Genomic DNA, 54,441 nt, shown 5'->3' with positions numbered 1-54,441 from the left:
CCGGCCGACCGGCTCGTCGACGCCCCGCCGCCGACCGCGGACCGCTCGCCGCTCATCGCGCCCCCTGGTCGGCCGCCGCTCCGTCTCCCCTCGCTCCGTCGGCCGCCTCCCGCCCGCCGTTCAATTCGGTCGCGTGCGCCGCGATCGCCTCGTCGTCCATCGCGTCGAGCAGGGCGTCGGCGCCGTGGGCGTCGACGACCGCGGCCGGGTCGAGGTGTGCCGCGAGCGCGCGCCGCCCGGCGGCCGCCAGCGATTCGGCCTCGTCCGCGTCGACGTACGACGACAGCGAGGCGTCGATCGCGGCCTCGCGGACGCGGGCGAACCGGTCCGAGTCCGGGTCGACGGGGGCGTCGGCGTGCTCCGCGTCGAACCACTCGACCCACCGCTCGCGGTCGGTCCACTCGTCGTCGACCGCGGCCTCGCGACGCAGCCAGTCGACGCCCTCGGCCGCCGCGGGCCACCAGCCGTCGTCGATCCGCGCGTCGGCGACGACCCGCTTCCCGACGCGGGCGCCCCGGCCGGCCGCCGTGACGACCTGGCGGTCGGCCGCCGACGGCGACGCGACGTAGAGCCCGTCGACCGGCGTCGTCCCGTCGCGGTCGGCGTACTCGCGGTCGAAGCCCTCGTGGGTCTCGTCGCCGTGCTCGTGGACCGCGAACATCGCCTCGTCGTCGTCGAGCCCGCGGAGGTACTCGCCGCCGTACCGCGTCGCCGCGACCACGCGGCGGGCGGTGACCGGCTCGCCCTCCTGCGGCGTGACGCGGAGGCCGGCGGCGTCATCCCCGTCTCCGGCTCGGCGTTCGACGTCTTCGACGAGGTCCGAGACGACCGAACACCCCGCCCGCTCCGCGTGCGAGCGGAGCAGCTCCGCGAAGGTCTCGACGTCGACGCCGGCGGGGAATCCGGGGTAGTTCTCCAGGTGCGCACAGCGCGCGAGGGAGGACCGACCGCGGTCGAAGACCGCGACGTCGAGCCCCTCCCGCGCCGCGAACACCGCCGCCGAGCAGCCCGCCGGACCGCCGCCGACCACGACGACGTCGCGATCGACGGCGGCGCTCATTCCGCGCCTCCGGAGACGATCGCGGCGACCTCCTCGCGGTCGAACAGCCGTTCGGCCGGCGGAATCGCCGGGTAGTCGTCGCCGTGCTCGTAGCCGGGCCACTCGCCGAACCGACCCGGGAACAGCTGTTTCGCCGTCATCTCCAGCTGGAACAGGTTCATGATCGGCCCCTGCACCGGGGTTCCGGAGGGGTAGAAGCGGTCGTTCTCGATCGCGGAGAGCCGGCCGGCGACCGAGTGGTCGGCCAGCTCCTCGCGGACCGCGCCGACGTCGTAGTAGGAGGCGATCCCGTACTGGTGGAGAATGACGTCGGGGTCGACCTCCAGCAGCCGCTCGTGGTCGTAGGCCGTCTCGTAGGTGACCTCGTCCGCGGCGAAGGCGTCGGGGACGTCGAACGGACGGACGTGCGCGTTCGCGAAGCCCGACCCGTCGGTCCGGGAGGGGTAGTAGGTCCCGTCCATGTAGATGAGGGCGGCGACCGTCGGGCGCTCCTCGGCCGGCGGGAGGTCGCTCCGGATCGTCTCGATCAGGTCCTCGCGGACCGCGTCGAGCGCGGCGAAGCGCTCCGTCTCGCGGAAGGCGGCGGCGACGCGCTCGCCGATCTCGGGGAGCGCGTAGTACTCGTAGTCGTCGCGACACGGCTCCGGGGGGTCCGAGTGCCGGCGGCTGTAGACGTTCCCGAACCACGGCGCGACGTTGTCGCGGACCTCGGCCACGTCGGCCGCGCTCCAGCCGTCGAAGGACGCGAACAGGCACGGGTCCGCGAGGTGGAGGTCGCTGTCGAGCTCGTAGAGGAGCTCGCGGTCGACGGAGATGCCGCCGCCCGAGCCGGAGTTGAGCTGCGTGAGCCCCTCGGCGTCGAAGGAGACGCCGTCGAGGCGCGCGTAGTAGGCGTCCAACGTGTTCCCGCCCGCGTTCGCGTCGAAGCCGAGCGAGTTCACCGCGCCGCCGTGACCGAGCGCGACCGCGAGGTCGGCGTACAGCAGGCTGTACACCATGACGTCCTCCGGAACCGCGGCGAACGCGACCTCGCCGGCCGGCGCCATCTCGGCCGTGTACGAGCCGTCCTCGCCGCCGGCACCGTCGCCGTCGGCCGAACCGCTCCCGTTCGAACCGCCGCTCGCCGAGCCGTCGTCTCCCTCGGCACCGTCCGGCGCCGGATCGGTCCCGGCGCACCCGGCGAGCAGTCCCGCGCCGGCGACGCCGCCGCAGTACCTGATCGCGTCGCGTCGCGTCGCGGGGGATCGGTCCGCGTCTGGTTCCATACGATTTAGGCCACCCTAAAGGATTAAATCGGTTTCGGATCTTAGGCTCGCCTAACACTTCGCCGAAACGGGAAGCCGGCGGCCGGAACCGGTCGGAACGGCCGGTCGAGCGCGCTTTGTCGGCGAGACGCTCGGCGGCCGGTCCGGCGCCTCGTCCACAGCGCTCGTCTGGATCGGCGCCTCGTCCCGGTGTCCGCGGATGTACACGGTCGACAGGTACCGCGGGGCGCCGGTCATCGTTCGCCCCCTCGGATCTCGCCGCCGACCTCGTTCGACGGGCGTTTGTCGGGTCCGTCGGCGCCACGATCGTCCTCCGGGGCGAAGAGCGCGGCGTACATCCACGCCCGAGCGCGTCGAAACCGAGCGCCGTCAGCGGCGTCTCGTCGAGGGCGACGACGCGCCCGGTGACCTCGTCGACGACGTCGGCGGCCTCGGACAGGTGCTCCGCCTCGCGGGCGAGCGCCTCCGCGACCGCGATGACTTCGTTCCGACGCGCGGTCGTCTCGCCGACGATCGTCCGCTTCAGCTAGGGGGTGGAGGAGGCGTCGGTCGTCGGCGCGAGCGCCACCGCGACCGACTCGGTGAACTCCGAGCGGACCGTCTCCAGCAGCGACTCGGCGTCGGCGTCGTCGACGTCGGCGAGGCTGTGGGGCCGAGCCGTCTCGTGGAACGCACGTCGAACCTCCCGACAGCGAGCGTCGCCCGCGTATCGCCCCTCGCGAACGACCCAGTCGACGTAGTGGTCGGCGACGGCGGGCCAATAACGCGCGGCGACGCCGTCCCGGATCAGCGAGACGGCGGCGCGCGCGCGTCGTGGCCCGCGCTCACGACCGCCTGGTGGACCGTCTCGTTCGTCATCCATCCGGCCGCGTAGAGGCCGTCCACCGTGGCCCGTCCGGCCTCGCGGTCTACCGTTCCGGACTCGGCGCCGGCGATGTTATACTCGCCGCGTTCGAGTTCCATATCGGCACGTGCTATCCGTGTTCGGTTCCGATCCGAGATGACAAGGCTCCCTCTCGGGAGGCTGATCTCCGCGAGCGTATGTCCGGCTACCGGGGCGTCCTCGGCGACTTTGATCTGCTCGATACCGGATTGCTCAGACCAACAGTGTACAGCATTGCGCGCGATGATCGTGACTACTGTTGACGTGGGACGGCGCTCGACCGAGGTCAGCCGGTGATAGTGACCGGCCGCTCGGTCGAGAGCATGACGTCCTGCGTGATGCTCCCAATGAGTACCTCTTGGAGCCCCGACCGCTTACGCCCGCCCATGACGATGCTGTCGGCATCGCGTTCCGCCGCCACGTCGAGAATCTTCCGGGCCACCTCGCCCCCGATGGCGACACGCTCGACGGGGATCCCCTCGTTCTCGAGGGCATCGGCCGCCTCGACTGCCGCGTTGATCTCCTCGAACGTGTGGGGAGGGGCCCCCTTGTAGTCCTGGTGACGGAACACGACGAGAACCGTCGCTTCAACGGTCTCCGCCGCCTCGGGCAGCCCCGCAACGTACGCCGCCTGATGATGGGCGCGATCCACGTCGGCGTCGACCGGTACCAGAACCTGTCGGATCCCCTCGCCGGGCACGGCCGTCTCGCTCGTGATGGTAACCGGCCGCTCGGCCGAGAGCATAACGTCCTGAACCGTGCTACCGAGCAGCACACGGGAGACGCCCGACCGCTTGCGCCCGCCCATAACGATCTCGTCGGCTTCGAGCCCCTCAGCGGAACGGACGATCTGGTCCGAGATACCGCCGTCGTCCACGGTTCGGGTCACGGAAACGCCCTCGCCCTCGAGAAGGTTGGCCGCCCCGACGGCCGCGTCGATGTCCGAGAACTCCATCGTGTCGGCGTCGTTGAACTCATCGGGAGGCACCACGAACGACACCGTCGCCTCGACATCGTCGGGGGCGTTCGGAAGCCGTGACACGTACTGTGCCTGGTGGAACGCGCGTTTCTCACTTCTGTCGACCGGAACGAGCACCTTGTACATCACATTTAATCATAGTGTTTATTAGACTATAGTATCCACCAGTAGTTCCCACAAGACGATAACTCCAGAATTCGGAAACAGTGGACTGGACGGGGCGAACGATTTCGTATCGCGCTATGCGATTTACTCTTCCGCGAACGCGCGGACCGATTCGAACGAGCCGTCGGCGATAGCGCCGGCGATCCCCTCGATATCGGCGTCTCGAGGGACTTCGTGGGGGTACTTCCGGCTGAAGTACCGCAGGAGGTTCGCGACGTCGCGTTCGAGGAACTCGCCGGCGTTCTCGTGGTCGACGGGGACCGCCTGCGGCCAGTCGAAGATCGTGACGCCGCTCTCCGCGACCGCGACGTTGTGTTCGGACATGTCGGCGTGGACCCAGCCGAGGTCGTAGGCGGTGACCAGCTCGCGGAGGACTAAATCGAGGACCGCGGAGGCCTGTTCGGGTTCGAGTCTCGCGCGCGAGAGTTCCGCGCCGTCGAACTTGTCCATCACGATGGCGTGGCGGTTGTGGTCGACGGGGCGGGGGACGCTCACGTCGGGGTACATCGCTTCCATCGCCTCGTACTCGCGCTCGGCCGCCTTGCGCGCGGTGTACATCCAAGAGACGTGGTCGCGGTCGGCGGTGTACTCGCGCTCGCGGTTCACCTCGCGGAAGTTGGTGTATCCCTCGCGGTGGTATTTCAGGGCGAGCGGCTTGAACGACTGGGCCTCGTACACGTCTCCTTCCTTGCCGAACCCCAGGGGCGAGCCCACGCCGTCGATGGTCTCGCGTTCGGAGAACGTGCGGAGCGCCAGGGCGTCGTACCCCTCGAACGTGAGTTGGTACCCCTCGTACTGGATCGTCTTCCGCTGGATCAGTTCGCGGTCGAGACACCGGTCGATCCGGTAGTCCACCTCCTCGCGCGTCAGGTCGGCGTAGTCGGGGATCTTGTCCCGGCGGACCCACTCCGAGAATCGCATCCCCTGCTCGACGCCCGAGAGGAGATAGAAGTCCTCGGGTTCGAGCTCCGCCATGTCGCCGGCGACGTTTCGGACCATACGCCCCCTACTCCGGGGATTCCTAAAAGGGACGCGCGTTCCGCGAGGCGGTGCGATAAATCTCATTCCGCGATAGCAAATCCCGTTTCGACCGGGTCGTCGTCCGAACGCAACCGCTTTCGGGACGGCGGGCGGAGAGGCGCGCATGACCGCGCCGACGGGCGACTGGCGGCTGATCCGGGAGGAGGCCCGTCCGGGGCCGATGCAGATGGCGCTCGACGAGGTGGCGGCGGAGACGGCGGCGGCGGGCGGCCCCGCGACGGTCCGCACGTACCGATGGGAGCCGAGCTGTCTCACGCTCGGCTACCGGCAGGACCCGGAGACGGTCGACTGGGCGTTCTGCGAGCGCGAGGGGATCGACGTGACCCGCCGACAGACCGGCGGCGGCGGGATCTACCACGACGGGCGCGGGGACGTCGCGTACTCGATCGCGGTGCCGGCCGCGGACGTACCGGGCGAGCTGCTCGACTGTTACCACCTCCTCTGCGAGCCGATCCTCGACGCGTTCGACCGACTCGGGATCGACGCGGACTACGTCGAGGAGTCGGTGCCGGAGCTGTACCGCCCCGCCTGCTATCTCCGGGAGCTGCATCCGGCTCACGACGTGGTGGCGGGCGGTTCGGCGGAGGCGGAAGGCGACGGCGCGACGGAGGCTGGCGGCGCGGCCGGCGACGGCGACGAGGGCGCGACGGACCGCCGGAAGATAGCCGGCAACGCCCAGTACCGCAAGCGCGACGCCGTGATCCAGCACGGCTCGCTGACGTTCGCCGTCGACGCGGAGCGTCACCTCGGGGTCTTCTCCGATCCGCCGGTCACGCCCGAGGAGTTCCGCGAGCGCGTCGTCGGCATGGACGAGTTGGCCGACGCCGACCGGGCGGACGCCGCGGCGGCCGTCGAAGACGCGCTCGTCGCGTGGGTGACGGGCGGAGACGGCGACGAGGGCGGTGGCGACGAGGCGGACGGCGAGAACGGCCGGGCCGACGCGGTCGCGCTCGACCGCGACGGCTCGTGGTCGAGCGCGGAGCTCGCGCGGGCGGAGGAGCTCGTCGAGGAGAAGTACCGCGACGACGGCTGGGTCCGGACCCGACCGGGAAACGACGGCGCGTAGTCGCCGGAACGGGAGGGGAACCGGACCAACCGGTTCCGAAGGGGCTTTTTCAATCGCCCCCGTTGTAGCGGTATGAGTCTCAAGGTCGGCGCGCACGTCTCGATCTCCGGTTCGCGGGCGTCGAACGATCCCGAAACGCCGCCGTACGGGAACATCGCCAACGCGGTGTTCAGACAGAAGCAGTTCGGCGGCAACTGCGGACAGATATTCACGCACTCCCCGCAGGTGTGGCAGGACCCGGACATCAGCGACGAGGAGGCCGCGCAGTTCCGCGAGGGGACCGAACGCGACCTGGTCGGGCCGTGGGTGATCCACACCTCCTACCTCGTCAACCTCTGTACGCCGAAGGAGGGGCTCCGCGAGAAGTCGCTCGACTCCATGCAGAAGGAGGTCGACGCGGCCGCGAAGCTGAACATTCCGTACGTCAACGTTCACCTCGGCGCGCACACGGGGGCCGGCGTGGAGGGCGGCCTCGACAACGCCGCGAGCGTCATCGACGACGTCGACGTCCCCGACGGCGTCACGATCCTCATCGAGAGCGACGCGGGCGCCGGGACGAAGCTCGGCGACGAGTTCGAACACCTCGCGGGGATCATCGACCGCACCGAGACGGACATCGACGTCTGCGTCGACACGGCCCACGCGTTCGCGGCGGGCTACGACCTCTCGACGCCCGAGGCGGTCGACGAGACCGTCGCCGAGTTCGACGACGCCGTCGGGTTGGAACACCTGGAGTACATCCACCTCAACGACTCGAAGCACGCCTGCGGCACCAACAAGGACGAGCACGCCCACATCGGCGAGGGCCACATCGGCGAGGCCGGGATGGAGCGGATCGTCAACCACCCGGACCTGACGGACGTGCCGCTGGCGCTGGAGACGCCGACCGAGAACGGGAAGAGCTTCGCGTGGAACATCGAGCGCGTCCGCGAACTGCGCGCGGAGTGAGCCCGGGGCGGCCGGGCCGTCGCGGGAGCGAAGGGGAGGAAACCCCCGAATTTAGTTACAATTGTCCGACGCGGCTTTATGTGGTCGGAGCCGAGATCCACGGATATGACCACCACTGAGGCGCTCCTCATCGGTCGCCGGCGCCGCTTGGCCCTCACGATGGTCGGCGGATTCGCCGGTCTGGTGGCGCTCTCGCTGGCGGTCGCGGTCGTCGCCGAGCGTGCGGGTCTCCCGACCGCGGCGGCGCTGACCGACCGGCTCGTCCCGCTGTTGGCGTTCTACGCGCCGGCGCCGATCGCGGCCGTCGGCGGGTACGCGCGCTGCGGCGGCCCGGCGTGTCTCGCGGTGGGCGCGGTGCCCGCGGTCGTCTTCGCCGCGCTCGTGGTCGTCGGGACCGTCTTCGGCGTCCCGGGCGTGGGCCCCGGCGACTCCCCGATCGGCGGGGTGACGATGGCCTTCGCCGCGGTCGGGCTGACCGGCGCGTTCGTCGGCTACTGCGCCGGCGTCACCGCCGCGCTGCTCTCGGACCTCGTCGGGTTCGGGAGCGGCGGCGACAGCGAGGGCGACGAAGACTGAGAGTCGGAGCGCGCCCGGGCGCTCGGCTTCCCCACGTTTAATTCGTCCCGCGTCGAACGCGGTGCCGTGCGACGCTTCTCCGCGGAGTACCTCGAACACACCCGGCAGGGGATGTGGGCCGACGACCGGGCGGCCCTCGCGGACCTCGAGCTGGCGAGCCGCCGCCGCGTCGTCGACGTCGGCTGCGGCACGGGCGAACTCACCCGCGTCCTCGCCGCGGAGGCGAGGCCGGACGCGACCGTGATCGGCGTCGACGCCGACACGGACCTCCTCGCGGTCGCCCGCGAGGAGACGGGACTCCCGTACGTCGCCGGCGACGCGACCCGGCTCCCGCTCCCGGACGGCGCCGTCGACCTCGCCGTCTGTCAGGCCCTCCTCATCAACCTCCCCGAGCCGGTCGCCGCGGTCCGGGAGCTCGCGCGCGTCTCCGCCGACCTCGTCGCCGCGATCGAACCGGACAACGGCGACGTGACGGTGACGTCCACCGTCGACGCCGAGGAGCGGTTGGAGCGGGAGGCGCGCGAGGCGTACCTCGAGGGCGTCGGCACCGACGTCGCCCTCGGCGACCGCGTCCGGGAGGCGTTCGCGGCGGCGGGCGTCGAGGACCTCCGCACCCGCCGGTACGTCCACGAGAAGCGGACGGCGGCCCCGTACGCGGAGCCCGCGCTGGCGTCGGCGGCGCGGAAGGCGTCCGGCGCCGGCCTCGCCGACCACCGCGAGGAGCTGGTGGCCGCGACCTCCGTGGACGCGTACGACGACCTCCGGCGGCGCTGGCGCGAGATGGGCCGCGAGGTGGTCGAGGCGATCGGCGCCGGCGAGTACGAGCGCGTCGAGCGCGTCCCCTTCGACGTGACCGTGGGACGGGTCGAGACCGGGGACTGACGGACGCGGCGTTCCGCCGCCGCGTCCGGAAGGTCGAAGTCGGACCGGGTCGACTCGAGACACATGCCGGCCGCACTCGTGACGGGGTCCTCCAGGGGTATCGGGCGAGCGATCGCGCTTCGGTTCGCGGACGACGGCTACGACGTCGCGGTCAACTACCGCACCAGCGACGAGGCCGCCGCGGCCGTCGCCGACGCGGTCCGCGACCGGGGGCAAGCGGCGGTCGCCGTAGGCGCCGACGTCTCGGACCCCGACGCGGCGGCCCACCTCGTGGAGACCGCCGCCGACGCCCTCGGCGGGGTCGACCACGTCGTCAACAACGCCGGGATCGACCAGCACGTGTACACCGCGGACCTCGGTCCCGACGACTTCGACCGGGTCATGGACGTCAACGTCAACTCCGCGTTCAACGTCACGAAGGCGGCGCTCCCGCACCTCCGGGAGTCGGAGGACGGCCCGTCGGTGACGAACGTCTCCTCCATCCTCGCGCACACCGGCGCGCCGGTCGAGTGCCACTACGCCGCCTCGAAGGGGGCACTCCTCTCGCTCACCCGGAGCCACGCCGGCGACTTCGCGCCCGAGATACGGGTGAACGCGATCGCCCCCGGCCACGTGGAGACGGACATGACGGGCGACCGGACGCCCGAGGAGAAGCGCGAGGAGTTGGCCGCGATCCCCGTCGACCGGTACGGCCAGCCCGAGGACATCGCCGACGCGGCCGCCTACTTCCGGGACGCGGGATTCGTCACGGGCGAGACGCTGAACGTGAACGGCGGGGAGCTGATGCGCTGATTAGAGAAGTAATGTGATTTTGAGATCAATAAACACCGAAAGGTAATCCGGTCTAGTTGATCTAGGAGATTTGTATCTCGGTCTACTGAGTTGCTTACTATCCAGGGGCAATGTGCAAAATATGGATAGAGTATAAACCAAGCGAGTCAGCAACGACTTACGCAAAATATTGTTCCAGAGGGTAGAGTAGATATTGTTGCTCTGTGTTGTTATTTACAGACAGAAAAGTAATCCATTCCAAGGATATCGCAAAACGCGAACGGTACGGCACCTAACGGTTGCCCGTAGATTGCCCAACCGGCAATCCAGAAGGCTAGTAGTCCGATCAGTACGACAGTCGCAATAATTTGATTAATTACGTTTGTCATGCGTAGGTTGTCGTTTGATTGGTGGAGTCAAGCAGAGGTTGGCTAGTAGCTACTCTTTCCGTGGTTTGGTGGCGGTCTGGGCCACACCCAAATTCTTGTAATCCTGCGTGCTGAAATTCTGGTTGATACACCTCCATATGATAATTCAACAATGGTCATCAGAGATGATATATGTATGAGACAATTAATAAATGAAACCGATTGTATGTACTCAAACTGCCGTTTCATCTATGTAAAAACGGTTCACATAGGGTGTTTTTGAAATGCGCGGTGCAGATGAGGTTCTACAAGAGTATAGTGTAAAAGAAAGAACAGGTAGAAAGAAGAAGGTTATAATCAAATGGTTCTTGACAAAACCTGATAGGAGATTTGACACTTCAGAAGTCAACGCGGCCCTCGGAGATAAATTAAATATTGGAGAAGGTCAGATCCGGAATTATCTTGAAGATTTGACCGAAGAAAACGTACTCCAGTCATACGGGGGGCAGCGGAAAGCATATCAACTGAATGGGGATATCTTAATTCCTACTAAATATCGTCTCCAGGCAGTATTGAAACATCTCTCTGCTACTTTTGACCCTGACAGGTGGGGCTATTCAACTGTAATAATCCTAAGCACAATTATTTGGGGACTTCTCACTTTGCCATTTTGGTTGCTCTGGGCTACTCTACTTGTTTTTCCGGCTAGTACCTACGGTTCAATCAATCAAGCAGAGTTCTTTACACTTGCTACTGCGATGACATTTTGGTTTGTTGTCCTTGGGTTGGCTAGCTACGTCCTGTATAGCGTTGACAAGTGGGGAAGTTCGTGATTTTGTTTAGCGACTTGGTTCAGGTTCAAAATAGGGTACAAAAGTGTATGCCAATGATATTTAGTCAGTACTCCGCCAGTCCCGCCTCGATCCGGTCGAACCCCTCCTCCAGCCGGTCGACGGAGTTCGCGAACGAGAGGCGGAGCCGCCCGGGGGCCGTGTCGCCGAAGCCGTCGCCCGGCGCGAGCACGACGCCGTGCTCCCGCAGGAGGTACTTCGCGACTTCGATCGCGGGCGCGTCGATGCCGGGGTCGAGGAAGGCGTAGAACGCGCCCTCGGGGCGGGGAGCCGAGAGCCCGTCGATGGCGTCGACGCGGTCGACGACGAGGTCGCGACGCTCCTCGAACGCCCGGTACATCTCCTCGAACGGCTCCTGCGGGCCGGTCAAGGCGGCGATCGCGGCGTGTTGCGCGACGCTCGACGCGCAGGCCGTGGTCGACTCGCGGACCGTCGCGACCGCGTCTATCATCTCCCGGTCGCCCGCGAGCCAGCCGAGCCGCCACCCGGTCATCGCGTACCGCTTCGAGCAGGAGCCGACCGTCAGCACGTGGTCCGGGCGGCCGGTGTACGCGGCGATCCCCTGGGCGGGCCCGTCGTAGGTGAGCCCGAGGTACACCTCGTCGGCGATCACGTACGCGTCGTGGTCGGCCGCCGCCTCGACGACCGCACGGCACTCGTCGCGGTCGAAGACGCGGCCGGTCGGGTTCGAGGGCGTCGTGAGCACGACCGCCGCGGTGTCGTCGCTCATCGCGTCGATCACGCGGTCCGCGTCGAGGGCGAACCCCGTCTCCGCGGGCATGGGGACCTCGCGGAAGCGCCCGTCCGCGAGCGTCGCCTGCGTCTTGTAATTAGGCCACGTCGGGCCCGGGACGAGCAGCTCCTCGCCGGGCGAGACCGCCGCGAGGACCGCCAGGTGGAGCGCCTCCATCCCGCCGACGGTGACGACGACCTCGTCCGGGTCGTGCTCGACGCCGTACTCGGCGGCGAGCGTGTCGCTGATGGCCCGCCGACACGCGGGGAGCCCCGCGTTTGAGGTGTAGTGGGTCGCGCCGTCGCGGGCGGCGCTCGCGGCGGCGTCGATCACGTGCGCTGGCGTGTCGAAGTCGGGTTCGCCGACCTCCAACCGGACGAGGTCGCCGCCGTGACGCTGTGCGAGGTCGAACATCACCCGGATCCGCGAGCGTTCCGCGCGCCGGACGCGGTCGGTGGGCGTTGGCATACCGTCCACACGGCGAACCGAGCAAAAAACCGTCGGGTGGCGGCCAAACGCGGCCCGAGCGGAGGCGGAGCGGCGCCGTCGGCGTCCGCCGCCTACACCATGTCGCCGCGCACCGACGACCCCTCCTGCTCGGCCCGGCGCCGCTTGAGCACGTCCGCCGCCTCGCGGGCCACGTCCTCGTCGGCGCCGAGCATCCCGAGCGCGGCCGGGAGCGTCGGCATCGCGAGCGAGCCCGCCCGCAGGCGGTCGAAGGCCTCCTCGTCGCGGGTGCCGTCGACCCACAGGCAGACCCCGCGCGGGTCGAGCACCTCCTCGTACGCGTCGCGGGCCAGCGCCCCCTTCAGGCGCTGGCGCACGTTGTCCTCGAAGCTCGCGTTACACACCTCCAAGTGGATCGGCTCGTCGTCGCCGGACTGCGTCCGGCTGCCAGAGGGACTACGTCCCTCGCTGTCGCCGACGAGCTCGGCGGCGAGGCACTTCTCGGGGGCGGCGTACCCGTTGTCGCTCGCGCGCACGCGATCCGGGTGCGCCTCGGCCCACTCGGCCCGCACGGAGGTGCCGACCCCCTTCACGCCGTACTCGGCCTCGAACGCCGCCGCCGCGTCGGCGTCGCCGCCCATGATCACGTCCTTGGTGAGGTAGACGTCGAGGCGCTCGACGGGGTCGAGGCCGAGCGCGACGTCGCCGAACGCCCACACCTCGCGGACGGGGACCGGCATCGTCTCGTTCTCGACCCGGTCGACGAGGGTCGCCAGCCGGTCGACCGCCTGTTCGCGGTTCATTGGCGGACCGTTGGCGGCACGCGGGCAAACCGGTTACGCTCGGGGGCGCCGGGCGTCCCGCGGGTCGCGGTTCAGAGGTCGTCGAGCCGCGCCGCGACCGACTCCCAGTGGCCGCCCTTCCAGAACCAGCGCCCGCAGTCGCGACAGCGCCACGCGGGGCGGGGGTCGGTGTCGGTGGCTGAATCGGAGTCGGCCGCGGGCGACGCGCCCACGTCGTCGGGGACGTACTCGGGCCGGTCGTCGGGGTCGACATCGGTGCCCTCCGGGCCGACCCGCTNNAGCGGGTCGGCTCCGCGGCGAGTGCCACCGGAAGCCCGGCCGCCGCGACCTCGCGGAGCTGGTCGAGCACGTCGCGCTCGGTCAGGAGGACCGCCCCGTGGTCGCGGTCGGCGGCGCGCGCCGCGAGTTCCCGATCGCGGGTGACGAGGAGTCGGTCCTCGTCGGCCGCGAGCGACAGGAGCCGGTCGTCGGCCTCGACCCCGCGGTCGAGCGCGTACGCCGCGTCGTACCCGCACATCCGGAGGTAGGTCGCGAGCTTGCCGCACATCGTGTCGACGAGGACGCGGGGCGCCATCAGCCGTCGAGGAACTCCCAAAGGCCGTCGACCGGGCGCGCGTTGATCACGTCGGCGGTCTCGGCCCAGCCGCGCCGGGCGGTGTGCACGCCGTACCGGGCGTTGTCCAGCTCGCGGGGCGAGTGGGCGTCGGTGTTCACGGCGATCGCGGCGCCCGCGTCGACCGCGGCGCGCACGGCGTCGCCGTCTGCGTCGAGGCGGGCGGGGTTCGCGTTCACCTCGATCGCGGTGCCGGCGTCGGCGGCGGCCGAGACGACGGCCGCCAGGTCGGGCGAGATCCCCGGGCGGCTGTTGATGATGCGGCCGGTCGGGTGGCCGAGGACGTCGACGTGGGGGTGTTCGACCGCGCGGACCAGTCGCTCCGTGGCGGCGTCGCCGTCCTGCCCGAGCGCGGAGTGCGGCGAGGCGACGACCAGGTCGAGGTCGGCGAGCGTCGCGTCGTCGGTGGTGATCGCCCCCTCCGCGTCGATGTTCGCCTCGATGCCGTGGAACACCGCGATCCGGGCGTCGTCGCCGGCGCCCGCTCCGTCGTCGGCGCTCGCGTCGTCGACCTCGCGGCCCATCACGGCGCCGTCGACCTCGCTCACCGCGTCTTCGACCGCCGCGGCCTGCTCCGCGATGTCGGCCTCGTCGAGGCCGGTGTTCCCGAAGATCCCCGGTCCGGCGGCGTGGTCGGAGACGACGTGGTAGCCGTAGCCGCGCTCCGATGCCGCTTCGATCATCTCCGCGATCGAGAAGCCGCCGTCCGACCAGTCGGTGTGGGTGTGGAGGTCGCCGCGCAGTTCAACCGTCTCGACGAGGTCCGGGAGCTCGCCCGCCGCGGCCGCCGCGACCTCGCCGTTGTCCTCTCGGAGCTCCGGCGGGACGAACGCCATGTCGAGCGCCTCGTACACCCCCGCCTCGCTCTCGCCGGCGACGCGCTCGCCGACGCGCCGGGAATCGGACTCGGCCCCGTCGTCGCTCGCGTCGTCTGCGTCGGCCCCGTCGTCGACGTCGCTCACGTCGAACAGCCCGTACTCGTTGAGCTTCAGGTCGCGGTCGATGGCGCGGTTGCGCACCGCGACGTTGTGGGCCCGAGACCCCGTGAAGTACTGGAGCGCGGCGCCGAACTCGTCCGGGTCGACGATCCGGAGGTCGACTCGGGTCCCGCTCGCGCGGACGCTCGCCTTCCCGGAGCCCGCCTCGATCGTCGCGTCCGCCTCCGACCAGCCGGTGAGCGCCTCGACGATCGGCTCGCGCGCGTCGCTGGCGACGAGGAGGTCGATGTCGCCGATGGTGTCCTTCCAGCGCCGGATCGAGCCGCACACCTCGGCGGACTCGACGGCGTCGACGTCGGTCAGGTACGAGAGCGCCGCGTCGGCGACGGGCCGGGCGTCGCCGAGCCGGGTCCGTTTCCGCGCCTCGCGGGCGAACGGGATGTTCGCTAAGATGTTCTCCTCGGTCTTCGCGCCGAAGCCGGAGACCTCCCGGATCTCGCCCGCCTCCGCGGCCGCCTCCAGCTCGTCGAGGGTGGTCACCTCGAGCGCCTCGTAGAGGCTTCCGACCGTCTTCGGGCCGACTCCCTCCACGGCGGTGAGCCCCGCCATGTCGGCCGGGAGCTCCTCGCGCAGGGCCTCCAGCTCCTCGATCTCGCCGGTCTCGAAGTACTCGACGATCTTCGACGCGATCGCGTCGCCGACGCGGTCGATCTCGGCGACCGCCTGTTCCCCCTCCCCCGCGAGGTTCTCGATCGGGGCGGTGTGCTCGCGGACGTTCTCGGCGGCGCGGCGGTACGCGGTCGGCTTGTACTCGACGCCGGTCGCCTCGAGCAGGTCGGCGAACTCCTCCAAGAGGGCGGCGACCTCGTCGTTCCGGCTCATTGAGTCGGGGTTCGGCCGGGCGCTCCTTATACTGACCGGCGAGGCGGACCCCCCGATCCGGTCAGCCCGCGGTGCGGTCGACCGGCGGCGCGGCCGTGTACCGTCGGACGAGGGCCACCAGCGCCGCGCCGAGGAGGACCAGTCCGCCGGCGACGCCGAAGGCGACGGCGTAGCTCAGGGCGGCGAGCCACCCGCCGGCGACGCTCCCGACCCCGCCGGCGAGGGCGCCGAGCGCGGCGTAGGTGCCGAGCGCCTCCCCGCGGATCGACAGCGGGGACAGCCGGGCGACGAGCGTCCCCGCGGTCACCGCGATCACCGCCCACGTCACCCCGATCACTGCGAAGACGGCCGCGGCGACGCCGAACCCGAGCGCGGCCGCGCCCCACGCCGCGCCGACGAGCGCGACCGCGGGGAGGGCGACCGCGCGCGTCGAGAGCGACGCGAGCTGGAGGAGCGCGGCGTCGCGGTCGGCGGTCAGCTCTCCCGCGGCGCCGAAGAAGGCCGCGGCGGCGAGGCCGTTTATCAGGTACAGCGCGAACACGCCGTCGGAGCCGAAGCCGACCGCGGTGAGGAACGCCGGCAGCGGCGCGAAGAACACCGCGAACCCCGCGAACGCGAAGAAGACGGCGAGGAAGTACAGCGCGAGCGCCGGGGTGAACCGCTCGACGAACCGGCGCGGGTGGAGCCCGCGGAAGTCGGCCCGACCGACGGTGACGGGGAACGCGGCGGTCCGGACGCTGAAGCGGTCGGCCGCGCGGATGGCGCGCCTGAGGCGCGTCCCCGACGCCCGTCGGTCGCCGCCGGGGCCCGGGTCCGCGGGCAGCGTGCGGACGCCGAGGGCGAGCCCGAGCACCGCGAAGGCCGCGAACGGGACGAACAGCCACCGGATCACGGTCTCGGCGGGGAGGAGTCGCCCGCCGACGCCCGTCCAGACCGCCCCGAGCAGCAGCCCGAGCGCCCAGCCGACGCCCTGGTACTGGTTCAACAGGGCGATCCGCTCGCTCCAGGCGCTCTCCGGGACGTCGGCGACCGCGAGCAGCGTCAGGACGGGCGTCGCCGCCGCGAACGCGAACCAGATCGCGCCGTTCGCGACGATCACCGGCGTCACCCGGTCCGTGAGCGGGATGACCCCGATTCCGACCGCGACGAGCGCCAGCATCGCGAGCACGATCGGGCGGCGTTTGCCGGTCCGATCGGCGATCCGACCGGCGCCGAGCGCGGCCGGGACCCCGACGACGGCGGCGACCGCGGCGAGCACGCCGAGCACGAACGGTCCCCCGCCGAGCTCGACGACGTACAGCGGGACGACGAGCGAGGCGCCCCCGAACGCGACCGACCCGAGCCCCCAGCCGTACAGCCAGCGTTCGGCCATGCTACCGGATGAGGCGGAAGTCGCATAGTCGCACCGATCCGAGGGGGCGCTCGACGGCGCGCTCGACGCTGCGGTGTCCGGAGAGCGGCGGTCGCCCGGCGCCACCGATAAGTCGCGCGGGCACCGAACGACACGCGTGTCCACCGACGAGACCGACGGGAGCGAGGGCGACCGCAACGTGTTCGGCGGCGAGCTGGCGCCCTGCGGCCGCGAGCCGACGACGGGGTACCTCCGCGACGGCTACTGCCGCGACGTCGACGGCGATGTCGGCGAGCACACCCTCTGTGCGGTCGTGACGGCGGAGTTCCTGACGTACAGCCGGGAGCGGGGCAACGACCTGATCACGCCGCGGCCGGAGTTCGACTTCCCCGGGCTGGAGCCGGGCGACCGCTGGTGCCTCTGCGTCGGCCGGTGGGTCGAGGCGGCCGACGCGGGGGTCGCGCCCCCGGTCGTGTTGGAGGCGACCGACGAGTCCGTGCTCCGGGCCGTCGACCCCGACCGGCTCCGGGAGCACGAGTTCGACCCGGAGGCGTTCGATCCCGATGAATTCGATCCGGAATCGCCCGGCGCGGACGAGTAACGCCGAAGCGGCGGCTACTCGTCGGCGCTCTCGGCGGCCGCGTCGAGGAGCATCACCGCGCCGCCGAGGAGCGCGACGTTCTTCAGGAAGTTGATCTTGTTGCCGTGCCGCTCCTTCCCCTCCATCGTCCAGAAGTCGTGGATCGAGGGGGTGGTGCCGAGGAAGAAGACGATCAGCGCGCCGGCGGACGCGCGCGGGAACTTCCAGAAGACGACGCCGAGGTTGGCGACGAACAGCATCCCGGTGACGAACGGGACGAGCACGTCGGACATCGGGACGCCCTTCTCCTCGGCGACCGAGACCCGCTTCTCGTTGTTCTTGAACCCGTCGACGGCCATGTACGCGAGGATGCCGCCGTAGAGGGCGCGGCCGATCGCCGACGGGGGATCGGAGGCGGACCCCACCGTCGGCGCCGCGTCGTCGGCCGAGGCCGCGTCGTCGTCGCTCACGCCGACACCACCTCGATGCGGCTGACGTTCGCGTCGACGCGCCCGACCGTCTCGTAGGCGCCGTCGTCGCCGCGACGCATGATCCGGCCCTCGACGTCGTCGCGCTGATCGGGCACGTCGAACAGCCCGGAGCCGCAGATCACGTCACCGTCGTGCACGGCCCACGTCTCGACGATCTCGTGGGGCTCGCCCGGGAACGGGACGCGCTCGAAGTCGCGGCCGAAGTTCGTCGACTCGAACAGCGCGACCTCGTGGTCGTCGTTCACCCACGCCGGCGGCGCCTCCTCGCCGCCGCAGAAGAAGACGGTGCCGTCGTGGACGAACACCCGCCGGATGTACGAGAAGTCGTTCCCGGCGTCGATCCGGCTCCACGACTCGCCCGCGTCGGTCGTTCGCCAGAGCCCGCCCTCGCCGACCGCGTGGCCGAGCCCGAGGTTCTCCAGGTCGTGGTCGAGGTAGCCGGTCGTCGCGAGCCACACGTCCTCCGAGATCGGGAGGATCTGGTGGACGTCGTCGACGATCGTGTCGCGCCGGTCCGTCCACGTCTGCCCGGCGTCGTCGCTGAGGTGGATCCCGCCGGCCTCGACGCCCGCGATCAGCCGCTCCGGTCGCCCCGGGACGGCCTCCAGCGCCCGGAGCCTGGCGTAGTGGGGGTCGATCGGCGACTCCCAGTGGCCGCGCGAGGGCAGGTCGCGGAACCCCTTCAGCTCCGTCCACGTCTCCCCGTCGTCGACCGAGCGGAAGATGTACGGGTCGTTCGTCCCGGCGTACAGCGCCCCGTCGGCGGTCGCGAGGATCGACCACACCTCGCTCTGGCCAGCGTGCCAGAAGCGGTCGCCGAGGGGAACCTCGAGGTCCTCCCACGTCCGTCCCCCGTCGCGGGAGCGGTACGCCCCCGTCGAGGACGCGACGAAGACGCCCGCCGCGTGGTCCCACGACTTCACCGCGGTGACGACCTCGCAGTCGAGGACCCGCTCGGCCTCGTCGCGCTCGAAGGGCACGTCGTCGACTCGATAGAGCCCGTCGTCCGTCCCGATCAACAGTGTCATACACGGCTACGTGCGTCGGACGCGTACTAAAGTTTTTACCAAGCTGTAAAACGCTAAGTGGCCGGGGGTGAAAGTGGAGAGCAGCGGGCATCCCGATTCCACACGCCATGACCACACCCCACCCGACCAAGCGACCGACGGACGCGGCGCACCTCGACGACGACATCGACCCCCCGCGGGAGCTGCTCACCCTCCCGTGGATCGACGTCCACAACCACGCCCACACGCTCTCGTGGGACGACCGCGAGCGCTACGCGCTCTCCGGGTGTCGGTCCATGCTCATGGTCGCGTCCGGCTACCACTGGACCCCATACAAGCCGGTCGCGGCCGACGACATCCGCTTCCTCTGGGACGACGCGATCAATCGCCGCGCGGCCATCGAGCGGAACCACTTCTTCGAGGCGAAGCTGGGGCTCGGCGTCCACACCGGCGTCCGCATCGAGGACCCCGACGAGCTGTTGGCGGCGATGGACGACTACTGCGCGCTCGACGAGGTCGTCGCGGTCGGCGAGACCGGCGTCGTCCCCGCCGGCCACGTCGAGGGGTGGGCGCTCGACGAGCAGCAGGCGGTCGTCGGGGCGCAGATGGAGCTCGCGCGCGACCACGGCCTCCCCGTGATCCTCCACACGCCGAACACGTCGACGGACGCGAAGCGGCCCTACCGCGACGGGCTGGGCGTGACGCCCGGCTACGAGAAGAACGCGGGGCTCGGTACCGACCCCGTCCTCGACGGAGAGAACCCCGCGCTCGACGCGGTCCGGCTCGACGTGGAGGCGATGCGCGACGCCGGCCTCGACGACGAGCGCGTCGTCGCCTCGCACGCCGACCGAAACAACACCGCGTACCTGATGGAACAGACCGACTGCTACCTGAGCTACACCATCGGTCACTCGTGGCTGGTCGGCGTCGACGCCGCCGACGTCGCCGACGCCATCGACGAGTACGGCCCCGACCGGATCATGGTCGACACCGACTGCGCGAACGTCCTCCGGACCGACCCGTACGCCCTCAAGCGCGCGATATTCGAGCTGTACCGGTACGGGATCGACGTCGACGACATCCGGAAAGTCGTGCTGGAGAATCCCCGGGAGGTCTTCGGATTCGAGCAGGAGTAGACACCGATATATGATATTTAAATAACGGAACGCGACCGCGACGATTATTTAAGATACGATGCGGTGGCGCGCGCCTGCGAGCGGCCGCCCTCGGCGGCCGCCCTCGGCGGCCGCGAGTCAGCGCGTGCGAGGGACGCGGTGAGCGCTCGGAGAGCGCGAACCGCGAGGTTGGGGAGGCGTGAGGATGCGGTGCAGGCGGGCGGGACTCAAAGGGGCAGCCGCGAGGCGGGCGCAGGCGATGCAAGCACCGCAACGAGGGAGCGTCAGCGACCGAGTGAGGCGCACAGCGAGCGTGCGCCCGCCTCGCGGCTGGGGCTTTGGAGATGTTCCCCGCCGGTCTGATATCGACCGTCTATAGCCGAGCGGCTGGGGCTTTGGAGATGTTCCCCGCCGGTCTGATATCGACCGTCTATAACCGAGCGGCTGGGGCTTTGGGAGCGTTCGCCGTCGCTCCGCTGTCTGCTATTTATACCTGAGCGGCTCCGCGCTTGTGAGTTCTCGCCGCCCGAGCAACGACGTATAAACAGCTGCCGACGACACGCTCTGTCAGTTATAAATATCGCCGATGTTGTTATGCCCCGTCGTACGCGAACTCGCTCGTCAGTTCGCCGACGCCCTCCACGCCGACCGTGACGCTGTCGCCGTCCCCCAGCAGCACCGGCGGCTCGCGGTAGACGCCGACGCCCGGCGGCGTGCCGGTGAACAGCAGGTCGCCCGGCTTCAGCGTGAACGCCCGGCTACAGAAGGAGACGAGCTCGTCGACCCCGAAGATCAGGTTCGCCGTCGTCGACTCCTGGAGCCGCTCGCCGTTCACGTCCGCCCAGATCGCGAGGTCGTGCGGGTCGCCGACCTCGTCGGTCGTCACGAGCTCCGGGCCGACGGGGGCGAACGAGTCGAGGCTCTTGCCGCGGACCCACTGGCCGTCGCCGTGCTGGAGGTCGCGCGCCGACACGTCGTTGCCGACGGTGAAGCCGGCGACGTGATCCATCGCTTCCTCCGGGTCGACGCGGCGGGCCTCCTCGCCGATGACGGCGACGAGTTCAGCCTCGTAGTCGACCTTCTGGGTGAGGTCCGGGTCCCACGTGACGGCGTCCTCGGGCCCCGCCACCGAGGTGGGGAACTTCGAGAAGAGGACCGGCTCGTCCGGGATCGGGTTGTCGCCCTCCTCGGCGTGGTCGCGGTAGTTGAGGCCGACGCAGACGACCTTCTGCGGGTCGGAGACGGGCGCCGCCCGCGAGAGGTCGGCGGCGTCGTAGCGCCCGACGCCGGTCTCCGTCGCGTACTCGACCGCCAGTTCGGCCTTCCGGCGCCACTCCCAGTCGGCGAGCAGGCCGGTCGTTCCGCCGTCGATGTGGACCCCGGTGGCCGCGCCCGCCTCGGCGAGGTCGATCACGTCGCCGTCGTCGGTCGGTACGCCGCACCAAGGGGATTCTGCGTCCGTCGTTCGGTATTGTCCGAGTCGCATTGAGATGTGGTGAGTGATGACGTCGAATCGCGCTGTCTACAGGTCGATGCCGGCCTCGTCGAGCAGGCGCTCGCCGGAGGCGACGAACCGGTCGAACTCCTCGTGAACCTTCGGGTTCGTCAGCTCGCCGTCGCGCTTGACGACCTCGCCGTCGACGAGCACCGTGTCGATGTGCGAGGGGTCGGCCTGGAAGACGACGGTCTGGACCGGGGAGTGCGAGGGCGCCGTCATGAAGTCGGAGGCGTCGAAGAGGACGAGGTCGGCGCGCTTGCCGGGCGTGATCGTCCCGATCTCGTCGTCGAGGCCGAGCGCCTTCGCGCCCTCGATCGTCGCCATCTCCAGCGTGTCGCGCGCGGAGAGGCTCACCTCGGTGACCTCCTCGTCGCCCTCGAGGACCGCCTGGTTGTCGAACATCCGCTGGAGCTGCATCCCGATCCGCATCTGGCTGCCCATGTCGCCGCTGACGTTCGAGCAGACGTCGACGCCCCACGCCGGGCGCCCGCCCGCCTCGAGCACCTTCTCGGTGACGGGGATGCCGTGGCCCATCTGCATCTCGACCTCGGGTGTCGACGAGAAGGAGACGCCCTGCTCGACGGCGTGGTCGACGTCCTCCTGCGCGAAGTGGTTCCCGTGGGCGACGTTGACGTCGGGGCCGAGCATGTCCTCGATGGCGCCGAACCCCTGGTACTCCTCGCCGTACACCGACGACGGCCACAGGGCGGCGCCCATGTGGATCGTCGAGAGCGCCCCCAAGTCGCGGGCCAGTTCGAGGTCGGCCCGGGCGGTCTCATCGGTACAGAAGTCCGGGCCGCGGAGCCCGAGCGCCAGGCTGAGCAGGTCGTCGTCGCGGATCGCGCCCTCGTAGAGCTCGCGGATGTTCTCCTCGGGGAGGCCGACGTCGCTCTCGTACCACCACTTCGCCGCGTCGTCGCCCGGCGGACCGTAGGTGTACACCGCCCGCAACCCGGCGTCTCGCAGCGCGTCGACGGCGCGTTCGCCGTGTTCGAGCGTGTTGGGGTACGACCAGTCCAAGGCCGTCGTCGTCCCCGTGTGGAGCTTCTCGAACGCGCCGAAGAGGCCGCCGAGATACATGTCCTCGGGCCGATACAGCCCGGTGATGTTGCCGAGCATGTGGTCGAAGTACTCGCCCATCAGCGACCAGTCCCCGGCGATGCCGCGGACCTGCGTCTGCGCGAGGTGAATGTGCGAGTCGACGAATCCGGGAACGACGATCTGGCCGGCGGCGTCGATGACCTCGGCGTTCTCGGCCGAGAGTCCGCGGCCGACGTCGACGATCTCGCCGTCCTCGATCAGCACGTCCGCCTCCGCCAGCTCGCCGACGTCGGGATCGAGAGAGACGACGGTCCCGTTTCGGATGATCTTTCGTGTCATGTCCGACTGTACCGTTTGACCATGAGGTTAAAAATTTACTGTATGGTAAACCGAATCGGACGGTGGGATCGCTTATGTGTCTCACCGTCGGAGAGGGCCGTATGAGCGACTCCCGCGAGACCGTCTCCTCCAAGGACACCGAGGAGGTGATCATGGAGGCCACGTTCCGTGCGCTGAGCAAGCACGGGTACACGGACCTCCGGATGCGCGACATCGGCGAGGAGATGGACCTCACCCGGCAGGTGATCCACTACCACTTCGACGGCAAGTACGACCTGCTGTCGTCGTTCCTCGAGTACGTCATCGACCAGTACGAGGGGAGCGTCGAGGTGGACGCGGACGACGACCCCCGCTCGGAGCTCGACGCGCGGATCGACCAGTGCCTGTTCGGGCCCGAGTTCGAGGAGTTCTCCCACTGGGAGCGCATGAAGGTGTACCACGAGCTGTACACCCACGCGCAGAACGACGGTGACCACCGCGAGATCTTCAACGAGCACTACGACCGCGTCCGCGGGAGCATCATCGAGGTCGTCGAAGACGGGATCGAGACCGGGGAGTTCGAGCCCGTCGACGCCGAACGAATGGGCCAGCTCATCACCGACGTCATCCACGCCGCGCGCGGCCGTCGCATGGCGCTCGGCCACGAGGACGCGCCGGCGGAGGCGCGGAAGGCGATCGACCAGTTCGTCCTCGACTCGCTGTACGCCGACGACTGACGGACGCGACGCCGAGGGCCGGCGACCGGGATGTCGATCGAACCGTCGCCGGACCGCGCCCCGCCGGTGCCGAACCGGCAGCCGTTCGCCGGGTCACCCGGTGACCCACAGCGCGACGGTACCGGCCGCGGACACCGCGAGGACCGCCGCGAGCAGGCCGAACGCGGGCCGAAACCCGGCCGTATCAGCGACGACGCCGACGATCCCCGGCGCGAGCGCGCCGGCCCCCATCAGCAGCGTCCGGACGACGCCGAGCCCGCCGCCGGCGAGCCGCTCCGGAAGCAGCTCCATCAGGTACGCGCTTCGGACCGGCTGAAACCCGTGTGATCCGACGCCGAAACCGGCGACGGCGACGGCGGCCGCGACGACGCCGACGTCGAGGGGAGGGAGCGCCACGAGCGCCGCCAGCCCGGCCGCCGCCAGCCCGCTCGTCGCGACCATCACCGGGAACCGGCCCACCCGATCGGAGAGGTCGCCGCTGAGGAGCTGGACGAGCGCGACCGCGAAGAGGACCGAATACAGCAGGCCCGCGGTCGAGGTCGCGAGCCCGACCTCCTCGGCGAGGTACAGCGGGAGGAACGCGACGAGGCCGTTGTGAGCGAACGAGACTCCGACGGTCACCGAGACGAACGCCGAGAAGCGTCGATCGCCGAACTGACGCAGGTATTCGCGCGCACCCACCGACTCGGTGTCTCCCGAGTCGGTCGCGGGGCGCTCCCTCGCGAAGCGCCCGCCGAGTCGCAGGGCGGAGACGAGCGCGAGCGCGAGGAAGGCGATCCCGGTCAGGAGGAAGAGCGCGCGCCAGTCGGCGCCGGGCAACCGGTCGAGCGCGAGCGCGAGCGCCGCCGGCGGCGAGAGGAACGCCACGACGACCGCGGGCGCGACGACCCCGCTCAGCGCGCCGAGCGTGTCGTGGATGCCGAGCATCCGCCCCATTCGAGCCGGGTAGACGCGGGCGAGCAGGCGCACGGCGACCGTCTTGTGGACGCCCGTCCCGACTCCGATGACGGCCATCGCCGCGACCAGCGCCGCGAACGGCGAGTCGACGACGAGCGCTAGGGCGCCGACCCCCGCGACCGACGCGCCGCCGACGACCACGGGGACCGGACCGATCCGGTCGGCGACCGCGCCGCTGGGGAACTGCATCAGCGCGTACGCGATCATGAACCCCGAGAAGGCGGCACCGATCGTGGCGTTGCTGAGGCCGTACGTCGACTGGAGGGGACCGAAGAGCGGCGGGAAGAGGTAGCGAGCGAACTTCCCGAGGAACCAGATGACCGAGACGAGGATCAGTGCGTCGTAGCCGCCGATCCGCCTGAGTTCCATCTATCGATCGTAGCCGAGCGGGACGTATAAGGGTCGTGAAGACGCCCATCGAGTCAGCGGACCGCGTCGACGTCCGCCATCGCGGCGACCTTCAGGGCCGCCGCGACGTTGAACGCGAGGGCGATCGGCGCCGCGACCACCGCCGCGACGACCGCGGGTACCGGACCGGAATAAGCGAGGGCGCTCAGCGGGACCGAACAGAGCGCCGTCGCTGCCGCGAGCGCGAGGAAGAACCACAGCGGCCGGTGTCGCGTGACGAGCCCGTACGCCCGCCGAATCGCGGACTCGATCCCGCGGTCCTCCAGCACGAGGACGTACACCGTCGGGAAGAACAGGTACGAGAGGACGAGGAGGGCGACCACGGCAAACACGAGCAGCGGCGGGAACGCGGCCAACGGCACGACGGCGAGGAGGATCGCGGCGACGACGAGCGCCTCCAGCGCGATCAGCCGGACGGCGAACCGTCGGACGTTGGCGACGAAGTCGAATCGACCGGTCGTGATCCCCTCGGCGATGCTCCCGAAGTACCCTGCGCTCAGCGCCCCCGAAACGACGACGTACGCGCCGAGGAGCGGGACGGCGAGCGCGAGTGGCCCGACCGAGTCGAAGGGAACCGACGTCGACGCGCCGCCGTCGCCGGGCGGGTCGATGATGCTCCAGAGGTCGTATCGATAGACGGGGAACGACGCGCTGACGGAGACCACCGTGTCGGTCTCCGCCGTGGCGGCCAGGTCCTCGACGTTGAGGAGCGCTGTGAGAAGCGGAACGAGCGCGAGGGGGAGGAGCCGCTCGACGTGCGCGAGCGTCCGGTCGAGGAGCGGGCCGGGACGGGGCGAGCGGTCGGTGACGGGGCCGGCGGCCGACGGCCCGTCGTCCGGCGAGGCGCCGGCCGGACCGTCGGTCGGCGGTTCGTCGGAGGCCGGGACCATACGGGGAGTTCGAGAGCGGCTCTCAAAAGTGTCAGTGGCGCGACGGCGTCGGCCGTCAAGCCACTCGAGGGTCGAAGCGGGCGTCCGGTCGCCGCGAGACGCCGATCAGAACGGGCCCTTGCCGCCGCCCATCATGTCGCCGAGGCCGCCGCCGTCGCCGCCGCCCATCTTCTTCATCATGCGCTGCATGTCGCCCTCGCCCATCCCCTGGAACTGGCTGATCGTCTGTTCCATCATGGAGTGCTGTTCCAGAAGCTGCCGGACCGTCTCCTCGTCGGTGCCGGAGCCGCGGGCGATCCGCTCCGTGCGCGACTGACCGACGACGCGGGGGTTCGTCAGCTCCTCCTCGGTCATCGAGTCCATGATCCGCTCGAACTTGCGCATCCGGTCTTGGGTGACGTCCATCGCGTCGTCCGGGAGCTGGTCCATCATCCCGCCGCCCATGCCGGGGATCATGTCCATCACCTGGTCGAGCGGCCCCATCCGGTTCATCGCGTCCATCTGCTTTTTCATGTCTTTCAGGGTGAACTCCCCCTGCAGCATGTCCTCGGGGTCCCAGTCCTCGTCGTCCTCCTGGGCCTCCTGCATGGCGCGCTCGACGCGCTCGGAGAGCTGTTTGAGGTCGCCCATCCCGAGCAGCCGGGAGATGAACCCGGAGGGCTCGAACCGCTCGATGTCCTGGACCGTCTCGCCGGTCCCGAGGAAGGCGATGGAGGAGTCGGTCTCGTTGACCGCCGTGAGCGCCCCCCCGCCTTTCGCGGTCCCGTCGAGCTTGGTGATCATCACGCCCTCGATCCCGATCGACTCCTCGAACTGGCGGGCCTGCTCCTTGGCGCCCTGCCCGATCGCGGCGTCGAGGACGAGGAGGGAGCGGTCGGGGTCGACCGCGCGCTCGATCTCCTCGATCTCCGCGATGAGGTCGTCCTCGAGCGCGTGTCGGCCCGCGGTGTCGACGATGTGCACGTCGGCGTCTTCCGTCTCTTCGAGGCCCGTCCGCGCGATGTCGACGGGGTCGTCGTTGTCGGGGTTCCCGTAGAAGTCGACCTCCGCACGCTCGCACATCTGTTTGGCCTGGTCGTACGCGCCCGGCCGGAAGGTGTCCGTCTGGATGACGGCGGGGCGGAGGCCCTTCTTCGAGAACCACCACGCCATCTTCGCGGCGGAGGTGGTCTTCCCCGACCCCTGGAGGCCGGCGAGGAGGATCGTCTGGTTCTCCAAGGGGAGCTCCGTGGAGTCCCCGACGAGGTCGACCATCTCCTCGTAGACGATCTTGAGGACGTGGTCCTTCGCCGTGGTGCCGCCCGGCGGCTCCTCTTCGAGCGCGCGGGTCTTGATCGAGTCCGACAGCTCCATGACGAGGGAGACGTCGACGTCGGCCGAGAGGAGCGAGCGCTGGATCTCCTTGACGATCTCCTCGACGTCGCTCTCGGAGAGGCGGGTCTTCCCCTGGAGCTTGTCGAGGCTGCCCCGCAGGGACGAACCGAGGTCGTCGAGTACCATTTGCCGGAGATAGGCGGTCGACGCGGTAAAGCTTTGTTCGTCGGCGTCGCCCGAGGCGGCCGCGGGATCGGGCGGCCCGCCCGCCTCAGAGCTCCTCGGCGATGTACCGCTCCAGTCGGGTCACGAGCTCCGGGCGAAACGTCCAGAAGCCGTCCCAGACGTTGGTTCGTCCTCGAGCGCGAGCAGTGCGACGTGATCGCCCTCGGAACCGCTCGGCGGCGCGAACACGACGAACCACGACCGCCGGTACGGGTACGAGGTGCCGGTGTGGACCGTCAGCGGGAGCGCCGAGAGCCCGTCGAAGAACGGGCGGAGCGACTCAGCCATGTCCGCCACTCCGGCCGAACGCGGCAAAGTCCTTACTCACGGTTGCGGTCCCCGGCGAGCCGCGCGCCCGCGGCGTCGATTCGGCAGACTCGGGGGTCGTAGCCCGCGTCGGAGAGCCCGGTGCCGAGCGCGAAGACGGTGCGCCCGAGCATCGCCATGGCCGCCCCGGGGCCGTCGGCCGCGCCGCCCGAACCGCCGTTCGCCTCGGCGACCGCGTCGATCGCCTCGGCGACCTCGGGAACGAGGAGGTCCGCCTCGCCGGCGAAGTCGCGGGCCGCGGCCATCAGCGTCGGGAGCCGCGGGTCCGCGCGGAGGCGGTCGAGCGCCGCCTCGCCGGCCGCGGAGAGGGCGGTCGTGTCGCCGCCGAGGACCGCCTCCGTCGACAGCTCGCCGAAGGTGACGTACTCCACGCGGCCGACCGCGGGGATCCCGTCGAGCTTCCCGACGCCCGGCGCGCCGGGCGTCACCCGGATCGGGACGCCGCCGCGCGCCTGCGCGACCACGTCCCCGAGGCCGGTCCCTCGGTTCACCTCCGCCTCGTGGGCGGTCCGGACCAGCTCGTTCTCGGAGCGCCCGCGGTCGAGGGCGTCGTTGGCCGCGAGCGCCGCGCCGAGCGCCGCCGCGCCGGAGACGCCGAAGCCGGCGCCGATCGGGAGGTCGGTCTCGACCGCGACGTCGACGGGGACCCCGTCGGCGTCGCCCGCGCCGCCCGCGGCCCCCAGCTCCGCGAGCACGTCCTCGACCGCGCCGATCGTTCCGGGCTCGCCGTCGATCGCGCGGGATCCGGCGTCGCCGTCGGTCGGGAGGTCGGCGGTCTGCGATCCGTGGGCCGCTGGGTCGGCGGTCCCCGACCCGTCGGTCTCGGTCCCCGCCGCCGACACCCGGACCGTCACGCCGTCGGTGAGGGCGAGTCCGGCCCCGCGCGACCCGGCCGCCGCGGGGCGCTCGGCCGGATGGGCGCTGAAGAAGGCGGTGACGTGCCCGGGAACGAACGCGGTCGCCCGCTGCCTGCTCATGCCGGACCGGAGGACCGCGCGTCGATTAACGGTTGTTATCCGCGGCGGGCGGAGCGTCGACACCGCAGACGGTAAATAGTCCCCACCCAAACCCGCGTCGTATGCGAGACCAGTTGCGTCCCGTCCTCGCCGCGGTCCTCGCGCTGGCGTTCCCGGGGCTCGGTCACCTCGTCTTGCGCCGCTGGGGACGGGCGCTGCTGTGGCACGTCACGGTCGTCGGCGGCGGCGTCGCGCTGCTCGCGCTCTACGACGTCGACCCCGCCGGGCCGGCGGCGTCGCCGGTCGAGGCCGCCGCCGCGCTACCGACCGAGGTCGCGCTCCCGGTCGCCCTCCTCACCGTGCTCTCGTCGATCGACGCCTACGTCGTCGGGCGGGCGGACGTCGCCGAGCGGAAGCGCGTCAACGCGACCGCGGAGGCGGTGCGACGCCGCGCCGCGAGCGCGGACGACGAGGGGGGCGCCGCCGGCTCGCCGGTCGCCGGACTCACCGGCGAGGGCGGCGAGGCCGTGCGGGTCGAGTGCCCGGCCTGCGGGAAGGAGACCGACGCCGAGCTCGACTTCTGTCACTGGTGTACGGAGCCGCTCCCGTGGAGCGAGGGCGAGTGAGTCTCCCCGGGCGCGAGCTTTCGGGGTCCCGACGCGCCGTGTTCGAATCGGCCGGCGCCGGCGCAAGGGGTGCTGACGGTCGATTGACAGGAGTGGTGCCTATTTGTCCCTCCGCCGCGTGTCGGACGTATGGAACACGCAGAGTACGTGTACACGAGCGGCATGTCCGAGTCCGACGTCGACGACCGCCTCCGAGCGGGCGAGCACGGCGTTCTCGGGCTCGCTGACGCCGACGACTCGTACGCCGTCCCGCTGAGCTACCATTACGACGGCGACCGGTTCCTCCTCCGCGTGAGCGAGCACGACGGCGACAGCGAGAAGGGGAAGTTCATCGAGACGACCGAGACCGCCACGTTCGTGTGCTACGAGGGCTCGGCGACGGAGTCGTGGAGCGTTCAGGTCCGCGGCCCGCTCCGGGAGTGGCAGGGGGACGTCGACGAGGAGACGCTCAACGAGTGGTTTCCGCCGTTTCGGCTGTTCGACGAAGCGGTCGAGCGCGTCGACTTCTCGCTGTACGAACTGGAGGTGGAGACCGTGACCGGTCGGGAGACGGTCAGGTAGTCCCCGTCGGGGTCACTCCACCGGACAGCGGTCGATTCCGAGCGCCCGATACAGCAGACACCGCCGCGTCGCGCCCTCGACGATCAACACCGCGCCGGCGAGGCCGAGGCCGACCGCGGAGCCCACCGGAACGCTCACCTCGCCGCTCGCGACGAGGACGGCGATGACCGCGAGCGCGGCGCCGCCGGCGACCCGTGCGAACGCGTCGATCCGTCCGACGTTTCGTTTCACATACGGGGTAGCGGCTCCGCACGGGAAAGCGCTGAGGTGACTGCGGTCCCGGTCCCGCGCCGTCGGCCCGGCGAATAGTTTCTCACCGCTGATAACTGCGGAGGAACTATCATATATGCCGACGGCAACCGTGACCGTACGGACGCGAACGACGGACGGAACATGAGTCTGAATCCACGGAGATACGACGTACGGGAGCTGCGCCGGATCGCGGACGCACCGCGGGACGGCGCGGACGGAGCGCCTCGGGAGCGGTCGCTTCGTCAGCCGAACCGGAACCGAGCGGAGCAGGCCGCCCGCTCGGCCGCGTTCACGGAGCTGCTCCAGCGCCAGCGAGGGCTGCGGCTGGCCGGCGGCGGGGACCGACCCGCCGACGCCGGCGACCGCCCGTACCTGCGGGCGGTCCCGGCCTCGACGGACGCGGAACGCGAGGTCGGCGAGTGGCTCGGCTACCTCGTCGACGTCGGCGGCCGCCTGCGAGCCCGCGACGCGCTGTCGTACTACGCCGAACTCGGCTGGGTCGCCCCCGACGCGGTCGACGCGCTGACGCGTCGACTGGAGGGGTTCGACGCCCCCCGCCACGATCGGCCGTTCACTCCCGCGGACCACCGGATCAGTCTCGTCTCCATCGTCCGAATCGCTTCGTGTGCGAGTGATTAACAATGAGCGACGACGACGAATCCACGGAGATCAACAGTACAGACGGCCCGGAAGCGGTGGGTGTGAAACTCGGCAGCACGCGGACGGTGCTCGACCTCCCCGACGGACGGGGGGGCCGCGAGCGACACTCGACGCTGACGTGTCTGGCGACGTACGAGGACGCCATCACGGGCGATGAGCGGGTCCTGTTCGGCCACGAGGCCGCGATCGAGTACCCCGACACGGTGCGGTTTATGCTCCGGTCGGGGCTGCCGGAGGACGACGAGAGCGTCGCCGACGCCGAGCGCTTCTTCGAGGCCCTCGTGGACGCCCACGACGTCCCCGAGGACAGCGCGGTCGTCTACGCGGTCCCCACCATCGACAACGAGGCGGGCGTGGAGAACCTCAAGTCGGTCATCGAGGGCTCCTGGATCGGGCAGGCCGAGACGCGGAGCTACCCGGAGTCGCTGTGCGGGGCGATCCCCGCCTACGGCGACGACCTGGCCGCCATCGACGAGGTGTTCGTCTCGATTAACATGGGGTCGACGACGTTGGAGGCGTGCGCCTACCGCCGCGGCGAGCAGCTCTCGCCGTTCTCGACCGGCTCGGTAACGGGCAACGAGGTCGACCGCCGGATCGTCGCCGCCGTCGAGGAGGAGAGCCAGGGGCGCGTCCACATCGACCGGACGACCGCCCGCGAGTACAAGGAGGAGCACGCCGACGTGTACGACTTCGAGCCGTTCACGGACGTGATCCAACAGCCCGGCGGCGGGAGCCACGAGTTCACCGTCGACCGCGGCGTGCGGGAGCCGGTCGACCGCTACATCGACGAGGCGGTCGACGTCGTCGCCAACGAGTTCCTGCCGGAGCTCGCGAACGACCACATGAAGCCGTACCAGCTCGCGCTGGGCCGGCCGGTCGCGGCGACCGGCGGCATGGCCTGCATCCCCGGGCTCGCCGAGGAGTTCGAGAAGCGGCTCTCGGCCGAGCTCGACCGCGACGTCGAGGTCGTCTCCCCCGACGACCCCGCGACCGCCGCCGCCGAGGGCGCCGGTCGGATCGCCGAGCGCCTGATCTGAGCGGTCGCCGCCGTTTTTTAACTGCGTCTCAGACGTCGAACAGCCGGTCGGCGTCCTCCGCCTGTCGGCGGTAGATACCCCGTCCCTTCAGCCGCGGCACCTCGTGTCGGTGGAGCGTCTCGTCCTCGCAGTCGTACACGATTGGGAAGACGTTGGTCCGGCGGCGGGCGACCGTGTACGAGCGCGCCGCGTCGACGAGCGACGGGTCCGGATCGGGAACCGGGAAGACGACGTAGCCGAGGGGGGTCGTCGAGCCGTGCCGGTCGTCGACGCGGTCGACGAGCACGTCGCGGAACGAGTCCGCGACCGCGACGAGGTCCTCCGGGCTGGGGTCCGGCTCGTCGTCGACGAGCGTGGCGATGACGGCGACGGGGCCGATAGAGGCGTCCTCGTCGCGGGTCTCCCATACCGGGTCGAACCCGTTCGTGTACTCGTCGACCGGCTCGAAGCCGTGCTTCCGACGGTTCTCGACGACGGCGTCGCGGTACTGCGTGTGGTCCATACGCTATCACACGACTTGGATGTTAAAAAATGACACACATGGCGGCGACCCGCGCGAACTCCCGGCCGCCTTCGAACGCGCTCGCCGCGTCCGATACCCCTCAGTCACCGGAGCCGATCGAGCTCGTCCGCCGCCGCGAGCGCCGCGATCATGAGCCGGTGTTGCACCGCCCAGAATCGCTTGGCGGCCGCGTACGCGACGGCGACGGCGGCGGCCGCGAGGAGCCCGGCGACCGGGCCGGCCGCGGCGGCGACGACGTACGACTGGTAGCCGAGCGCGCCGACGACGACCGCCGCGACGAGGGTGGCGAGGGGTCGACGCGAGGGGTTCCGAGCGACGTCCGCGAGGCCCCGCAGGTCGCGTTCGAACGCCGGCGGCACCTCGTCGTCGACGCGGATACGGTCCCTCGCGGACCGCGTCCGGGAGTCGCCGTCACCGCGAGCGGTCTCGTCGCCCTCGGCGGCTCGCGTCGAGCGCGGCGATCGAGTCGGTCCCGACATACGAGTGCGAGGAGAGACCTGTCCGGCATATACCTTGCGGGTAGTTCACATTCGACGGGAGCGGGCGACGCGCGTCGGGAGCCCCCTCACTCGTCGTCCGATCTCCCCGGCCACGTGACGGACCCGAGGAACGGGACGCCGGTCCGTTCCGCCGCCCGCGAGATCATGTGCGCGCCGGTCGGCACCGTCAGGAACAGGAAGACGATACCGATGAGCGACGAGAGGCCGGCGCCCCCGGGACCGAAGTGGACGAACCCGGCGAGGAAGACGGCGACCGCACCGATGGTCGCCGGCTTGCTCGTCGCGTGCATCCGGTTGTACACGTTCGGCAGCCGCAACAGCCCGATCGTCCCGACCGTGAGGAAGAACGCCCCGACGACGACGAGCGCGATGACGATCCACGCGCGTATCGGAGTCGATTCGATCATCGGCGTCCCCCTCCGGAGGCGCGCTGCCCGGTCTGACTCTCCCGTCGGGTTCGATGTCGGTAATTCATAGTTGTCACTCGTTCGTAACGATGATGTCGCCCTCGGTGATGAACTTGGCAACCGCGACCGTCGAGAGGAACGCGATGATCGCGAGCACGAGGCTGACGATCACGAAGAGGCCCCGACCGGTCTTGATGGCGAACAGGACGGCGATCGCGACGACGTTCGTCGCGATCGCGTCCAGCGCGACCACGCGGTCGGGGACCGTCGGCCCTCGGACCGCGCGGTAGCCGCACAGCAGGTTCAGCAGCGCCACGAGGACGATCGCGGCGTCGATGACCGCCACCAGCGACCCCTCAGCGGCCATCTCCGTCACCTCCCGTGGCCTCCTCGGTCGGCCGATCGGTCGCCGTCTCCTCCCCCGCTTCCGGAGCCGCCTGCTTGAGCGCGGGATGCGTTCGGTCGGGCGGGTAGACAGCGAAGTCCGGCGCGGGGTCGCTCGGCGAGAGCTCCTCGTCGAAGATGACGAGCGCGTAGCTCTCCCAGTCGCGGATCGGGTCGACGACGTCCTCCGGATCGCTCCCGTCGATCACGTGGACGTACAGCGCGTTCTCCTCGGGGTCGTAGTTGAGCGTGAGCGATCCGGGGGTCATCGTGATGCTGTTGGCGATGGTGGTCACGCCGAGGTCGGTCTGTACGCGCAACGGGATGAGGATCACCTCGGAGTCGGTGGGTCGAGAGGGCGCGAGCACGCGGTACGTGACGTCGAGGCTGGCGACGATCGCCTCCCGAACGAACGTCAGCACGTACCACAGCGCGTACGGGACCGCGCGGATCGACCGGGGGAGGTCGACGGTCTCCCCGTACAGACGCCGAAAGACGAAGGCCGTGGGGAAGCCGACCGCGAGGCCGATCAGCAGCGACCCGACGAGCGGTTCGGGCGCGAGCGGCGGTCCCTGGACGAACACCCAGATGACGCCGAACAGGAACCCGGCGACCGGCCAGGTGCGGGTCACGCGCCGTCACCCCCGCTCAGCCCCACGACGTCGACGTACCCCTCGGAGTCGAGCGCGGCGGCCGCGGCCGTCTCCGCGAACCGGTAGATCGGGTCGAACCCCACGCCGACGAGAACGACGGCCGCGGCGAGCGCGACGAGGACGGCGACCTGACCCGACTCGACGGTCGCGACCTCGACCGCCGTCGTCTCGCGCCCCCAGAAGCCGCCGACCCACACCCGCGTCGCGTACAGGATCGTGAGCACGGCACCGAGGAGCAACGCGACCAGCGCGAGCGCCGACGACGGGCCGGGAGCGGACGCGACTCCCCGGACCGCCGCGTCGAACGCGAGGAGCTTCCCGAAGAACCCGGTCAGCGGCGGGAGGCCGATCAGCGAGAGGAGGCCGACGAAGACGGCCCCCGAGAGCACCGGCGAGTGGCCGGCGAAGCCGCCGAGGTCCGCCAGGCGGTCCGTTTTCGTCGCGTCCTCGACGGCGGCCGCCGAGAGGAAGAGCAGTCCCTTCGCGAGCGCGTGGTGGAGCGCGAACACGAGCGCGGCGGCGATGGCGACCCCGCGGAGCGTCCCCGCGGGAGGCGCCGCGGCGGCGACGGCGACGGGCACGGCGATGAAGCCGACCTGCCCGATGCTCGAGTACGCGAACACGGCCCCGAGCCGGTCCCGGCCGACGGCGCCGAACCCGCCGACGACGATGCTCGCAACCCCCATCGCCCCCAGCACCGGGGCGAGGAAGCCGAGGGGTGACGCGGCGGTGAGGCCCGGCGCGTCGACGGGGACCGACGCGGCGGCGAGGACCGTGAAGTAGAGGCGAACGATCGCGTAGATCCCGACCTTCTTCGTGACGCCGGCGAACATCGCGGTGATCGGCGCCGGGGCGGCGGTGTAGGCGGCGGGCACCCAGAACTGGAAGGGGACGAGCCCGGCCTTCAGCGCGAACACCGCGAGCAACAGGGCCGACAGCCCGACGACGGGCGCGGGATCGATGCCGTACGCGTCGGGAGCCGCCAGTCGTCGGGCCATGTCGGCCATGTTGAGCGTCCCCGTGGTGGCGTACAGGCCGCCGACGGCGACGAGCATGAGCGCGCTTCCGAACACGTTCATCACCAGGTACCGGAACGACGCCGCGGTGGCGTGGTCGGTGCCGTAGAAGGCGACGAAGACGTAACTGACGATCAGCATCACCTCGAACCAGACGAAGAGGTTGAACAGGTCGCCGGTGAGGAACGCGCCGGTCGCGCCCACGAGGAGCATGTGGAACAGCGGATGGTAGTACACGCGCTGGTTCTCGGCGGTCACGTACCGGAGCGAGAACAGTATCGACGCGGCGCCGACGCCCGCGGCGATCGTCAGCATGAACGCCGACAGCCCGTCCAGAACGAGCGTGATCCCGAAGGGGGCGGGCCAGCCGCCCACCTGATACGCGGCCGCGCCGGGCGCCGCCGGCCCGAGAACCACCGACCAGACGGCGGCGGACACGGTCCCGACGTAGGCGACGGCGCCGGCCACGCTCGTCGCGCGCTGTATCCGGGGCCGCCGACCGAGCGCGAGCGTCAGCACGGCGGTGGTTACCGCGGCTAGTAGCGGCGCGATCACGAACCGGCTCATGGCTTCCACTCCGTGACGTCCATACTCTCGTTCTCCTCGTACGCGCGGTACGACAGCACGAGCGCCAGCGCGGTCGTTCCGAGGCTGATGACGATCGCCGTCAGGACGAGCGCCTGTACCACCGGGTCGGCGACTTCGGGGACGCCGCCGCCGTGGACCTCGAGGACGGGCACGAGGTCCCCGGTACCCTCGTCGATGCCCCCCATCGCGATCAGGTAGACGAACGTCGCCTGGGAGACGACGGCGACGCCCAACACGACCCGAACCAGGTCCCGTTGTAACAGCAGGAACGTCCCGACGGCGAACAGCCCGCCGACCGCGACCGCGAGGGCGACGCTCATCGCTCACCGCCCCCGCGTCGGCCGGACGGAATCGTTTCGCGCCGCCTCATTCCGCGCTCACCACCGAGACGATAGTCAGGAGGCTGCCGACGACGACGAGGTACACGCCCAGGTCGAACGCGAGCGCGCTCGCGAGTTCGACCTCGTGGTAGATCGGGACGCCTTCGAGGTGGACGTACCCCTGAGTCAGGAACGGGTCGCCGACGAGGAGCCCCGCGAATCCGCTGCCGAGCACGATCACCAGGCCCGCGAGCAACGTGCGGCGGTAGGCGGTGACGGTGCGGTGTTCGAAGACGCTGGTGCCGGCCTCGACCTCCCGGCCGAGCACCCCAGACTCCAGGTAGTCGAGGTCGTGGGCGACGTATATCAGCACGAACGCCGCCGCGGTGAGGACGCCGCCGATGAAGCCGCCGCCGGGCAGGTTGTGGCCCTGTAAGAACAGCGAGATGGAGACGACGAGCACGATGGGGACGGTCACCCGGGCCGTCGTCCGCATGATCGTCGTCGTCACGGCGACTCACCTCCGTCGAGGACCGCTTCCTCGTCGCCCTCGGTCACCGTCTCACCGCGGGTCCGCATCGTCACGAGCACGAGGATGGCGATCGCGGCGATCGTGACGACCAGTAGTTCGCCCAGCGTGTCGAACGCCCGGAAGTCCACGAGGATGACGTTGACGACGTTCGAGCCGCCGCCGCCCGGAATCGCCTGCTCCGTGTAGTACGTGGCGACGCTCGTCGGCTCGGCGTCGGGACGGGGTATCGTCAGGAGTACCGAGACGAACGCCGTCGCGCCCACGAGGATCGACACGGCCGCGTCGCGAGCGATGGCGAGCGGGCGGACGTCCGAGTAAAACGACGGCAGCCGCTGGAGGACGAGCAGGAAGACGAGGAGGACGAGCGTCTCGACGACCAGCTGCGTGAGCGCCAGGTCCGGCGCGCTCGCGAGGATGAAGAAGATGGCGAGCATGAACCCGAGGATCGACAGCGTGAGCACGCCGGACACGTGCGACGACGCGGTCGCCACGGCCACGCCGGCGAGGGTCGCGACGCCCAGCACGACGGCGACAGCCAGCGGAACGCGGACCCCGCCGACCCCGCCGGCCCCGAGGGACGCTCCCGCCGCGGCGAAGCCGGCGAGCGCGAACAGGCTCCCGGCCGCCGCCACCCACCCCACGTACGTCCGGAGGAGGCCGTCGTGGACCGCCGAGCCGAACCGAGCGCTCGTCGGCGCGGCCGTCGAGACGATCCGGTCGTACCACCCGCTGGGTCGAACCGGAATCGGCGCGTCGACGCCGCGGTTGATTCCCGCCGCGAGACGCTCTCGAAGCGGGTACGCGGCGAACCCGCCGATGACGGCGACGGCGGACATCGCGACCGGCGGCGAGAGGTGCGTCGGCAGTCCGACCTCGAGCCGGGCCTCGCCGGTGGCGGTGGCCTCGACGGCGCCCTGGACGATACCGTCGACCGCCAACTGCGGCGCGAGGCTGACGACGACCGCCGCGACGGCCAGCACGGCCGGGGGTGCGACCATCGCGATCGGCGGTCGGTGGACGTCCGCGACCGGGGCCCGCCGCTCGCCGAAGAACAGCGCGAGGAACTTTATCGAGTAGACGACGGTCAACACGCTCGCGAGCGTCGCCACGACTGGATACAGCCACGCGATGCCGCCGGCCTCGTGGGCGACTTCGTACGCCGCCTCGAACAGCAGTTCCTTGGAGTAGAAGCCGTTGAACGGCGGGATGCCGGCCATGCTCAACGCGGCGACCGCGGTGACGGCGGCCGTCACCGGGAGCTCCCGCCAGAGTCCGCCGAGGTCGTCGAGTTTTCGGGTCCCGGCCTCGTGAACGACGATCCCTGCAACGAGGAACAGCGGCGCCTTGAACAGCGCGTGGTTGAGGAGGTGAAAGGCGCCGGCCTCGCCGCCGTAGACGATATCGAAGCCGAAGCCCGCGACCATCAGCCCGAGGTGGCTCGCCGTCGAGTAGGCGAGCAGCTCCTTCGTGTCGGTCGCGGCGACGGCCAGCAGCGCTCCGACGGTCATGGTCAGGAGGCCCAGGGTCGCGACGAGCGACACCCATTCGGGACTCATCAGGAGGGGGCGCACGCGGCCGAGGAAGTAGACGCCCACCTTCACCATCGTCGCGGAGTGGAGGAACGCGGAGACGGGCGTCGGCGCGACCATGGCGTTCGGCAGCCAGAAGTGGAGCGGCACCTGCGCCGACTTGGCGGCGGCGGCGACGACGATCAGCCCCAGCGCCGGGACGAACAGCCCCGACTCGCGGAGGGCCGCGCGCATCGCCTCGTCGTTCGCGATCATCGCCGTCAGGTCGAACGTCGCGCCGCCGAGGGCGCCCCGCGCCGCCGCCGCGAGCATCAGCACCCCCGCGAGCAGGCACAGGCCGCCGCCCACGGTGACGACCATCGCCATCCGCGCCGAGTAGCGCGACTCGTCGTCGTCGGTGTGGTGACCGATGAGCACGAACGAGCAGAGGCTGGTCAGCTCCCAGAACAGGAAGACGAACACGAGGTCGGAGGCGAGCGCGACGCCGAGTATCGAACCCATGAACGCCAACAGCGCCGCGTAGTAGCGCGCTAACCCCGCTTCGCCGTGCATGTACGCGGCCGAGTAGACGAACACGAGGACGCCGATGCCGCTGGCGAGGAGCGCGAAGAGGAGCCCCCACCCGTCCACGGTGAACTGGGCCCCGACGTCGAGCGCGGGGATCCACGGCACCCCGACGGTACCGTAGCTGCCGATCCCCGTCGCCAGCAGTCCGAAACTGGCCGCCGCCACGGCGGCGCCCGCGTAGCCGGTCCGTTCGCCGAGGACGCGATACAGAAGCGGCGAGAGGGCTGCTGCAACGAAGGGGAGCGCGACGGCGGTCGTTACGATTGTCAGGTCCGGTGCCATCAGTAAGGGGCTTATCGGCCGAGGTGTCGCCGCCGGCCACCGGCTCGTCGGCCTCTACCTCACCATCTGATGCCTCCGCTAAAACTCCTGTGCCTGATGCGGTGGCGGCGGTCGAACGAGACCCGAGGCGGCGCGCTTCCCGATCGGGATATTGCTCGCGGCAGAATAGTCCCGGGCGGATTCGAACCACGGTCACTCCGCTTCGCTCCGTTCTCGGATTCGAATCCGTATTGCGACTATTCGTCCTCACTTCGTTCGGAGAATAGTCCCGGGCGGATTCGAACCGCCGTCAATGGCTGACTTCGGGCATCCGACGGCCGTCTCCGGCGAGACGGACGGCGATCGCGTCTCAACCGCGGACGCCGACGGATTCCCTCCAAAGGCCATTATGATTGGCCACTACACCACGGGACTGCGACCGGTGATTGCCCGCGCGCACTCAAGTAGGTTACCTTCCCCGACCGGTCGGCGACCGATCGCCGGAGCTACGTGCGCCGATCGCGGAACCCCCGGAGATGGCAACCATCCTCGTCACGGGGAGCTGCGGCGGCGTCGGGAGCTGGGCGGTGGACCACTTCGCCGAGGCCGGCCAGGAGGTCGTGGGCGTCGACCGACGGCTCCCGTCGGGCACCCGCGAGAACGCCGCGTTCAAGGCGGCCGACCTGACCGACTACGGCGAGACGAAACAGCTGGTCGAGGCCGCCGACCCGGGCGCCGTCGTCCACCTCGCCGCGATCCCGAACCCGGACCACCACGCCGGCTCGCGCGTCTTCGAGAACAACGTCGTCAGCACCTACAACGTCCTCGACGCCGCGGGCGCGGCCGGCGCGCGGATCGCGTGGGCGTCGAGCGAGAGCTGCTACGGTCACGCCTTCGCCGAGGAGCACTGGCTCCCCGACGCGTTCCCGATCGACGAGGAGACGCCGACCGAGCCGGAGGACCCGTACGGCCTCTCGAAGGTCGTCGGCGAGGAGATCGCGGCGCGGGTCGCCCGGCGGTACGGCGTCTCCGCCGTCTCGCTGCGCGCCTCGTGGGTGAACTACCCCGGGGCCTACGAGACCCGCGCGGCGCGGGAGGCGTTCGACCCCGCGACCGCCGAGCCAAGCGGTAACTTCTGGAGCTACGTCGACGTCCGCGACCTGATCGCCGCGGTCGAGGCCGCGATCGACCCGGCCGCTCCGGAACCGCCGGTCGCGGGTCACGAGGCCGTGCTCGTCACCGCGGCGGAGAACTTCGTCGGGCGCGACACGGCCGCCGCGATCGAGGCGGTCCACGGCGACCTCCCCGACGACTGCGACCTCGACGGCGACGAGACCGCCTTCGACCTCGGGAAGGCGAAGCGGGTGCTCGGCTGGGAGCCGGCGCACTCCTGGCGGGAGGCGGAAGGAGTCGACGTCGACGGTCCCGAATTCGTCTGACCCGTCGACTCGCGGGGCGTCGCCGCGTCGACGAGCGCGTCACTCCCGGTTTGCGTCGTCGCTCCCGGGGTCGTCGTCCCCCGCCGCGTCCGTTCCCGTCGCCTCGGCACCGTCGGAGTCTGCACCGTCATCGTCGACATCGGCGCCTGCACCGTCACCGTCGACATCGGCGCCTGTACCGTCGCCGTCGACATCGACGTCGGCACCGTCACCGTCGCGCGCGTCGACGTCTTCGGCGCCCACCGCTCCGTCGGCGGCCGTGAGGTCGTCGACCGCGGGCGCGTCGCCGTCCTCCCCTTCGGAGAGTGCGTCGACCGACGGCGGAGACGGCGGCCGGTAGGTGTAGACGAACTCGCCGGCCACGGCGTGGTACGCGCCCGTCTCGGGGTCCTCCACGACGCCGGTGTCGTTGTCGATGGCGAAGTCAACGAGGTCGCGCAGGCTCTCCGCCTCCGCCTCGGGGCGCTCGTGGACGGACGCCGGGAGTCGGAACGTCGTGATCCACTCCGCGAACTCGGACCGGTCGTCCCTGTACGAGAGGTAGTCGCGCTCGGCGGGCGTGAGCGCGAACTCGCGCTCCCTTCGGGCGTACACCAGCGCGCCGGCTCCGGCGAGGCCGACCACGAACAGGAGCGGCCCGCCGATGGACCGGAGGGGGCCGTAGCTCTGATCGACGGTCACCGTCTCCGTGCGGTCCGAGGTGTCCGACCGGACGCCGGGGTCGGAGACGGTGTAGGTGTCGCCGCCGTGGTCGATTCCGAGCCGGACCGTCCGGGCGTACGAGGTCGGCTCGCCGTTGATCGTTCCCTCGACCGCCACGTCGGTGACGACGAACGTCTCCGTCTCCCCGGGCGACGCGCCGAGCTCCTCCTCGATCTCGGCCGCGGTCGCGTCGACCGCGGAGCTGTTGAGCGCGAACGACGCCGTCGCGGTCCCCCCGGGGTCCACGTCCGAGACCGTCTCCGACGCCAGGGGCTCCCGCTCGCTCCAGTAGACGACGTTCCCGTCCTCGCCGACGTTGCGGATGACGAGGACGGAGTCGAACCGCACGTCGACGTCCGACGCGGACGCGGCCGCGTACGTCGTCTCGACGGCGACGTCGAGTTCGGGAGCGATCCGCGTGAAGTACGTGGTACGGTCGTCGAGGACGGTCCCGATCTGGAACACCGAGTTCGGCTCGGTCACCTCGGCGGAGTGGTTGTACGCCGTCTCGACGGTGAACGAGGAGACGGTCCGCTCGCGGGTCTCGGTGCCGGGATCGACGTGGGTCGTGTAGACGAGCGCGCCGCCGACGGCGGCCGCGATCAGCAAGACCGCGACGATCACGGCGAACTGTGCGTCTAACACCGCGCGGAGCCGGAGTCGGTTCTCGTCTGGGGATGAGGAGCTCATTCGGTCACCTGTAGATCTGGCGGAGGAGGCGGCGATACAGCGGGGGTTTCTCGCGCGATTCACGGGAGCGTATCCGCGCGGGCTCGCCGCGCAGCAGGACGAGCCCGATCCCGGCGATGGTGCCGCCGAGCAGGCCGTCGATCGCGACGATCGGCGCCCACGGGTGGACGCCGTACAGCTCGTCGATCACGCCGCGCGGGAGCACCGCGAGATACCGGTGCTCGGTGACGAACAGCCGGTAGTAGCCGGTCTCCGGCGGGGCGGTGAGCGTCACGGTGGTCGACGCCTCGCCCCGGCTCTCGACGCTGAGCCGCTGTGGCTCGACCTCGACGCCGGGGCTCGCCGGGGTGACGTACGCGTACACCGGCACCAGTCCGGAGTTGGGGACGACGTACTCCAGCTCCTGGCTCGTGCCGCGCTCGATGACGGTGGGGTTCTCGGACTCGAACTCGGCGCTCACGACGCCGTACTCCTGCGTGCCGGCCGGGACGACCATCGCCGCGGTCGCGGTCGCCATCAGCACCAGCGCGAGCACGGCGACGATCAGGAACACGGAGGTGCCGTCGTCGCGGGAGCGGTCGCGTTCGCGGGTCTCGCGCGCGTTTCGAGTCAGGTACCAGTCGGCCGCGTACGCGACCGCCGAGAGCCCGAAGAGGATGTACGCCAACCCCTGCGTTCCCTGGAACGACCGGACCCCGAAGGTGACCGCCAGCCACGTCTGGACCGAGGCGAGCCCCGACTGGATCGCCATCGCGACGGTGCCCAGGTGGGGGATGACGACCACGCTCCCGCCGACCTGGAGCGCCACCGCGACCACGTCGGCGTCCTGCACCACGGGCTCGCCCCCATCCTGATCGGTGAAGGGGTTGTTGTCGCCCCGCGTTACGTACCCCCGTTCCGTCTCCTCGACGACGCGGTGGGTGGTCAGCCCGCCCCCCTCTATCTCCTGCGCGTCGAAGGTCACCACGTCGCCGACGCCGACGTCGCCGGCGAGCGGCGCGGGGATCGCCACGAACCCGTCACCGGGGTCCAGCGTGGGCTGCATGCTCCCGGTCTCGACGAAGCTGAGCAGGATCGGCTGTCCGAGCAGCTGGCCGACGACCAGCGAGAGGACGACGAGGACGACCGCGACCTGCAGCGTTATCGAGAGGATGCGTTTCGGTGACATGTGTCGTGGGTTGGCGCGGGCGTCGCGCTGCGGGCGTCGGTTCCGCCGCGGGCGTTGGTTCCGCCTCGATCGTCGGTTCCGCCGCGGTTCGGCGAGGCTCTCCGATCATGGAATGTAATCGACACGTTATAAGTTCGGGGTTCGGAGCAGGACGTGGCGGGAAGCCGCCCGTCGGGTCGCGGGCCCGGGATCCCGCGTCGCGAGGTCACGTCTCGAACACCCCGACCGCGAGCAGCGCGAACGGGCCGATGAAGGCGAGACAGAAGCCCAGCAGGTGGACGTAGAGGTTCACGACGCTGCCCGCGCCGGTCGGATCGGCCGGGAAGCCGACGACCGGATAGCCGACGACCAGGACCGCGCCGACGGCGAACAGGTCGCCCTCGCCCGGCCGCGAGGCGACCGTGCGGACGCCCTCGCGGACCGTCTCGCGGATCGGGATCCCGGCGCTCGACGCGTAGAGGACGGCGAGGAGCGCGCCGGCGACGCCGGTCGCGAGCCCGGCGATGCCCGGGCCGGTCGCCGAGACCGGGAGCGCGAGCAGCGCGATCCAGCCGACGAGCGCGAAGAAGACCGCGGGCAGCGCGCGGAGCGAGGCCCCCGGCGCGAAGCGCGCGCGGGCGTACGTCCCGAGCAGCAGCGGGAGCAGCCCCGCGAGCGCCATGTTGATCCCGGAGAAGCCGAACCCGATCGCGTCTCGGGGCACGGCGAGGTTCAGCGCCGAGAGGACGAGCGGGAACGCCAGCAGGAACGTCGCCAGCGCGGTCAAAAAGAAGCGGCGGGCGCCCCCGAAGACCGCGAGCGCGTAGCCGACGCCCGCGAGGAGACAGTACCCCGCGAGGTTGCCGGCGAGGTGACCGGCGTCGAGGTGGACGTAGTGCGCGGCGAACGCGGTCGGAACGGTCGGGTCCGCGTACGCGAACGCGAGCGACCGGCGAGTCGCCTCCGGGAGCGAGAAGACGCCGACCAGCACCGCCGGCACCGCGAGCAGGACGAGCAGGTCGACGGCCCGGGCGCTCGCGAGTAGCTCCCGGCGGAGGGCGTGGTCGGCGGCGCGGTCGGCGCTCGCGGCGCCGGCGGCGCGGTCGCGCTCGTCGGTCGGTGGCGCGGTCACGGACGGGACCTCGCAGACCAGCGGTTAAGGCCTGTCGGCGCGCGTCTCACCGCTGAGAACCCGACGCCCGAGAGGGCGGTTCGAACGAGGGCGTCCCCCGACGACCGACCGGTCATCGCGGCATCCGGCGGACGAGCGCGAGGGCGGCGAGGACGATGGCCACGAGCGCGAGCGGACCGGCGAGGTCCGCCGGATCGATCCCGAACGGCTCCTCCGTGGTCCCGGCGACGGTGGCGGACCCGTCGCTACCGGCGTTCGACTCGTCGCCCGATCCCCCCGCGTCGTCGCTCGCGGGGTCGCCGACGAGGAGGCGCTCGCCGACCGACGTCCCGTCGACCGCGAGGTCGTAGGCGCCGGGGGACTCGAACGTCGCGTCGAACGCCACCGTCGCCGTCTCGTTCGGGTCGAGCGCGACGGTCTCGCTCGCGACCGGGGTGCCGTTCGCCGTCAGCGTCACCGTGCGCTCGCCGGCCGCGCCGCCGCCGTTCCGCAGGGTCGTCCGGACCGTGACGTTCTCGCCGGGGTCGATCGCCTCGGGCGCGACCGTCGCCTCGGTCACGTCGTACCGGGGGGCGTGCGCCGCGACCGCGAACGTCGAAGACGGCCCGGTCGTCGCGCGGAAGTGGACACGGTCCTCGGGAAGCCCCAGCATTCGGGCCACGTCGTCGTCGACGACCTCCACCGGAACCTCCTCCCACGCGCCCGCCGCCGTCCGCCGGTAGAGCGTCACGTCCTCGGAGTCGGTCCCGGTCGCGTTCAGGTGGGACGGGGCCGCGCTGAACCGGACCGTCATCTCGTCGACCGCGTCGGGCGCGAAGTCGTGGTCGAGCGCGAGGTACGCCATCGAGTGCGGCGTGGTCGGCGCCGACACCGGCCCCGCGTCCGCGAACGGGTCCGGGCTCCCCGCGGCGTCCAGCTCGACGCGCTCGTTGTCGATCCCGTCCAGGTCGATCCCTTCCAGCGTGACGTTGTCGCCGTCGAGGTGCATCCCCTCCGCGAGCCACCGGACCGACTCCCCGCGGCCGATCCCGCTCGCGACGAACTCCCGGTAGGTCGCGTTCGGCGCCCTGACCGTCGTGGTCGGGCCGCCGCCCGCCTGCTGGCTCCCGCCGCCCGTCGCGGTCGTCCCGGACGCTTGCTCCGGCTCGGCGAGCTTCGCGTTGATCGAGAACTCGTCGGCACCCAACTGCGTCCCGGCGGCCGAGTCGCCCGCGTCGAGCGCGAGGCCGACCGTGACGGTCTGGTTGGGTCCGAGCGTGACGTTGTTCGCCTCGCCCTCGATCGAGTCGCCGTCGGAGACGAAGGCGACCTCGCCGTCGCCGTCGTACTCGATCCACACGTGCGCGTACCGCTCGGCCGTGTACGTGATCGTAAAGATGCCGTCGATGGTTCCGGTGGTTCCGACGTTTACGCCCTCGAACGAGGGATCCTTGATGTTCGGATTCGACGCCGAGACGTCGATCGCGATCTCGTTGGCGTCATTTAAATAGGAGTAGTTCCCGTTCGGGCCGTCGGCCGGTTGTACCGCGAGGTCGTCGTCCGCGAAGGTGTCGGCCGGACCGTCAACCACCGCCGCGCCCGTGGCGAAAGCGAGGGAGCCCGCGGCTACGAGCAGGAGGGCGAGGGTCAGAGTGCGTCTGGCAGTGGGCATCGATAAGTCACCTTTTAGACAACAATCTAAATATGGTTGACAATATTATGTCGGCAATCAGATTCGAGGAAATGTAATCCTACAGCTCGGACTTGCTTATTTACCAGATTTAGGTGGCTAGGCAGTCCTTTTTCAACCGCAGTACTTTGCGAGGAGGTCTCTCTCGCATAGGGAACCCTCAACAATAATAGCGCCCCGTCATCAGGGACGGCTCTGATCGACACTTGCCATTCAATCTGGGCGGTATTGAAACCACTAGCTCCTATTACCGATGTGCCTCCTCCAGTAGCAGCAGCCAAACCGGGCAGATGGGTTCTGCGCTTCACTTGAGGAGGTGTTGGATGTAACTAGTAGCCTGTATTACGAGCCGGATCCGAGCACATCCGTGAGCTCATTCCTACTGCCTCCAGCTGCGTAGTGGATAGTAAGCTCCCCATCGATTGTTCCGGTGAAATCATCTGCAGATTTCGTCTCGATCTCGATGTCCACAGTTATATCGCCCGGTTCGTTGAGTACCGGAAGGTTCACCGGGTTCTCGTAATCCTTTGCCCGCAGCGAGTCACCTTTGTCAGCTTGGTGTCCAGCACCACTGCTGCCAGATTCGGTCGCAACTGTCAATTCGAGTGATTCGAGATCACTGAATCCAGTTGCTTCAATGATAACACGAGGGCTGCCAGTTCCTCCAACATTTGCGATTTGGAAAACCTCGGAGAAATTGAACGTCGTGTCAGGGTTAAGCCCCTGAGCATCACCGGCAAAAATTCCAAGTCCTGAATCACTATTGAAATTGAGCTCAAGTTGACCATCATCGGTCCCAGAGGCGTAAGTGTCATTCAGTGCAGTGATATCCACAAAACCAGCACTGTCAGCGGCGACGTTCACGTTGACCGTCCGCTCGGATGCGGAGGTTTCGAACGCGCCCGTACCCACTGCAGCTGCGCTACCCGTAGCCAATGCGCCCAGACCGGCGATGAACTTGCGTCGGTTTGCCATTGTTATTGACCTCGTGTTGTCCGCACACGACCCGCGGCCCGCCGACGCGGGACATCCCGCGTCACCCGGGGTCGCTCTACGTCACCCATGAGGCCTATCCCATATCGTTATGAATTTCCAGAAACACTTCCGGGCGAGACTGAAGACATTGCCGACGGGTTCCGCCCTCGCCTGAACCCCGATTCGACCGCTTCAGGCCGGGTCTGAGATCCGTTCGCGGGTCGTTCAGGACGCACCAGAACCGGCAATCGTTGCTTCTGATGGGGCGCTTGGATTTGACAGAAAGTGATAATTTACGGCGATCGAAAGATGATATCGATCTCTCGGATCCCTGTGTTTTCGCGTCCTTAGACGATATTACGCCGATAAAGAGTATTTGTACTGATGACTGTATAAACAGAGAGAAAGTTTCCTTGATTATCATAACCGCGGGATTTATGTTGACTTGTGAATATGTGTCTGACAGACAATGGCGTCGGCACAACAGATCGACGGGGGAGGGGTCGAACCGACGACAGAGGTGTCCGAGGACGAGCTGTTCGACGTCCTGGCGAACCAGCGTCGGCGGTTCGCGGTGCACCTGCTGAAACGAGAGGAGGACGACCGGATCGCGATCGGCGACATGGCGGAGCAGATCGCGGCCTGGGAGAACGGGATCGAGACGACGGAGATCACGGGCAACGAGCGCAAGCGCGTCTACACCGCGCTCCAGCAGTCACACCTGCCGAAGATGGACGAGGCGGGGGTCGTGGAGTTCAACAAGGACCGGGGCGTCGTCGAGCCCACGCACGCCCTGCAGAACGTCGATTTATATATGGACGTCGTCGAGGGGAAGGAGATCCCTTGGAGCGACTACTACCTCGGGTTGTCGGGGGTCGCCGTCGCGCTCACCGGCGCGGTGTGGCTCGGCGCGTGGCCGTTCGTCCTCCTGCCCGACATGGCGTGGACGGTCGCGATCGTCGTTGCGTTCGCGTTCTCCGCGATGGCGCACAAGTACTACACCGCGGAGATGAAGCTCGGCGAACCCGACGACCCCCCGGAACTGACGTAAGGCGCGGGGTTTCAGGCGGTGCCTTCCGCGCTTCCGGGAGTGTATAACCATACGGTCGGAACACGTTGGATAGCGTGAACGAAGCGTGAGATCCCACCGCACATGAAACGACGGAACCTCATCCTGTTGCTCGGCGGCGCGAGCTCCGGCGCGATGAGCGTCGGAACCGGCGCGTTCAGCAGTATGGAGGCCGAGCGCGGTGTGGAGGTGAGCGTGGAAGACGATGAGGACGCGTTCGTGCGGTACAGATCTTCTAAGAAGACAGTTTCATCGAATACGACGATCAATCTCGTTGAAATTCGAAACCAGTTCGGCGACGATACAGAAATTGAGATCGAAGAAGCTGAGGTTAAAGTGACGGAAATAGAAGGGAATGGACCTACGCTTGTAGGTGAGCCAGTTTACCCGGAGGAAAAGTTCGGCCAGTGGGACGGTGACCAAGTGATAATAGGAGAGGTCACTTGCGGGGAGGAATCCGGGAAATCGCAGTTCGAAGTCACAGTTCGGGTTCGTGGGGACGGTGTCCAAGCGGAACTGTTCGGAGAGACCCGATCGTTCATCGTCGAGTGCGATCCACTCACAGTCGAGTTCGCTGGGGAAGGTAGTGTTTTCGTCTCTCCTAGCGATCTTGAACTCAACACTAGGGTACTCTATTCACACAAAGGAGACAGACGAGTGGAACCTTCCGATGGACCGTTTTTGTGGGAAACAAGTCAGAGCTTCGATAGCGCTCGTCCGAAGGGCGATTTTATGACGAAAGGTCAACTGATAGCCGTCCGTTTCACGGGGCGTGACGAGACATACTATAATCCGAACGCTAATTTAGAGGATATTGACCTCCCGAATGGATGGGTCCAGAGTGGACAGAATCCAATCGAAGGCGAAAGCCGCGGTAACGGTTCAAACTAGCGAACGAATCCCGCCGAAACCTATGAATACATCGTACACATAGTATACGCTATGCCCACCATCTCCACTCGCGTCCCGGACGACCTCGAAGCCGAACTCGAGGCGTACCTCGAATCGGAACGCCTCGACCGGAGTACGGCGGTCCGAAAGCTTCTCTCCGAGGGCCTCGACGAGTGGCGCACCGAGCGCGCGCTCGAACGGTTCGCCGACGGTGAGGTGTCGCTCGCGAAGGCCGCCGACCTCGCCGGCGTCTCTGTCTGGGAGTTCGCCGACCTCGTCGAAGAAGCGGACGACGCGTGGGTCTCGGCCGACCACCTCGAAGCCGACCTCGACGAGCTGTGAGCTGGATGTTCGACGCGACGCCGCTGATCTACCTCGCGAAGGCGGACCGGCTCGGTGTCATCGAGGCGCTGGACGAGCCGCGAGTCGTCCCGGAGGCCGTCTACCGAGAAGTCGTAACGACCGGTGTCGAGCAGGGATACGACGACGCGCGCCGGATCGAGCGCGCCGTGGAGGACGGCCTCGTCGACGTCGTCGCGGTCGACACCGACGACTCGACGGTCGCGACGCGGCTCGCGCAACATCCGGGATTGAGCGACGCCGACGCCGCGGTGCTCGGCTGTGCGGACGCCCGCGACGCCGTCGCCGCGATGGACGAGTCGGCCGGACGCTCCGCGGCCGAAGTGGAGGACGTCGAGACGCGCGGGACCGCGTACGTCGTTCTCGCCGCCGTGAGGGACGGCGCGCTGTCGACGGTGGAGGGCCGTGACGCCATCGACGCGATGATCGATCACGGCTGGTACGTGGCGCCGGACGTGTACACGAAGATCGTCGGGAAGTTGGAGTCGTTCGAGTAACGACTATTACGGCTCGTGAGAGAGGCCTCGATATGGCATCGTCACTCCCGCTATCAGAGGAGGAAAAGGAACGAACGCGGCGCGGCCGAGTCAGTTCCGGGGTCGCGACCGACGAAGCGGACATCGACGAGATACCCTACGGCTGAGTTCGGATGTCGACCTACTCCTCGTTGTGATTTTTCTCATCGGTCTCACCTTCCGCCCGCAACGTCTCGTCCGCGAACTCCCGAATTCGCTTTCTGTCCTCGGCGCTCACGTCGACCGCCTGCGCGCTCTCGATCTGTCCGTTCACGACCGCGTTCTGCTGTGGTCCCCACACCTCTGGCGGCTGTTCGTTTATATATTCGGCCCACCGGATCACCTGCTCGTAGCGGGGCGGTCGCTCGGGGTCGTCGTCGGCTTCGGCCGAGTCCTCCTCAGGCGTTCGTGAGTCGCTCATAGCGCTCCTCGACGTCGAGTCGTTCGACCCACGTTTCGAGTCGGTCGCGGGAAAGCGTTTCTCCGAAGACTGTGTAGAGGTGCGCGGCATCCTCGAGGTCGGTGCGACCGCCGAGCGAGAGCTTGTACGCGATCTGGAGTTCGAGCGGCCCGATGGGGACCGTGTGGCCGCCGACGTGCGCGTCCACCGCGTTCGCGAGGGACGCGTCGTCGAACTCGTCGCTCGGGAACTTCACTTCGAGGTGGGGCGTCATCTCGCCGTCGGGCGCGACCCAGATGTTCGTCTCGTTGGAGAGGTTCCCGTGCATCTCGGAGAGCGGCATCGCGGGTCCCCAGTACCCCTCGCGTTCCAGCTCGGCGACGAGCCCGTCGATCCGCTCGACCGAACAGCGCTCGATGAACACGTCGATGTCCTCGGTCGACCGCGACCGGCCGGCGAGGATCGCGACGTAGCCGGCGACGAAGACGTGGTCTATGTCGAGCCGAGAGAGGATCTCGGAGAACCCGACAGCGAGCTCGTCGAGCCGGTTCGGCTCGCGGTCGACGACGAGCCCGCGATCGGTGAGTTCGACGCCCGTCATACGTGTCGGTCAACACGGCGTCTGATAAATCTCCCCGACGGACCCGCCGAGAACTCCGCGATCGGGCGTCGCATCCACCGCCCGGTTCAGATGCGCTTATATGTCCGCCGTACTGACCTTCGCACATGGACGACCACTCCCACGAACCCGACCCGGACGAACGCGTGACCGCCCCCATGCAGGAGTTCGGCAGCCGCGAGGTCGGCATCGGCGCGGCCGTCACCCTCGTCGGTCTGCTGGTCGCGTACGTCCTCCCCTTCCTGTTCAGCTTCTAAGCAGCACGGGTCGCTCCGGTTTTAACAGATAGGACGAACCGCCGCCAGCGACGCGCTTACCGCGGGTACCACGCCAGCGGGTGGTCGGCGGTGAGCTCCAGGCTCACGGGCTCGTCGAGCCCGAACTCCTCGACGTGGTTGTGGAGGCAGTGGACCGTGTCGCCGGTCTCCAGCTCCACCCGGTAGACGAACGAGGGGCCGACGTACTGTCGCGAGACGATGACGCCGTCGGCCAGCTCGGGGCTCGCGGGCGTCGCCCGGAGGTCGTCCGGGCGCACGAGCACGTCGACCGGCGCGCCGTCGTAGACGGTGTCGTACCCCTCCAGCGTGACGGCGTCGAACCGGCCGATGCCGGTCTCGACCTTCCCGTCGCGGAGCTCGCCCTCGAGGAACGACGCCCGCCCGAGGAAGGAGGCGACGAACTTCGACTCGGGGCGCTCGAACACCTGCTCGGGGCGGCCGACCTGCTCGATCTTCCCCTCGTTCATGACGGCGACGCGGTCGGAGATGGAGAGCGCCTCCTCCTGATCGTGGGTGACGGAGACGGCGGTGACGCCGGCCTCCTTCAGGATGCGGCGGACCTCCTCGCGCATCTCCACGCGGAGCCGGACGTCGAGGTTCGAGAACGGCTCGTCGAGCAGGAGCACCTCGGGCTCGGGGGCGAGCGACCGCGCGAGCGCGACCCGCTGCTTCTGTCCGCCGGAGAGCTGGTCGGGCGTCTTCTCGCCGTGGTCGGTCATCTCGACGAGCTCGAGCAGCTCGTCGACGCGCGCCGCGGTCGCCGCCTCGTCGGCGTCGGAGAGCCCGAAGGCGATGTTCTCGCGGACGGTGAGGTGCGGGAACAGCGCGAAGTTCTGGAAGACGATGCCGACGTCGCGCTGCTCCGGCGCGACGAGCGCGCCGTCGCCGGCGACGGTCTCGCCGCCGAGGCGGATCTGTCCCTCGGTCGGCTCCTCCAGTCCGGCGATGGTCCGGAGCGTCGTCGTCTTCCCGCAGCCGGAGGGGCCGAGGAAGGTGAGGAGCTCGCCGGGCTCGACGTCGAGCGAGACCCCGTCGACGGCGGTCTCCGGCCCGAACTCCTTGGTCACGTCCGACAGCGACAACACCGGATCGGGCGACGGGTCCGCGGGCGATCCGCTCTCCGTCGCGCTCGATCGCTTCGTTCCGACTGATTGTGTCTGAGCCATCGGTGAATCGGGCGCCGAGCCTGCCGGCGTCCCCTGGTTGCCCCTACGTATTTTAGGAAGGCCTAAAAGCGTATCGCTCGCTTTCGCCGGACGAAAATCGGGGACGCCGGAGGGTCGACGGCCCGTCGTCAGGCCAGCTCGCGCTCGATCACGCCGCGGAGCTCCCGGATCGCGTCGGCGTCGAGCGCCGTCGACTCGTCGCCGACCGACAGCGAGAGCGTCCCGTCCGTCGTCACCTCGCCGAGGCGGTGGACGGGGAGGTCGCCCGCGGCCTCGGCGACGCCCTCGGGGTCGGTCGTCTGGACGACGAGGCGACCGGGCGCCTCGTCGAACGCCGCGACCCGGTCGGGGAGCGTCGCGTCGACGCCGGCCGCGTCGGTGACCAGTTCGGCGAGCGCGACCGCGAGTCCGCCGTCGCTCACGTCGTGGGTCGCCAGCGTCGACTCGTGGCGGGCGACCGCCGCGAGCGACGCGACGAGGTCGGCGAGCCCGCGGGCGCCGGCGTCGGCGTCCGGCAGGTCCGGGAACCGGTCCGTCCCGCCCGCCTGCGCGAGGTACTCGGAGCCGCCGAGGGCGTCCCCGCCGGCGCCGACGAGGAGGAGCTCGGAGTCGGCCGCGCGGTCGGCGTCGAGGGCCGCCGGCGGCGCGTCGTAGCCGCGCTTCGTCCCGATCAGCGCGAGCGTCGGCGTCGGCGGGATCGGCCCCTCCACGCTGTCGTTGTACAGCGAGACGTTCCCGCCGACGACCGGGGTGTCGAGCGCGGCGCAGGCGTCTGCGAGCCCGTCGACGATCCCCTCGAAGCCGCCGTACACGTCGGGCTTCTCCGGGTTGCCGCCGTTGAGGCAGTCGACCGCCGCGAGCGGGACCGCGCCCTTCGCGGCGAGGTTGGTCGCGTTCTCCAGCGCGACCGCGCGGGCGCCCTCGTACGGGGCGGCCGACGTCCAGTTCGGGTTCGCGCCCGAGGAGAGCGCGAGCCCGACCCCCCGCTCGTCGGCGTCGGCCGGGGCGGCGTCGTCACCGGCTTCCCCCTCGCCGTCCGCCGCCGTCTCCCGGATCGCCATGATCGCGGCGTCGTCGCCGGGCTTCACCGCGGTCCGGGCGCCGACCTCGTGGTCGTACTGGCGGTACACCCAGCGCTTGCTCGCGGTCGACGGGGCCGAGACGACCGCCTCGACCGCGTCGGCGAGCGCGGGCTCGGGGTCGGGGAGGTCGCGGTCGGCCGGCGTGGGGGTCTCGCTCGCGAGGTCGTTCATCGGCGCGCCGTCGGCGAGGTACTCGGCGTCGACGTCGACGACGGTCTCGGACTCGGACGCCTCACCGTCGCCGGCGAACTCGCAGACGTAGTTCCCGTCGGTCACCTCGCCGATGACCGAGCAGCCGAGGTCGAACCGGTCGGCGAGCGCCGCGACGCGCTCGACGTCGTCGGGGGCGACCTCGTAACACATCCGCTCCTGGCTCTCGGCGAGCAGGATCTCGGTCGCGTTCATGTTCGGCTCGCGCTGGTGGACGCGGTCGAGGTCGATGCGGGCGCCGAGCCCGCCCTTCGCGACGAGCTCGGAGGAGGCGCCGCCGAGCCCGGCCGCGCCGAGGTCGCGGGCGGAGAGGACGAGGTCCTCGTCCACGAGCGCCTCGTTGCACTCGATCAGCCGCTTCTCGGCGTAGGGGTCGCCGACCTGCACCGCGGGGCGGTCCTCCGTCTCCGCGTCCTCCGCGAGGTCCTCGGAGGCGAACGACGCGCCGCCGAGCCCGTCGCGGCCGGTGGCGTTGCCGACGAGGACGAGCTTGTTGCCGGGTTCCTTGGCCGTCGCGGTCACGAGTCGGTCCTCGTTCGTGAGGCCGACGCAGGCGACGTTGACGAGGGGGTTCCCCTCGTAGCCGCCGTGGAAGGCGACGCTGCCGCCGACGGTGGGGACGCCGATGCAGTTGCCGTAGTGGGAGATCCCCTCGACGACGCCCTCGAAGAGGTACCGCGAGCGCTCGCGGTCGAAGCCGCCGAAGTATAACGAGTCGAGTAAGGCGATCGGGTACGCGCCCATCGACATGGTGTCGCGGACGATGCCGCCGACCCCCGTGGCGGCCCCGTCGAACGGGTCGACGAAGGAGGGGTGGTTGTGGCTCTCGACGCCGAAGGTGACGTACTGGTCGCCGTAGTCGTCGTCGTCGCGGTCGGCCGCGGGGGCGTCGGCGGCGTCCGGCTCGGGCAGTGCGAGGACGGCCGCGTCGTCGCCGGGACCGACGACGACCTGGTCGCCCTCGCTCTCGAACGCCGACAGCAGCGGCCGCGAGGAGCGGTACGCGCAGTGCTCGCTCCAGAGGTTCTCGAACAGCGCGGCCTCGGCGGTCGTCGGCTCCCGACCGAGCTCGGCCACCACGAGCTCGCGGTCCGGTTCGGAGAGACTCATTCACTTACGTGGTTATCGAGCCCGTTCTAATGCTTTTCTATGTGCACGTTCGTGCGGTCTCGATCGACTTCGGCGACGACGCGGC

General features: G+C 69.6%; 57 protein-coding genes, 1 tRNA gene and 2 pseudogenes (1 of these 60 only partly in view). 19 read left to right on the top strand and 41 right to left on the bottom strand.

Annotated elements, in window-relative coordinates:
- The 7 genes from DJ81_RS05810 to DJ81_RS05780 all read right to left on the bottom strand — a co-directional run.
- Positions 1–56, bottom strand: the 5' end (the start) of a protein-coding gene (locus tag DJ81_RS05810; RefSeq protein WP_094526568.1) for an iron ABC transporter permease. The gene continues 1,123 nt to the left of window position 1, outside the view; the window shows 56 of its 1,179 coding nt (coding positions 1–56); it begins with the start codon at positions 54–56; its stop codon lies off the left edge, out of view.
- Positions 53–1,060, bottom strand: a complete 1,008-nt coding sequence (locus DJ81_RS05805; protein WP_094526567.1) for an FAD-dependent oxidoreductase — start codon at positions 1,058–1,060, stop codon at positions 53–55. The genes DJ81_RS05810 and DJ81_RS05805 overlap by 4 nt, the downstream gene beginning before the upstream one ends.
- Positions 1,057–2,325: an ABC transporter substrate-binding protein gene (locus DJ81_RS05800; RefSeq protein WP_094526566.1), complete on the bottom strand. Its 1,269-nt coding sequence runs from the start codon at positions 2,323–2,325 to the stop codon at positions 1,057–1,059. The genes DJ81_RS05805 and DJ81_RS05800 overlap by 4 nt, the downstream gene beginning before the upstream one ends.
- A 526-nt stretch (positions 2,326–2,851) precedes the next feature.
- Positions 2,852–3,187, bottom strand: coding sequence for a hypothetical protein (locus DJ81_RS05790; protein ID WP_094588930.1), 336 nt, complete (start codon positions 3,185–3,187; stop codon positions 2,852–2,854).
- Complete coding sequence (locus DJ81_RS19105; protein WP_170938254.1) at positions 3,112–3,288, bottom strand: hypothetical protein; 177 nt, start codon at positions 3,286–3,288, stop codon at positions 3,112–3,114. Before DJ81_RS19105 ends, DJ81_RS05790 begins: the two co-directional genes overlap by 76 nt.
- A gap of 206 nt (positions 3,289–3,494) precedes the next feature.
- Positions 3,495–4,313 carry a universal stress protein gene (locus tag DJ81_RS05785; RefSeq protein ID WP_094588928.1) on the bottom strand — a complete coding sequence of 273 codons (819 nt, stop codon included), beginning with the start codon at positions 4,311–4,313 and terminating at the stop codon, positions 3,495–3,497.
- 123 nt (positions 4,314–4,436) lie between these two features.
- The gene (locus DJ81_RS05780) at positions 4,437–5,351 is read right to left on the bottom strand and encodes a serine/threonine-protein kinase RIO2 (protein ID WP_094588926.1); all 915 of its coding nucleotides are present in this window, start codon (positions 5,349–5,351) and stop codon (positions 4,437–4,439) included.
- 145 nt (positions 5,352–5,496) lie between these two features.
- Here DJ81_RS05780 and DJ81_RS05775 point away from each other — a divergent pair, with 145 nt between their 5' ends.
- From DJ81_RS05775 to DJ81_RS18725, 6 genes are all read left to right on the top strand, one after another.
- The gene (locus DJ81_RS05775; RefSeq protein ID WP_094588924.1) at positions 5,497–6,459 is read left to right on the top strand and encodes a lipoate--protein ligase family protein; all 963 of its coding nucleotides are present in this window, start codon (positions 5,497–5,499) and stop codon (positions 6,457–6,459) included.
- Between the two features lie 72 nt (positions 6,460–6,531).
- Positions 6,532–7,407: a deoxyribonuclease IV gene (locus DJ81_RS05770; protein ID WP_094557969.1), complete on the top strand. Its 876-nt coding sequence runs from the start codon at positions 6,532–6,534 to the stop codon at positions 7,405–7,407.
- A 105-nt stretch (positions 7,408–7,512) separates the two neighbouring features.
- Positions 7,513–7,983, top strand: a complete 471-nt coding sequence (locus tag DJ81_RS05765) for a hypothetical protein (RefSeq protein ID WP_094557968.1) — start codon at positions 7,513–7,515, stop codon at positions 7,981–7,983.
- A gap of 66 nt (positions 7,984–8,049) precedes the next feature.
- Positions 8,050–8,865 carry a class I SAM-dependent methyltransferase gene (locus DJ81_RS05760; protein ID WP_094588922.1) on the top strand — a complete coding sequence of 272 codons (816 nt, stop codon included), beginning with the start codon at positions 8,050–8,052 and terminating at the stop codon, positions 8,863–8,865.
- A gap of 63 nt (positions 8,866–8,928) precedes the next feature.
- Complete coding sequence (locus DJ81_RS05755; RefSeq protein ID WP_094588920.1) at positions 8,929–9,657, top strand: 3-oxoacyl-ACP reductase family protein; 729 nt, start codon at positions 8,929–8,931, stop codon at positions 9,655–9,657.
- Positions 9,658–10,288: 631 nt separating this feature from the next.
- The gene (locus DJ81_RS18725) at positions 10,289–10,837 is read left to right on the top strand and encodes a hypothetical protein (protein ID WP_141212544.1); all 549 of its coding nucleotides are present in this window, start codon (positions 10,289–10,291) and stop codon (positions 10,835–10,837) included.
- Positions 10,838–10,901: 64 nt separating this feature from the next.
- Here DJ81_RS18725 and DJ81_RS05750 read toward each other — a convergent pair whose 3' ends face one another.
- The 5 genes and pseudogenes from DJ81_RS05750 to DJ81_RS05730 all read right to left on the bottom strand — a co-directional run bounded on the left by DJ81_RS05750 (position 10,902) and on the right by DJ81_RS05730 (position 16,643).
- Positions 10,902–12,056 (bottom strand): pyridoxal phosphate-dependent aminotransferase, encoded by a 1,155-nt coding sequence (locus DJ81_RS05750; RefSeq protein ID WP_094588918.1) that lies wholly within the window; start codon positions 12,054–12,056, stop codon positions 10,902–10,904.
- 92 nt (positions 12,057–12,148) lie between these two features.
- Positions 12,149–12,838: a hypothetical protein gene (locus DJ81_RS05745; RefSeq protein ID WP_094588916.1), complete on the bottom strand. Its 690-nt coding sequence runs from the start codon at positions 12,836–12,838 to the stop codon at positions 12,149–12,151.
- Positions 12,839–12,909: 71 nt separating this feature from the next.
- Positions 12,910–13,412 (bottom strand): annotated as a pseudogene (locus DJ81_RS05740) (Mut7-C RNAse domain-containing protein).
- The gene (locus DJ81_RS05735; protein ID WP_094525815.1) at positions 13,412–15,271 is read right to left on the bottom strand and encodes a helix-hairpin-helix domain-containing protein; all 1,860 of its coding nucleotides are present in this window, start codon (positions 15,269–15,271) and stop codon (positions 13,412–13,414) included. The pseudogene DJ81_RS05740 and the gene DJ81_RS05735 overlap by 1 nt, the downstream one beginning before the upstream one ends.
- Before the next feature lie 61 nt (positions 15,272–15,332).
- Positions 15,333–16,643 carry an MFS transporter gene (locus DJ81_RS05730; protein WP_094526554.1) on the bottom strand — a complete coding sequence of 437 codons (1,311 nt, stop codon included), beginning with the start codon at positions 16,641–16,643 and terminating at the stop codon, positions 15,333–15,335.
- A 136-nt stretch (positions 16,644–16,779) separates the two neighbouring features.
- Between DJ81_RS05730 and DJ81_RS05725 the strand changes: the two genes are divergently transcribed.
- On the top strand, positions 16,780–17,223 hold the full coding sequence (locus tag DJ81_RS05725; RefSeq protein WP_094525813.1) for a DUF2237 family protein: 444 nt from the start codon (positions 16,780–16,782) through the stop codon (positions 17,221–17,223).
- A 14-nt stretch (positions 17,224–17,237) separates the two neighbouring features.
- Here DJ81_RS05725 and DJ81_RS05720 read toward each other — a convergent pair whose 3' ends face one another.
- Both DJ81_RS05720 and DJ81_RS05715 read right to left on the bottom strand, forming a co-directional pair.
- A complete protein-coding gene (locus DJ81_RS05720; protein WP_249269088.1) occupies positions 17,238–17,672 on the bottom strand; it encodes a DoxX family protein in 435 nt (144 codons plus the stop codon).
- The gene (locus tag DJ81_RS05715) at positions 17,669–18,721 is read right to left on the bottom strand and encodes a sialidase family protein (protein WP_094525812.1); all 1,053 of its coding nucleotides are present in this window, start codon (positions 18,719–18,721) and stop codon (positions 17,669–17,671) included. The genes DJ81_RS05720 and DJ81_RS05715 overlap by 4 nt, the downstream gene beginning before the upstream one ends.
- A gap of 107 nt (positions 18,722–18,828) precedes the next feature.
- Here DJ81_RS05715 and DJ81_RS05710 point away from each other — a divergent pair, with 107 nt between their 5' ends.
- Positions 18,829–19,836 (top strand): TatD family hydrolase, encoded by a 1,008-nt coding sequence (locus tag DJ81_RS05710; protein WP_094557962.1) that lies wholly within the window; start codon positions 18,829–18,831, stop codon positions 19,834–19,836.
- Between the two features lie 571 nt (positions 19,837–20,407).
- On the opposite strand, the gene DJ81_RS05705 is transcribed toward DJ81_RS05710, so the two are convergent.
- Both DJ81_RS05705 and DJ81_RS05700 read right to left on the bottom strand, forming a co-directional pair.
- Positions 20,408–21,301, bottom strand: a complete 894-nt coding sequence (locus tag DJ81_RS05705) for a fumarylacetoacetate hydrolase family protein (RefSeq protein WP_094588913.1) — start codon at positions 21,299–21,301, stop codon at positions 20,408–20,410.
- Between the two features lie 36 nt (positions 21,302–21,337).
- A complete protein-coding gene (locus DJ81_RS05700; RefSeq protein WP_094524981.1) occupies positions 21,338–22,693 on the bottom strand; it encodes an amidohydrolase family protein in 1,356 nt (451 codons plus the stop codon).
- 101 nt (positions 22,694–22,794) lie between these two features.
- Between DJ81_RS05700 and DJ81_RS05695 the strand changes: the two genes are divergently transcribed.
- The gene (locus DJ81_RS05695) at positions 22,795–23,409 is read left to right on the top strand and encodes a TetR/AcrR family transcriptional regulator (protein WP_094588911.1); all 615 of its coding nucleotides are present in this window, start codon (positions 22,795–22,797) and stop codon (positions 23,407–23,409) included.
- Positions 23,410–23,502: 93 nt separating this feature from the next.
- Here the strand turns inward: DJ81_RS05695 and DJ81_RS05690 are convergent, their stop codons facing one another.
- The 5 genes and pseudogenes from DJ81_RS05690 to DJ81_RS05670 form a co-directional block, all read right to left on the bottom strand.
- On the bottom strand, positions 23,503–24,735 hold the full coding sequence (locus DJ81_RS05690) for an MFS transporter (protein ID WP_094588909.1): 1,233 nt from the start codon (positions 24,733–24,735) through the stop codon (positions 23,503–23,505).
- A 53-nt stretch (positions 24,736–24,788) separates the two neighbouring features.
- Positions 24,789–25,664, bottom strand: coding sequence for a hypothetical protein (locus tag DJ81_RS05685; RefSeq protein WP_249269087.1), 876 nt, complete (start codon positions 25,662–25,664; stop codon positions 24,789–24,791).
- Between the two features lie 105 nt (positions 25,665–25,769).
- Complete coding sequence (locus DJ81_RS05680; protein ID WP_094524978.1) at positions 25,770–27,164, bottom strand: signal recognition particle protein Srp54; 1,395 nt, start codon at positions 27,162–27,164, stop codon at positions 25,770–25,772.
- A gap of 85 nt (positions 27,165–27,249) precedes the next feature.
- Positions 27,250–27,464, bottom strand: a pseudogene (locus DJ81_RS05675) (histidine kinase); the annotation flags it as partial.
- 59 nt (positions 27,465–27,523) lie between these two features.
- Positions 27,524–28,507, bottom strand: a complete 984-nt coding sequence (locus DJ81_RS05670) for a pantoate kinase (protein ID WP_094528177.1) — start codon at positions 28,505–28,507, stop codon at positions 27,524–27,526.
- 101 nt (positions 28,508–28,608) lie between these two features.
- Between DJ81_RS05670 and DJ81_RS05665 the strand changes: the two genes are divergently transcribed.
- Complete coding sequence (locus DJ81_RS05665; RefSeq protein ID WP_094588908.1) at positions 28,609–29,112, top strand: hypothetical protein; 504 nt, start codon at positions 28,609–28,611, stop codon at positions 29,110–29,112.
- Positions 29,113–29,241: 129 nt separating this feature from the next.
- Positions 29,242–29,673, top strand: coding sequence for a pyridoxamine 5'-phosphate oxidase family protein (locus DJ81_RS05660; protein ID WP_094524975.1), 432 nt, complete (start codon positions 29,242–29,244; stop codon positions 29,671–29,673).
- Positions 29,674–29,685: 12 nt separating this feature from the next.
- Here DJ81_RS05660 and DJ81_RS05655 read toward each other — a convergent pair whose 3' ends face one another.
- On the bottom strand, positions 29,686–29,904 hold the full coding sequence (locus DJ81_RS05655) for a DUF2892 domain-containing protein (RefSeq protein WP_094524974.1): 219 nt from the start codon (positions 29,902–29,904) through the stop codon (positions 29,686–29,688).
- 162 nt (positions 29,905–30,066) lie between these two features.
- On the opposite strand from DJ81_RS05655, the gene DJ81_RS05650 reads away from it, so the two are divergent.
- A complete protein-coding gene (locus DJ81_RS05650; RefSeq protein WP_094524973.1) occupies positions 30,067–30,564 on the top strand; it encodes a FlaD/FlaE family flagellar protein in 498 nt (165 codons plus the stop codon).
- Between the two features lie 2 nt (positions 30,565–30,566).
- Positions 30,567–31,622, top strand: a complete 1,056-nt coding sequence (locus DJ81_RS05645; protein ID WP_094524972.1) for a hypothetical protein — start codon at positions 30,567–30,569, stop codon at positions 31,620–31,622.
- Between the two features lie 28 nt (positions 31,623–31,650).
- Here the strand turns inward: DJ81_RS05645 and DJ81_RS05640 are convergent, their stop codons facing one another.
- From DJ81_RS05640 to DJ81_RS05595, 10 genes are all read right to left on the bottom strand, one after another.
- A complete protein-coding gene (locus DJ81_RS05640) occupies positions 31,651–32,124 on the bottom strand; it encodes a hypothetical protein (protein ID WP_094524971.1) in 474 nt (157 codons plus the stop codon).
- A 104-nt stretch (positions 32,125–32,228) separates the two neighbouring features.
- A complete protein-coding gene (locus DJ81_RS05635; protein WP_094528183.1) occupies positions 32,229–32,624 on the bottom strand; it encodes a hypothetical protein in 396 nt (131 codons plus the stop codon).
- Between the two features lie 86 nt (positions 32,625–32,710).
- Entirely contained in the window at positions 32,711–33,052 is a 342-nt protein-coding gene (gene mnhG / locus DJ81_RS05630) for a monovalent cation/H(+) antiporter subunit G (RefSeq protein ID WP_094524969.1), read from the bottom strand.
- Between the two features lie 73 nt (positions 33,053–33,125).
- Positions 33,126–33,419, bottom strand: coding sequence for a monovalent cation/H+ antiporter complex subunit F (locus tag DJ81_RS05625; protein WP_094524968.1), 294 nt, complete (start codon positions 33,417–33,419; stop codon positions 33,126–33,128).
- Positions 33,409–34,068, bottom strand: coding sequence for a Na+/H+ antiporter subunit E (locus tag DJ81_RS05620; RefSeq protein WP_094528185.1), 660 nt, complete (start codon positions 34,066–34,068; stop codon positions 33,409–33,411). Before DJ81_RS05620 ends, DJ81_RS05625 begins: the two co-directional genes overlap by 11 nt.
- Complete coding sequence (locus tag DJ81_RS05615; RefSeq protein WP_094557524.1) at positions 34,065–35,672, bottom strand: complex I subunit 5 family protein; 1,608 nt, start codon at positions 35,670–35,672, stop codon at positions 34,065–34,067. The genes DJ81_RS05620 and DJ81_RS05615 overlap by 4 nt, the downstream gene beginning before the upstream one ends.
- Positions 35,669–36,013 (bottom strand): sodium:proton antiporter, encoded by a 345-nt coding sequence (locus tag DJ81_RS05610; protein ID WP_094524965.1) that lies wholly within the window; start codon positions 36,011–36,013, stop codon positions 35,669–35,671. The genes DJ81_RS05615 and DJ81_RS05610 overlap by 4 nt, the downstream gene beginning before the upstream one ends.
- Before the next feature lie 46 nt (positions 36,014–36,059).
- Positions 36,060–36,524 (bottom strand): MnhB domain-containing protein, encoded by a 465-nt coding sequence (locus tag DJ81_RS05605; RefSeq protein WP_094524964.1) that lies wholly within the window; start codon positions 36,522–36,524, stop codon positions 36,060–36,062.
- Complete coding sequence (mbhE, locus tag DJ81_RS19770; protein WP_094588906.1) at positions 36,521–38,923, bottom strand: hydrogen gas-evolving membrane-bound hydrogenase subunit E; 2,403 nt, start codon at positions 38,921–38,923, stop codon at positions 36,521–36,523. The genes DJ81_RS05605 and mbhE overlap by 4 nt, the downstream gene beginning before the upstream one ends.
- A gap of 263 nt (positions 38,924–39,186) precedes the next feature.
- Positions 39,187–39,337: transfer RNA gene (locus tag DJ81_RS05595), tRNA-Gln, on the bottom strand.
- Positions 39,338–39,438: 101 nt separating this feature from the next.
- Here DJ81_RS05595 and DJ81_RS05590 point away from each other — a divergent pair.
- Complete coding sequence (locus tag DJ81_RS05590) at positions 39,439–40,341, top strand: NAD(P)-dependent oxidoreductase (protein ID WP_094588904.1); 903 nt, start codon at positions 39,439–39,441, stop codon at positions 40,339–40,341.
- A 39-nt stretch (positions 40,342–40,380) separates the two neighbouring features.
- Here the strand turns inward: DJ81_RS05590 and DJ81_RS05585 are convergent, their stop codons facing one another.
- The 5 genes from DJ81_RS05585 to DJ81_RS05565 all read right to left on the bottom strand — a co-directional run bounded on the left by DJ81_RS05585 (position 40,381) and on the right by DJ81_RS05565 (position 46,656).
- Positions 40,381–41,733: a DUF5305 domain-containing protein gene (locus DJ81_RS05585; protein WP_094588902.1), complete on the bottom strand. Its 1,353-nt coding sequence runs from the start codon at positions 41,731–41,733 to the stop codon at positions 40,381–40,383.
- 4 nt (positions 41,734–41,737) lie between these two features.
- Positions 41,738–42,901, bottom strand: a complete 1,164-nt coding sequence (locus tag DJ81_RS05580; protein WP_094588900.1) for a signal peptidase I — start codon at positions 42,899–42,901, stop codon at positions 41,738–41,740.
- Positions 42,902–43,106: 205 nt separating this feature from the next.
- On the bottom strand, positions 43,107–44,012 hold the full coding sequence (locus DJ81_RS05575) for a hypothetical protein (protein WP_249269086.1): 906 nt from the start codon (positions 44,010–44,012) through the stop codon (positions 43,107–43,109).
- 112 nt (positions 44,013–44,124) lie between these two features.
- Complete coding sequence (locus DJ81_RS05570) at positions 44,125–45,663, bottom strand: CARDB domain-containing protein (protein WP_094588898.1); 1,539 nt, start codon at positions 45,661–45,663, stop codon at positions 44,125–44,127.
- A 360-nt stretch (positions 45,664–46,023) separates the two neighbouring features.
- Positions 46,024–46,656: a DUF1102 domain-containing protein gene (locus DJ81_RS05565; protein ID WP_094588896.1), complete on the bottom strand. Its 633-nt coding sequence runs from the start codon at positions 46,654–46,656 to the stop codon at positions 46,024–46,026.
- A 469-nt stretch (positions 46,657–47,125) separates the two neighbouring features.
- Between DJ81_RS05565 and DJ81_RS05560 the strand changes: the two genes are divergently transcribed.
- From DJ81_RS05560 to DJ81_RS05545, 4 genes are all read left to right on the top strand, one after another.
- Positions 47,126–47,707, top strand: a complete 582-nt coding sequence (locus DJ81_RS05560; protein WP_094588894.1) for a hypothetical protein — start codon at positions 47,126–47,128, stop codon at positions 47,705–47,707.
- A gap of 102 nt (positions 47,708–47,809) precedes the next feature.
- On the top strand, positions 47,810–48,616 hold the full coding sequence (locus DJ81_RS19440) for a hypothetical protein (protein ID WP_212589830.1): 807 nt from the start codon (positions 47,810–47,812) through the stop codon (positions 48,614–48,616).
- A 51-nt stretch (positions 48,617–48,667) separates the two neighbouring features.
- Positions 48,668–48,958: a UPF0175 family protein gene (locus DJ81_RS05550; protein ID WP_094528201.1), complete on the top strand. Its 291-nt coding sequence runs from the start codon at positions 48,668–48,670 to the stop codon at positions 48,956–48,958.
- A complete protein-coding gene (locus tag DJ81_RS05545; protein WP_170938253.1) occupies positions 48,955–49,473 on the top strand; it encodes a DUF3368 domain-containing protein in 519 nt (172 codons plus the stop codon). Before DJ81_RS05550 ends, DJ81_RS05545 begins: the two co-directional genes overlap by 4 nt.
- Positions 49,474–49,633: 160 nt before the next feature.
- Here the strand turns inward: DJ81_RS05545 and DJ81_RS05540 are convergent, their stop codons facing one another.
- Both DJ81_RS05540 and DJ81_RS05535 read right to left on the bottom strand, forming a co-directional pair.
- A complete protein-coding gene (locus tag DJ81_RS05540; protein ID WP_094528204.1) occupies positions 49,634–49,912 on the bottom strand; it encodes a hypothetical protein in 279 nt (92 codons plus the stop codon).
- Positions 49,890–50,492 (bottom strand): hypothetical protein, encoded by a 603-nt coding sequence (locus tag DJ81_RS05535; RefSeq protein WP_094524952.1) that lies wholly within the window; start codon positions 50,490–50,492, stop codon positions 49,890–49,892. The genes DJ81_RS05540 and DJ81_RS05535 overlap by 23 nt, the downstream gene beginning before the upstream one ends.
- 125 nt (positions 50,493–50,617) lie before the next feature.
- Between DJ81_RS05535 and DJ81_RS19100 the strand changes: the two genes are divergently transcribed.
- Entirely contained in the window at positions 50,618–50,767 is a 150-nt protein-coding gene (locus DJ81_RS19100) for a hypothetical protein (protein WP_170938252.1), read from the top strand.
- Positions 50,768–50,823: 56 nt separating this feature from the next.
- Here DJ81_RS19100 and DJ81_RS05530 read toward each other — a convergent pair whose 3' ends face one another.
- On the bottom strand, positions 50,824–51,954 hold the full coding sequence (locus DJ81_RS05530; protein ID WP_094528206.1) for an ABC transporter ATP-binding protein: 1,131 nt from the start codon (positions 51,952–51,954) through the stop codon (positions 50,824–50,826).
- 128 nt (positions 51,955–52,082) lie between these two features.
- Complete coding sequence (purL, locus tag DJ81_RS05525) at positions 52,083–54,356, bottom strand: phosphoribosylformylglycinamidine synthase subunit PurL (RefSeq protein ID WP_094588890.1); 2,274 nt, start codon at positions 54,354–54,356, stop codon at positions 52,083–52,085.
- Positions 54,357–54,441 lie beyond the last annotated feature (85 nt).

Source organism: Halorubrum sp. Hd13, from assembly GCF_002252755.1.
Lineage (GTDB): Archaea > Halobacteriota > Halobacteria > Halobacteriales > Haloferacaceae > Halorubrum.
This window is presented reverse-complemented; position numbering and strand designations above follow the sequence as displayed.

What these genes read in the sequence shown, in the direction of transcription:
- DJ81_RS05775 (WP_094588924.1), top strand. Translation starts at nt 5,497, where the DNA reads ATGACCGCGCCGACGGGCGACTGGCGGCTGATCCGGGAGGAGGCCCGT.
- DJ81_RS05580 (WP_094588900.1), bottom strand. Translation starts at nt 42,901, where the DNA reads ATGTCACCGAAACGCATCCTCTCGATAACGCTGCAGGTCGCGGTCGTC.
- DJ81_RS05650 (WP_094524973.1), top strand. Translation starts at nt 30,067, where the DNA reads ATGAGTCTGAATCCACGGAGATACGACGTACGGGAGCTGCGCCGGATC.
- DJ81_RS05625 (WP_094524968.1), bottom strand. Translation starts at nt 33,419, where the DNA reads ATGGCCGCTGAGGGGTCGCTGGTGGCGGTCATCGACGCCGCGATCGTC.
- DJ81_RS05700 (WP_094524981.1), bottom strand. Translation starts at nt 22,693, where the DNA reads ATGACACGAAAGATCATCCGAAACGGGACCGTCGTCTCTCTCGATCCC.
- DJ81_RS05635 (WP_094528183.1), bottom strand. Translation starts at nt 32,624, where the DNA reads ATGTCGGGACCGACTCGATCGCCGCGCTCGACGCGAGCCGCCGAGGGC.
- DJ81_RS05535 (WP_094524952.1), bottom strand. Translation starts at nt 50,492, where the DNA reads ATGACGGGCGTCGAACTCACCGATCGCGGGCTCGTCGTCGACCGCGAG.
- DJ81_RS19105 (WP_170938254.1), bottom strand. Translation starts at nt 3,288, where the DNA reads ATGGAACTCGAACGCGGCGAGTATAACATCGCCGGCGCCGAGTCCGGA.
- DJ81_RS05765 (WP_094557968.1), top strand. Translation starts at nt 7,513, where the DNA reads ATGACCACCACTGAGGCGCTCCTCATCGGTCGCCGGCGCCGCTTGGCC.
- DJ81_RS05540 (WP_094528204.1), bottom strand. Translation starts at nt 49,912, where the DNA reads ATGAGCGACTCACGAACGCCTGAGGAGGACTCGGCCGAAGCCGACGAC.
- purL (WP_094588890.1), bottom strand. Translation starts at nt 54,356, where the DNA reads ATGAGTCTCTCCGAACCGGACCGCGAGCTCGTGGTGGCCGAGCTCGGT.
- DJ81_RS05680 (WP_094524978.1), bottom strand. Translation starts at nt 27,164, where the DNA reads ATGGTACTCGACGACCTCGGTTCGTCCCTGCGGGGCAGCCTCGACAAG.
- mnhG (WP_094524969.1), bottom strand. Translation starts at nt 33,052, where the DNA reads ATGATCGAATCGACTCCGATACGCGCGTGGATCGTCATCGCGCTCGTC.
- DJ81_RS05610 (WP_094524965.1), bottom strand. Translation starts at nt 36,013, where the DNA reads ATGAGCGTCGCCCTCGCGGTCGCGGTCGGCGGGCTGTTCGCCGTCGGG.
- DJ81_RS05660 (WP_094524975.1), top strand. Translation starts at nt 29,242, where the DNA reads ATGGAACACGCAGAGTACGTGTACACGAGCGGCATGTCCGAGTCCGAC.
- DJ81_RS05685 (WP_249269087.1), bottom strand. Translation starts at nt 25,664, where the DNA reads ATGGTCCCGGCCTCCGACGAACCGCCGACCGACGGTCCGGCCGGCGCC.
- DJ81_RS05640 (WP_094524971.1), bottom strand. Translation starts at nt 32,124, where the DNA reads ATGGACCACACGCAGTACCGCGACGCCGTCGTCGAGAACCGTCGGAAG.
- DJ81_RS05750 (WP_094588918.1), bottom strand. Translation starts at nt 12,056, where the DNA reads ATGCCAACGCCCACCGACCGCGTCCGGCGCGCGGAACGCTCGCGGATC.
- DJ81_RS05550 (WP_094528201.1), top strand. Translation starts at nt 48,668, where the DNA reads ATGCCCACCATCTCCACTCGCGTCCCGGACGACCTCGAAGCCGAACTC.
- DJ81_RS05530 (WP_094528206.1), bottom strand. Translation starts at nt 51,954, where the DNA reads ATGGCTCAGACACAATCAGTCGGAACGAAGCGATCGAGCGCGACGGAG.
- DJ81_RS05690 (WP_094588909.1), bottom strand. Translation starts at nt 24,735, where the DNA reads ATGGAACTCAGGCGGATCGGCGGCTACGACGCACTGATCCTCGTCTCG.
- DJ81_RS05730 (WP_094526554.1), bottom strand. Translation starts at nt 16,643, where the DNA reads ATGGCCGAACGCTGGCTGTACGGCTGGGGGCTCGGGTCGGTCGCGTTC.
- DJ81_RS05780 (WP_094588926.1), bottom strand. Translation starts at nt 5,351, where the DNA reads ATGGTCCGAAACGTCGCCGGCGACATGGCGGAGCTCGAACCCGAGGAC.
- DJ81_RS05645 (WP_094524972.1), top strand. Translation starts at nt 30,567, where the DNA reads ATGAGCGACGACGACGAATCCACGGAGATCAACAGTACAGACGGCCCG.
- DJ81_RS05695 (WP_094588911.1), top strand. Translation starts at nt 22,795, where the DNA reads ATGAGCGACTCCCGCGAGACCGTCTCCTCCAAGGACACCGAGGAGGTG.
- DJ81_RS05590 (WP_094588904.1), top strand. Translation starts at nt 39,439, where the DNA reads ATGGCAACCATCCTCGTCACGGGGAGCTGCGGCGGCGTCGGGAGCTGG.
- DJ81_RS05805 (WP_094526567.1), bottom strand. Translation starts at nt 1,060, where the DNA reads ATGAGCGCCGCCGTCGATCGCGACGTCGTCGTGGTCGGCGGCGGTCCG.
- DJ81_RS05755 (WP_094588920.1), top strand. Translation starts at nt 8,929, where the DNA reads ATGCCGGCCGCACTCGTGACGGGGTCCTCCAGGGGTATCGGGCGAGCG.
- DJ81_RS05790 (WP_094588930.1), bottom strand. Translation starts at nt 3,187, where the DNA reads ATGGATGACGAACGAGACGGTCCACCAGGCGGTCGTGAGCGCGGGCCA.
- DJ81_RS05770 (WP_094557969.1), top strand. Translation starts at nt 6,532, where the DNA reads ATGAGTCTCAAGGTCGGCGCGCACGTCTCGATCTCCGGTTCGCGGGCG.
- DJ81_RS05560 (WP_094588894.1), top strand. Translation starts at nt 47,126, where the DNA reads ATGGCGTCGGCACAACAGATCGACGGGGGAGGGGTCGAACCGACGACA.
- DJ81_RS05570 (WP_094588898.1), bottom strand. Translation starts at nt 45,663, where the DNA reads ATGCCCACTGCCAGACGCACTCTGACCCTCGCCCTCCTGCTCGTAGCC.
- DJ81_RS05710 (WP_094557962.1), top strand. Translation starts at nt 18,829, where the DNA reads ATGACCACACCCCACCCGACCAAGCGACCGACGGACGCGGCGCACCTC.
- DJ81_RS05585 (WP_094588902.1), bottom strand. Translation starts at nt 41,733, where the DNA reads ATGAGCTCCTCATCCCCAGACGAGAACCGACTCCGGCTCCGCGCGGTG.
- DJ81_RS19100 (WP_170938252.1), top strand. Translation starts at nt 50,618, where the DNA reads ATGGACGACCACTCCCACGAACCCGACCCGGACGAACGCGTGACCGCC.
- DJ81_RS19440 (WP_212589830.1), top strand. Translation starts at nt 47,810, where the DNA reads ATGAAACGACGGAACCTCATCCTGTTGCTCGGCGGCGCGAGCTCCGGC.
- DJ81_RS05745 (WP_094588916.1), bottom strand. Translation starts at nt 12,838, where the DNA reads ATGAACCGCGAACAGGCGGTCGACCGGCTGGCGACCCTCGTCGACCGG.
- DJ81_RS05665 (WP_094588908.1), top strand. Translation starts at nt 28,609, where the DNA reads ATGCGAGACCAGTTGCGTCCCGTCCTCGCCGCGGTCCTCGCGCTGGCG.
- DJ81_RS05705 (WP_094588913.1), bottom strand. Translation starts at nt 21,301, where the DNA reads ATGCGACTCGGACAATACCGAACGACGGACGCAGAATCCCCTTGGTGC.
- DJ81_RS05565 (WP_094588896.1), bottom strand. Translation starts at nt 46,656, where the DNA reads ATGGCAAACCGACGCAAGTTCATCGCCGGTCTGGGCGCATTGGCTACG.
- DJ81_RS05715 (WP_094525812.1), bottom strand. Translation starts at nt 18,721, where the DNA reads ATGACACTGTTGATCGGGACGGACGACGGGCTCTATCGAGTCGACGAC.
- DJ81_RS05670 (WP_094528177.1), bottom strand. Translation starts at nt 28,507, where the DNA reads ATGAGCAGGCAGCGGGCGACCGCGTTCGTTCCCGGGCACGTCACCGCC.
- DJ81_RS05615 (WP_094557524.1), bottom strand. Translation starts at nt 35,672, where the DNA reads ATGAGCCGGTTCGTGATCGCGCCGCTACTAGCCGCGGTAACCACCGCC.
- DJ81_RS05800 (WP_094526566.1), bottom strand. Translation starts at nt 2,325, where the DNA reads ATGGAACCAGACGCGGACCGATCCCCCGCGACGCGACGCGACGCGATC.
- DJ81_RS05735 (WP_094525815.1), bottom strand. Translation starts at nt 15,271, where the DNA reads ATGAGCCGGAACGACGAGGTCGCCGCCCTCTTGGAGGAGTTCGCCGAC.
- DJ81_RS05785 (WP_094588928.1), bottom strand. Translation starts at nt 4,313, where the DNA reads ATGTACAAGGTGCTCGTTCCGGTCGACAGAAGTGAGAAACGCGCGTTC.
- DJ81_RS18725 (WP_141212544.1), top strand. Translation starts at nt 10,289, where the DNA reads ATGCGCGGTGCAGATGAGGTTCTACAAGAGTATAGTGTAAAAGAAAGA.
- mbhE (WP_094588906.1), bottom strand. Translation starts at nt 38,923, where the DNA reads ATGGCACCGGACCTGACAATCGTAACGACCGCCGTCGCGCTCCCCTTC.